Here is a 41,127-nt window from a genome sequence, read left to right on the forward strand (position 1 = left end):
CCTTTAGCTACTGTTGATCCACTTTCTGGATCACTTGTCTTTGTAATCGTTGGATCTTTTACAACGATTACTGGTGTATTAGCTGTACTTGTTTGTTCTAAATCTTTTTGCGTTGTTTTATCAATCGTTACATCATTACCGCTTTCTGGATCAGTATATGTAGCTGTTCCTTCTGATGTTACCGTATTTAAATATCCTTTATCATCACTTGCTGGCGTACCTTCATTTACTGTTGCTTTAAATGTTACAGTTTTAGTTTCACCTTTTTCAAGTCTGATACTTGCTTCACTAGCTTCTACAAATGTAAAGTAATCAGCATTTTCAAAGACATCATTTAAATCAATATCTAATCCAAGATCTCCAGTATTTTCAAATGTCACTTTGTATTCGATTACTTCACCAGCTCCAGCTACAAAGCCTTTTAAACCGTCTTTTGGTTCCGTCACACGAACTTTATTCATCGTATAACTTACTTCTGGTGCAATATAATGTGTAACTTCTTCTGTAAATTGTTCTTTTTCATACTCATCTGTATTACCAATTATTTTCTTAGCTTTTAAACTTGCCTGGTTGGTAATTATATTTTCTTCCATATTCACAGGATCATATTCTTTTGTAACAACTGTTGGAATGATAATTGTTAATGTTGTTTTTGCATCGATTTGACCTGTCCAGCTTCCATTCCAATGATTTCCAGTTGTAACTTCACCATTTTGATCAATAATCGTATATGGTTTACTAGTATCATATTTTACTTCTTCAGGTAATTGATCAGTAACAATAATATCTCTTACCTTATCAGAAGTGTTTTCTACTGTTAAAATATAATCTATTTTTTGATCTTTTTTAACATATTCACCAGAATCAGGATTACTTGTTTTAGTAATTGTTACTGGTTTATAATTTACTATTTTACCATTTTCAGCTCCATCCCCCTCAATAGTAGCATTACCTTTGTCATCAATAGTAATTGTATAAACAGCTTCATTTTCTACATAACCTTCAGGTGTTTTTGTTTCCCTCATAGTATAAGTGACATTTTCTCCCAACTTAGGCATACGTAAAGTTGGCAAATTTACAGTTCCCGCATTATCTGATGTTGCACTACCAATAACCGAATTTCCATCATATACTGTAAATTCCGCACCTGCAATAGAGTCACCGTTTTCATCTACCTTTGTAAAAGCAACATTTTTCCCATATGCTACTTCTATACTAGTTTGTCCCCCAACAACACCAACACTTGTTGCTTGACTTCCTTCACCAGTTAAAGGATCAGCAACTGTTGCATTAGTTGACATTACTACAATACTTTCATCAATAGGATTTGTTGCAACATTATAGCTATCGCCATAATTTAATAATGCTTGATCCGTAGTCCCCTCAGGAGCAGTGTAATCATTTTCATAAGTGTTGATATTTCCATTTCTGAAAAATTCTTTATTAACTTCACTAATTTTTGGAACATCTACTGGTGTATTATTACCTCCTATCGTAGGTGTTCCCCCAGCCGTAACAGGTTTAATATCAACAGTATATTTAACATTCATTGGTACTTCAAAGTGCCAAGCAGCATTGTTAGAACTAGTCAATTCAGTACCATTAGAAGCTATATATTTTACTCCTGGACTATAATGAAGTGTTCCCGAATTATAAGTATATGTATAATTATTTTCTTTCATCAAAGAATGTAAATTTTGAACATTAATTTTTGTACTTTCAGACAACTCATTTGGTTTAGTTTCATTAAAAATCCATGAACCTGCCTGTTCACCCTCTTCAAAATAAAAAGGTACTGGGACATTTATAGATTCAGGAACTTTATTCACAAATGTAAGTGGTTCTAAAGTACGTAATTGCTGAGTTCCCCAGTTAAATGTAAAAGTTGAAGCATGCTCTAATTTTATGTTCGAATCATATTCTTTTTTTATCGGATTAGATGGAGTTCCATAGATAAGACCATTTCTAATACTTAAATTAATATCAAGCTCTTCATTATTTGTAAAAACAACATTCTCTGCATTTGTTAAATCTGTAATAAAAGAATCATCCGCTCCACGAACAGTATTTTCATACAAATCTAAATCAACGTCTATTCCACCAAAAGGTCTAGTTTCTGCATAACTTGTTATACCCGACATAGTAAATACTGTTACTATAGCAAGCAGTAATATCAGTATTTTTTTAATGTTTTTTAAATTTTTCATCTTTTTTCCCATAATAAATTAGACTATTTAATCTACGTAAAATTTATTAATCTCCTTTCTTTAAAATTTTTATTTGTTACTGGTATATTGATGTACATATCCTAATATTAAGTAGTACATACTTTAATTATAGCACTCTCATTTCTCAAGTCAAATGTAAAAGATTTCTGTCATTGATAAAATCTTTTAACCTTAAATATTTAAAATCATTGAATAAACTTAATCAATAAAAAGCTGTAACAAATCGTTACAGCCCTCTTTTTTTAAAAACTAGTACAAACATTTCTCAATTTATTATTTTTATAACCCTCAATATTTAAACAAACCTCTTCAATTACACGATTACGTGTTTCAATCGGTGCCCACGCAATATGTGGTGTCATAAGCAATTTTGTTGCATCTTTTACTGATAATAAAGGTGATTCATTATCAAAAGGTTCATTTTCAAAAACATCCAAACCAGCTCCAGCAATTTGATAATCCTTTAATGCTTCGACTAAATCCTTTTCATTTACTATTTTACCTCTTCCCACATTAATGAGATATGCTGAAGTTTTCATTTTTCTAAAAGCTTCTTTATCAAAAAGATTTTGTGTTTGCGCATTTAATGGAGCATGAATAGAAATAACATCACTAGTTTTTAATAACGTATCAAAATCTACCTGTTGATAACTTTGTTGATTATTCTTTCCGCTAGTTGAAAAATACTGAACCTTACAATCAAAAGCACTTGCGATACCTGCTACTTTACGACCAATTTCTCCCATTCCAACAATTCCCCATGTTTTCCCTGCTAATTCATGGAAAGTATGACCTAAATGAGTGAACATTGAACTTGAGGAATAATTTCCAGAATCTATGTAATTATGATAATAATGATTTTTATTATAAAGGTCTAAAAGTAAAGCAAATGTATGCTGTGCTACTGCATTTGTAGAATAACCTTTTACATTACAAACTACGATTTTAGCCTTATTACAATATTCTAAATCAATATTATTTACTCCAGTTGCCGTTACACAAATCAATTTCAACTTTGAAGCATCTTTTAATTGCTCTGCTCCTAAGTAATGTTTATTAGTAATTACAACACTAGCATCTTTAATTCTTTCTTTTATTTCTTCTTTTGAACTTTGATCATAAACTGTTACAGCCCCATATTTATTTAATTTAGACAAATCAACATCTTTTCCTAATGTCTCACTATCCAAAAAAACAATTTTTAAATCTTCTTGAAGAATCTCTATTACATCTTTTAATGTTTTTCCACTTAACATTTTACCTAACAAAATAGCTTCATTCAAATCTAAGATCTTTGATGGCTTCCAATTACCACTCATCACACCACTATTTATTTTAAAACTAAGAGCTTTATTCAATAAAGCAATTCCTAACGCCCGATTAGTCATATCATCCATCTTTTCAATATCAGCCATGATCTTATCTGTAAAATTAGGATCTATTCCAGAACAAGACTTGACACAATCTAAAAAAGTATCAAACTTATTTATTTCTTCCCTAAAAATATCATTAAACAATAAAGGTAAAACTATATTATAAAGATCCATTGGTACAGAACCATATCCCTTTGTGAAATTATATAATATTGCACTCCCTAATTTTTCATCTTTCATTCCATCAACTAACTTCATCTTTTTCTCCTAAAACATATTCACTATAATTCTTTGTCGATCTTGTAAAGTCATATCATCATATATAATAAAGCAATACTTAAATCTTTTATAACGATGATCATATTTCAATACATTATAGCTCAAATAACGACTATCACATTCTTTAGCTCCACTACCACATGAAGAACCTGCAGCAATTACATACATCCCATCATGATTCGTAAAAAACGGTAAATGTTTATGACCATGTAAAACATACTGAATCTGATGTTTTCGAAGCCATTCAACTAGTTCCTGACTATCAACTAAGGCCTTAGAACTATCCATAATTCTACCAACAAACATCTTTTCCCGCCATCTCTGTTTCAAAAATTCATCTCTTGTAATCGGAAATAAATGATGATGTAACATTGCTACTAATGTATAGTTTTTTAAATTAGGAATATTTTCTAATTCTTCATCAATATTAGCTAACTGCTCCTGTCCCACTTTACCCCGAGCTAGATTCCCTTCAACTGTAGAGTCGATTTTAATTAAAATAATTTTTTCTTCTTCAAATACTTTAATACTTTCATTCAATAAAAAAGCAATCACTTTACTCTTTTGTTTCTTAAAAATATTAAAACCATTTACAATAACATCATGATTACCTAAAATAAATGAAACATCGCCCCCATACCTATTTTTTAATAGCTTCATAAACCCCGCTGCTTCGTACATATTCTTTCGATTTGGTGAATTCATTAAATCACCAGTAATTAAAAACTTTAACTGATAATATGAACGTAATTGTTTACAAGTATCATCTAAACTTTCCTCTAAAGCCAAACGACCCTGATTTTTCTTTTTGTTACCTAAATGCAAATCACTCAACTGAACAAAATAACTATCATAAGGACTTAAATATTTACTTGAAAAGATCGTCCCATGTTCTATTTTGAACATTGCATCCTCAATATCTTTGACCGTATATACCGGTACAAAAGCCCAATCATCACCTTTAAAAATTAATAAACCCGGCCAGCGATCAATTTGATATAAAGCATTAACAAAATGCTTATACGGACCATAAAATGATAGATCATTCTTTTTTAATAAACTATGGCAATTTAATACACTTACTTTATCACTGCTTAAATCTTCAACCAGCTGAGTCGAAGTTAAATAAATATTGATTGACTCATCATAATTAAAACTAGATAATGCTACAATTTGATATTTATCCCTTTCCACTTTTATATAATCAATTAACTCCTGATAATGCTTAGGGTCAAATTTATCAATTATCTGTTCTACTCTCTTAGCTTTAATAATTGCCATAAATGTATCATAACCAATATTTTCGATTGCATTTATGTTAATATTACGTTTATACATCCACTTTCTAAACTGACATAAGCCACGATATCCATCAAGAATGCGACTAAAATAAGTTACACTATTATCATAAATCAAATTCAAATAACAGTTGATCAAATCATACTCATTCATTTTATCGCCTCCTATTTTATATTATACCGCAATCAAGTAAAGAATAAATAATTAAAATATATTAATTCAACGATTTTAAAAAGCCTATAAAAATAGGCTTTTTAGAATTTCAAATTTCTCGGTGTTCTTGGGAATGGTTCAACATCACGAATATTTTGCATACCAGTTAAATACATTAAGAAACGATCAAATCCTAAACCAAATCCAGCATGTTTACAACCACCAAAACGACGGAGATCCATATACCACTGTAACCCTTCTTTACTCATTTTCTTCTCGTCCATAATTTTCTCTAAAACATCATATCTTTCTTCACGCTGACTACCCCCAACTAATTCGCCAATTCCTGGAACTAACAAATCGCAAGCTGCAACAGTCTTATTGTCATCATTTAAACGCATATAAAACGCTTTGATCTCTTTTGGATAATCAGTTAAAAATACCGGTCCTTTAACAACCTGCTCACAAATATAACGTTCATGTTCACTGTTTAAATCCATTCCCCAAGATACTTTGTTCTTAAATTTAACATCTGCTTTTTCTAATATTTCAATTGCCTCTGTATATGTCATTCGTTTAAATTCACTATCTCTTACTTTAGTAATTCGATTAATACAATCTTTATCGATCATCGATGCAAAAAAGTTCATTTCCTCAGGTGCATTATCTAAAACATAATCAATACAATATTTAACCATATCCTCAATAAGATCCATATCATCTTCAAGATCTGCAAAAGCTATTTCTGGTTCAATCATCCAGAACTCACTAGCATGTCTAGAAGTATTCGAATTTTCTGCTCTAAACGCTGGTCCAAATGTATACACATCTCTAAAAGCCATCGCAAATGCTTCAACATGTAACTGTCCAGTAACTGTTAAGAAAGCTTCTTTTTCAAAGAAATCTTCTTTGAAATTTGTATCATCAATCGTTGTTGCTCTAAACATTTCTCCAGCACCTTCACCATCATTACTAGTAATGATTGGCGTATGAACATAAACAAATCCTTGTGATTGGAAAAATTCATGAATCGCCATTGATAATACACTACGTAATCTAAAAATTGCGTAAAATGAATTAGCTCTTGGTCTTAAATGAGGAATTTCGCGCATATATTCAAATGAATGCCGTTTCTTTTGTAAAGGAAAATCTTCATCACAGCGACCTTCAATTTCAATTTCTGTTGCCTCAACTTCAAATGGCTGTTTTCCCTCTGGCGTCAATTTCAATTTACCAACTACTCTAATAGCACTTCCTGTTGATAACTTATCAATTTCAGCATAATTTTCAATTCCTTGTTCAGTGTAAACAATTTGTAAGTTTTTAAAATACGTTCCATCGTTAAGTGCAATAAACCCTAATTTACCACTATTACGATTAGTTCGAACCCATCCCTCAAGTTCAACATACTCATAACCCTCTAAATCCATTACCTGGTTACTTAAAAACATTTCATATAGTTCTCTAACCGTTATAAATTCAAACATATTAATCCTCCTAGTTTTACATATTATATACTTTATTCACGCGACTATTCAAGTATTATTGCTGATTTGAATCCATCTTAATTACTAACTCTTGAATCGCGACGACTACATCGACCTGCTGTACTTCAACCCCTGGTCTAACCGTAAAATGGGTATGGGTAAAATCGACGATTCCTTTTATTCCTAAATCCATTAAACGATCAACTGTTGCCTGAACATTTTCTGAAATAGCTAGAATTGCAATCTTACAATCCCTAGGAAATGTTTTTTCTAAATCATCGATATTATATAATTTGACCCCAAAACGTTCTCCCTCTTTATTTTTATCCTGATCGTAACCACAGACAATTTTCCCGACTGTATATTGCCAGCGATTATATTTTAAGATTGCACTGCCTAAATTTCCAACTCCGATCAAAATAATCGACTCATCTAGACCTAAACCAAGCACTTCACTTAAACCATCGATCAAGTGTTTAACGTCATAACCTTTACCCCGTTGTCCAAAATTATCTGTTTTTGACAAATAAGTAAAATCCCGACGAATCGTGGTATCCTGGATTCCGGTTAATTCTGATAATTCACTAGATAAACAGTTTTCTTTTCCTTCATGCTGCATCTTTCTTAATGCTTTTAAATAAACCGGATAACGCGACATCGTCGCATTAGAGATTTTTTTATCCATTTCGATCAACCTCACTAACCGATTCATTTTCAAGATCCAAATTAGGTTTTATCCCTAAAGATAAATCACTAAACATTTTTAAATCATACATTTCTTTAGCCGCTAAAGCAATCATCATCGCATTATCGGTACAACAGCTCATTGGCGGTAATAATAATTCAACCCCATCTAAATCTTTAACAGCTGTTTCCATAGCTTTTCTTAATCCCCGATTAGCACTGACACCACCAGCCAGCATTACTTGTTTTATCTCATAAGTTTTAGCGGCTCTAATTGTTTTATCGACCAAAACTGCAATCACGACTTCTTGAAAAGAAGCAGCTAAATCATTTTTATTTATTATTTCACCACGCTGCTTAGCTTTATGATTTAAATTAATTACTGCTGATTTTAACCCGCTAAAACTAAAATTATAACTATCATCATCTAAAGGAACAGGCAAATCATAAGTATGTTTACCAGCACTTGCCATTTTATCGATCACCGGCCCACCAGGATATGGTAAGTTTAATACCCGCCCTACTTTATCATAAGCCTCGCCAACAGCATCATCTAAAGTTGTCCCAATTACTTCAAATTCAAATGGTGCTTTCAACAAAACCAGTTCACTATGGCCACCGCTTACAACTAAGCATAAACTTGGATAAATCATATCTTGATTATAATTATTAGCGTATATATGTCCAGCAATATGATGAACTCCGATCAATGGTTTATGATATGCCATGGCTATCGTCTTAGCCGCCTGCAAACCAATATGCAGTGATCCAACCAGCCCCGGTCCTTTAGTAACCGCTATGGCATCAATTTCATCAATCGTGATATTGGCCTTTTTTAAAGTTTCTTTTAATACTAGACTTACACACTCTACATGTTTTCTACTGGCAATTTCTGGAACAACGCCTCCATATAAAGCATGAACATCAATTTGTGAAGCTACAACACTCGATAAAAATTCCCGCTTATCTTTTAATATTGCCATTGCCATTTCATCACAACTTGATTCGATTGCTAAAATCAGTGACATCTTTATACCTCCATTTCTTTTATCATTAAATATGCATCTTCATGATTATCCTGATAATAGTTCTTTCTAATTGCCACGATCTTGAAACCACATTTTTCATACAGCTTGATTGCTTTTTGGTTTGATATCCTAACTTCTAAATTAATATTAGCATATCCCATCGTTTTCGTGATTTCTTCACATTTATCCATTAATTTTTTGGCATAACCACTACCTTGATATGCTTTCTTTATCCCTAAAGTCGTTATTTGCGTCTGATCACCTAATAACCACATCCCAATATATCCAATTATTTCTAACTCATCTTCTAAAACTAGAATCGTTGAAAACGCATTTTTTTCCAATTCATAATAAAACGCTTCTTTATCCCAAGGGGAACTAAACAGTTCCTGCTCTAAAGCAACGATTTTATCAATATCTAAAAGATCCATCCGTCTAATCAGCATATCTTTTTAGCCTCAACATCTTTTAAATACTGTGGTACTAGATTATCGACATCCTTTACATAATCGACACTTTTAGCAGCCTGATATATATTATTACTTAAATCAATTTCAACTTTATCATGACCCACTATTTCACTATCACCCCAAACAGGGTAATTGGCATATTGCTTTTTAAAAGCCGCAAATTCTTCAATCAACATGATTTGATCAGCGACAACGCTATGATTATTATCATAAACACCAACAAATATTTTTTTACTGCGAGCATCAATAACACTGATTGCTTTATTTTTCCCGACATAACCATGTAAAGAAGATACTGCTTTGATTTTGATCTTACTTATCGCTGCTAAAGTTTTAGCAATCGTTAATGCGACTCTTTGTCCAGTATAGGAACCAGGCCCGATCGTTATGATCATTTCATCAACATCGAGAACATTAAAACTATTTTTTTCTAACATCGCATTTAAATATGTTAAAGCATATTCTGACTGGCGCCGATTGCCTTTTTCTTGATATTTGTCAATACATTGACCATCTTCATACAAAGCTATTACTAAATAAATATTTGATGTATCCATTACAATTGTTTTCATTTAAAGTCCTCCATCAATTGTTCATATTTGGAACCTACTGCTTTAAAAGTAAACTCACGAGCATCTTCATCGATTTTTTTAATTATGATTTCTAATCTTTCTTCTGGTAAAATATCAGCAATAAATTCTGCCCATTCAATCACACAAATATCATCACTATCAAAAATTTCTTCAAAACCTAGATCATCATCTTGATCTTCTAAACGATAAGCATCAAAATGTGATAGATTTGATCTGCCATGATATTGTTTTAAGATGGTAAAAGTAGGACTATTTATGATCTTTTCAATTCCTAATCCTAAACCAATTCCTTTAGTAAAAGTAGTTTTACCAGCCCCTAGATCACCGCTTAAAGTAATCAGCATCTGGGGTTTTAATTTTTCGCCTAATCTTTTACCTAATTCAATTGTTTCTTCGAGATTATTTACTTTGATTACTTTCTCCATCTTTAACTCCTTATGTTAAATCTTCATAAACATGATACCAGTGTTTAGTAAAGTCTTCATTAAAAGGCTTTTCACCCTTTGAAGCATGATCAATTAAGATACTTAACTGTTTTTTCAATATTTTATCTAATTCTTTTGAATAATTCATTTGTTTAGCATGCTGCTTATACTCTTCTTCATCTAAGATCCGATAATTTCCATCAGGAAACACCTTTAGATCCAAATCATAATCAATATACTTTAAAGCTTCACCATCATATAAAGTTGGAGAAGCAATATTACAATAATAATAGACTCCAGTTTTACGAATCATACAAATAACATTATACCATTTTTTCTTTGGAAAATAACAAATCGCCGGTTCTCTTGTATGCCACATTCTCCCATCTGCTTCCGTTACCAAAGTACGATTATTTATCGCAATAAAATGTTCCTCATTTTCATCTAAGATAAATCCCTTGGACCAGCAGCGATGAATACTTCCATCATGCTTATAACAATGAATTAATACTTTTTTTCCTATCAGGGAATTTGACATCTTTTACTACCTCTCTTTTATAACAGTAACATTATACACAAATTGAGTATCTTTTTAAAGATGTAACTTTAATTCTTGATACCAATCAAAAAATCTCACTACCTAGTAATGAGATTTAAAAGACTATTATTTGATTGTATTTTTCAACCGTGGATATAGAATCATAAATAAAACAAAGCAAACTACTAAAGTTGCTAGATTATATGGAACATTATAAGCTAAATTAGCTTGTAATGGTGTTGCAAAAGCATACCATCCTGAAATTAAATGACAAATCGTTTTTAATACCATTACAACAATGATTCCAATCGGAAGATCAAAATTTTTGATCTTGATCAAGGGAATAAATCCAACCATTCCCACGATTGCCATTGGCAGTAAATAATCAAATATTACTGACAGTGCCCCATAAAAAGTTGCTAATCCTAAGACAAAATGTAATCCGACACAGACTAACGAAACGACGATTCCATAGCAGGCTCCCATCAAATAACTGCAAAGCATTAAAACTACTAGTGAAAATGCAACGTTTCCCCCCTGTGGCATAGTTGGTGTAAATTGTGTTAGATATTCTAAAACAATTTGTAATGCTGCAAATATTGCCATATAAGTCATGGTTTTGGTGTTGATTTCAAATTTTTTGTTTTTCATTCTTCTTTGTTTCCCCTTTCTTATAAAAAGAGCCAAACAAAATTAAAAAAGCTTTTTTACAAGCGCAAAAAAGCAAATAATTTAAAATTGCTCTCTCTACGCTGGCATTACCCAGTTCAGATGATAAGGGACAAGGTTTTACCCTTTCTCAGCTAACGCGCCCCTGGCTCATTTATATTATAAATGTTATCGACAAAATAGCAAGAAAAAAAACAATAAAGCTAATGTATTTAACTAGTAATTTTATAAAATGATGTTATAATGTCCATAGATTAAGGAGGCTTTGTGAAAATGGCAAAAATTATTTCTGTAAACGCAGGTAGTTCTTCATTAAAATTTCAACTATTTGAAATGGATGATGAATCTGTTATTACTTCTGGGGTAATCGAGAGAATTGGTTTAAATGATTCAATTTTTACGATCAAATACAATGGTAAAAAAACCGTGACAACTAGTTCGATCGAAAACCATAAAGTTGCTGTGCAGCTTTTATTAGATACATTAATTGAAAAAGGAATTGTAAAAGATTTAAATGAAATCAAAGGGGTTGGACATCGTGTTGTTCAAGGGGGCGCTTATTTCAGCTCATCAGCAGTTATTGATGAAGATGTTGTAAAGAAGATCGATGAATTAAAATCACTTGCACCTTTACACAATCCAGCTCATTTGACAGGGTATTATGCATTTAAAGAAGCTATTCCTAATGCTGGTGCTGTAGCTGTATTTGATACAGCTTTCCATCAAACATTAGAACCAAAATGTTATATTTATCCTATTCCATATAAATACTATACTGATTATAAAGTTCGTAAATACGGTGCTCATGGAACTAGTCATTACTATGTTTCTCATCGCTGTATTGAAATGATGGGAAATCCTGAACATTCAAAGATCATTGTTGCTCATTTAGGAGCCGGCGGATCTTTAAGCGCTGTTAAAGATGGAATCTCTATAAATACCTCAATGGGCTTTACACCATTAGCAGGTATCATGATGGGAACTCGCAGCGGTGATGTCGATCCTTCAGTAATCGATTATTTGATTGAAGAAGTTGGGATGGATATGAAAGAAGTTATCAAGATGTTGAATAAAGAATCTGGGTTATTAGGTATTTCAGGAATATCCAGCGATTTTAGAGATGTTCAAAATGCTGCGATGGAAGGAAATGAAAGAGCCCAATTAGCAATCGATATTTTCTATCGTCGTGTTATTGCTTATATTGGACGTTATTTCATTGCTTTAGGTGGTGTAGATGCAATTTGCTTTACAGCTGGAATTGGTGAAAATTCTTTCTTTGCTCGTAAAGGAATTTGTGATTTATTAAAAGATGCCTTAGGTATTGAAATTGATGAAGATGCAAATGTAAATGGTCAGGGAGATCGTTTGATCAGCACCCCTGATTCAAAAGTAAAAGTTTTTGTAATCCCAACTAATGAAGAGTTAGTTATCGCTCGCGATACTAAACGTTTATTAAATTTATAAAAATACATGTAGCTTAAAGCTACATGTTTTGTCTATGAAGATCAAAAATTTTTTTAAAGCAACGATTCACGAATCACTGCTTATCGGCATTCTACTTGCTTTAGTTGGGGGTTTTTTAGATATTTATACTTACATTCTAAAAGGTAATGTTTTTGCCAATGCCCAAACTGGGAATATGGTTTTAATGGGGTTAAAATTAGCTAATCAGGATTATCTTGGTGCTTTTTACTATTTGATTCCTATATCAGCCTTTTTTTTGGGAATTATCATTAGCGAATATATAAAACATAAATTAAGTAAAGTTCAATACATCGAATGGCAGCACTTGATCATCATTATTGAAATCATCATTCTAGTAATTATTGCTTTTCTTCCTAAAAATGTCCCAAATCTAATTTGTAACGTTACGATCGGTTTAGTTTGTTCTTTACAGGTAAATGCTTTTAGAACTACAAACGGTCTACCTTATGCATCAACTATGTGTACAGGTAATTTAAGATCAGCGGGACAAAAATTAGCTTCTTATTTATTTAAAGACGATAAAGATGCTTTAAGCCATTGTTTTCGTTATTTGATCATCATTGCTTCTTTTATTTTAGGTGCCATTATTGCAACTATTTTAGTTAGTATTTTTGATCATATGGCTTTATTATTTTGCTGTCTTATTCTAATTATCATTTTACTTATTTTAGTTTATTAGCCTATTAATTAGGCTCTTTTTTTATTTTAATAAATGCTCTTCTACATAATCGATAATTTCCTGACGATTGCTTAAAACTTCACAAAACGGTTTTCTTAAATCTAAACGCTGCATATCCACACAACGAATCTCACTTAATTGTAAACGGCTCTTGGTTTTGGTTTTTGACATCATTACATCAATATCGAGTTCAAATTCCGGATTACAGCTAGTCCCTTTCAACGAAGTGCAGGGAATGATCAACATTTTATACCCTAGATCTTTAAGTACATAACACCAATGTCCATCCATTAGTTCTTTAGGAAAACCACGGCCGATATTGAAATAAGCCAACTGATGAATCTTAGGTCGACAAGGTAAATGATAATATGTACTGTCAATATCACGACCCCCATCTTTAACTAAGTGACAGTAAAAATATTCTAACTGATTTGTTAAATGTTTTAACGAACAGCTGTATTTTTCTACATCATAAATGCCAGTTTCTTCAAGGTTTTCTAATGATTTACTGATTTCAGCTAAATTATCATGAATACTCATATTTTTTATCCTCCTATTATCTTTTACATCACTAATCGTAAAATTACTTTTATTTTTTACTGATTTTATTTTTTTATTCATTAATAAAACAATTTTTTAATTTTATTATTTTGGCAACGTTTTCAGCAAAAAAACATATAATAATTTAGGTTGCTTTTTTATTTCTATTTGTATATAATAGCAACTGTTATTAAGGAGACAAGTAAAAAATAGCGCCAGGACTAATTCAATTAGTTGACGAGGACTAGGTTTATCGAAATATTCGGCGGGTGACCTAGAGGTATGATACTACCTAAACAATGAACAAAAATAATGAGTGATCATTAAACAAATTCATTCGGTATCCTCCATTAATAACATAATAAAAACTAAATATTATGGAGGAATTTTTTATGTGCGGAATTACTGCGTTTTCAGGTAAAGAAGAAGCTTTACCATTCTTATTACAAGGACTTCACAAACTGGAGTATCGTGGTTACGACTCAGCTGGAGTGACTCTTGTTGATAAAGATAAACTATTCACGATCAAAGCTAAAGGGAGACTTCAAAATCTAGTCGATCGTTTAGATCAGGCTGTCCCTAGCGGCTGTGTGGGAATTGGTCATACGCGCTGGGCAACTCATGGAGTTCCATCAAATCTTAATTCTCATCCTCATACCAATAATGACAACACTATTTCCTTAGTGCATAATGGAATTATTGAAAATTATCGTGAGTTAAAAGAAAAATTAATTGCTAAAGGCTATACTTTTCATAGTGAAACTGATAGCGAAGTTGTTGTTCATTTATTAGATTCTTATTATCAAGGAAATATGCTTGAAGCTTTAAGAAAAGTAATTAATCGAATTGAAGGCAGTTATGCTCTTTGTATTGTTTCAACTTTAGAACCAGATACAGTTTATGTAACCAAAAAAGACAGTCCTTTAGTTTTAGGAACAAATGATGATGCCAGCTTTGGAGCAAGTGATATTCCTGCTTTATTGGATTATACTAAAGATGTTTATTTTATCGAAGATTATGAAATTGCAAAATTATGTAAAAATAAAATCACTTTTTATGATCGTCAAGGTAACACGATCGATAAGAAGACTACTCATATCCCATATGATAATGAAGCAGCTCAAAAAGGCGGTTATGATACTTTTATGTTAAAAGAAATTCATGAACAGCCTTATGCCATCAGTGAAACCCTTAGAGGACGCGTTGAAGGTGAAGATCAAATCATTCTACCTGAGCTTGATAATTTAAAAGATCGTTTTGCAACTTTTAATAAAGTATACTTCGTTGCCTGTGGTACAGCTTATCATGCGTGTTTATCAGGAGCTAATATTTTAGAAAGACTTACTGGTTTTCCGACTTTTACCCAAGCAGCCTCTGAATTTAGATATGGTGATCCAATCATTGATGAAAAGACTTTATGTATCTTTGTTTCTCAATCAGGAGAAACTGCTGATACAATGGCAGCTTTAAGATTAGCTAAAGAAAAAAAGGCAACAACTCTTGCAATTGCAAATGTCCTTGGTTCAAGTATTTCTAGAGAAGCAGAAGCCACTATTTACACTTGTGCCGGACCTGAGATTGCTGTTGCTAGTACTAAAGCTTATACAACTCAAGTAATTGTTTTACTATTACTGGCAATCTATATTGCTCAAAGTTTAGGTAAAGAAGATGAAATCTATAAAGACCTTATTAAAGGAATTGCTAAATTACCTCAACAAATCGAAGATATTTTAAAAGATGAAAAGATTTTTGAAAATTATGCTAATTATTTAAAAGATCAGCATGATGCTTATTATATTGGACGTAGTTTAGATTATGCTTCTGTTTTAGAAGGGGCATTAAAATTAAAAGAAGTTTCTTATATTCATGCCGATGCTTATATTGCTGGAGAATTAAAACATGGACCAATTGCATTAATTGAAAATGGCAGTGTCGTTATTGCTGTTGCAACACAACCGCATATTGCTGCCAAAACAATCAGCAATATTCAAGAAACGATTGCTCGTGGAGCGAAAGTTATCTTATTTACCTTAGAAGGTGAAGAAGTCGGTAATGTTAACGAAACTTATTATATGCCTAATGTAAACCCCATTCTTCAAGCTGTGCTAGTAGCTATTCCTTTACAATTGATTAGCTATTATGCTGCAAAAATTAAAGGATGCGATGTCGATAAACCTCGTAACCTTGCAAAATCAGTTACTGTTGAATAAAGAACGTGAAATCACGTTCTTTTATTATAATCGTCTAGTTCATTTTCTTTCTAATACATATCTTAAATTAGAAAGGAGATGAGAGAATGGAATCTTATGATAAAAAACATTGTAACGACAAATGGTGCATTGAAGACTGCAACAACATTCACTGTGTTGATCAACGCTGCGCTTTAACTGCAATTATTCAATCAGTAGCTATGATAGAAGCTTCTTTGTCTTCAATCATTTGTGTTGAGGCAATGAAATTAAAAAAAGCTGTTTGTTTAGCTAATGATCTTGATTCGTTAATTAGAATTAATGAATCTGTTCAAGAAACACTTGATGCTATTAGCCAATTAGAAGAATCATTAAAACAAAAAGCTGTTTATGCAATTGAAGCTCTAAACGAATTATCAAACAAAAAATAAACTATTAATAATGTACAAACAAAAGGAATAAGCTCAATGTCTTATTCCTTTCATATTCATATCAACATGTATTCAAAAAAGCACCTTCACTTTTTACATTTTGTTTCTTTTCAAATTAGTTATATATCAATTCTTTAAAAACGCTATAATTTTTATTAGGAGTTATATTAAATAAACTTAACAATTTATGATCATACAATTCATCTTGATGATATTCAGGAATAAAAACATAATTATCATCAAAACGTTTATTTTCATAACTTTTGATTGATAAATATTTTATACACCGATAATCATATTTACGCTTACTGGCAATTGAAGCTGTAACCAATTGTGGAATTACATAATTTGAACTATAAGTACTCTTTTTATTATTAACTTTAATACTACAAGCCATCAATAACAATAGCTTTAACATTGCCATTTTTATCTCTATTAATGACATTTTTTCAAGATCTTTTAAAAAGAATGGTGTTAAATCAAAACATTTAAACGGTCTTTTAACCTCAAAATCACCAATAAAAAAATTTTCCGTAAAATCATCTATATTCAATTCCGCTTTGACACCTTCAATACTGCTAGCTAAATATAAACAAGGAAATCCTGAAATACTATATCTTTCATTACCAACAAGATTTCTTTTATCAAAAGGAATATGAAAAATTTGTTTCACAAATCTTTTGGCATCAATCAAATCATGATCATTGATGATCCGACCTCGATACAACAAATCAACTTTACTCTCTTTTTCAAATTCATCAGCTAAAGAATGATTTAAATATTTATTTGAAAAAAGAATATTATAAATAATATTACTGGCACTTCGTATATCACCTTTTTCATAAATACGCCATGCCTTTAAAATACTATCTCGTAAACGATTAAATACTTTTAAATAAGTTTCATCAAAAATGTTGTCATATTTGATAATAATCTTCCTTAGCTGTAAGCTTTTTTTCAAAAAAGCTCGATAACACTGATAATCAAATTCACATTCAATAATTATAAAATTCCCAGCTTTTATTTCCTTTTCTAACATCTCAACTATTTCCATCATCACTTCTCCTTTTAAAAAAGAGATTATTTTTCATAATCCCTTAATATAACTTATCTGGATAAATACCTGCACTAATCAATTCTTTAATACTATCAATTACAGACTGCTTATCCTCTTGATAAGTAACACCAAACCAATTATCTTGTGACTTCAAGACAGTTACATCAGCTTTTTTTTCTTTCAATAAATCCCCTATTATTGTTGGTAACAAATACTCTGATTTTGTATCTTCATCATCCAACTGAGATAAGAAATTTTTAAATTTCTGTTCTAAAACTGTAAAAATATCTGGCTGTAAAGCCCACATATTCATTGATACTGGCACTTGTAAATCAATATTGATCATATCTTCACCAGCTTTTACAAATGCACAATCATTGCCTTTTTCAATATTATGTGTTTCAACTATATCAATTAAATGATTATCTTCATTCACACTGCAGATTCCTCTAGTTACCCCACCATTATCACTTAAAGTGTTTTTTAAAATAAAACTCACCATGGCAATTTGTTCTTTACCGTTACTTACCTGATCATTAACTAAATAGTCATATGCTTCTTTATACGCCTGTTTACCATAATAATCATCAGCATTAATTACTAGAAATGGTTCTTTAACTACATTCTTACAACATAAAATAGCCTGCCCTGTTCCCCATGGCTTAGTTCTATTTTTTAATTTTTCTTGATAAACTTCAGGAATATTATTTAACTCCTGAAATACATATTCAACATCGATAACTTGTTTGATTCTTGAGCCGATCACCCGATCAAATTCTTCTTCTAAGTCCTTACGGATTACAAATACCACTTTATTAAAACCTGCTTCTTTTGCATCATAAATTGAATAATCCATAATAATTTCATCATTTGGTCCCACTGGTGCTAATTGCTTTATCCCACCACCAAAACGACTGCCGATACCTGCTGCCATAATAACTAATGTAATATTCTTCATACTTTCCCTCATTTCTTAGCGTTATCGTATTAATTATATACTATAACATCTTTTTTTTCTAGGCAATGTCGTAAATTGCCTTAATTTGTCATAAAAAACAGCGTTGATACAAATACTACTTCCTAATTTAAACTTTATTGATTCTTCAAGAAATTACTTTAATCAAACACATTTACCCTTTCAACACGATCTTAAATTCATTCACATACTAATAAAATCTTTCTTACTTTTTTATCATTTTTACTATATGCAATCATCCTTTTAAAAGCATATTGTATTTTAGTCTTCATAATATTAATAATTTATATTATACTAATTTTATAATAGTTTGTTCTATTCAATTAAAACCATCTTGAATAGAACAAATATAATTTACAATCTTCGTTATTTTTAATAAAGATTTTATCTTAATTATGTAACGATACTAAAAGAAAAGGAGTAATTTTAAATGACATTCAAAAATAAAAAAAGTAATAAAATTTTAATTGCTGGGATGCTGTGGCTTACAGCTTTAAGCGCCTGCACTTCTACCGAATCCTCAAATAACAATAATATTGATAAAAATAATGTATCAGTAAACGAATCTCTACAATCCGATTTTACTGGTACATCACTAGGTAAATTTACTATCAAAGATATCAACGGCAAACAATATAATCAAGATATGTTCAAAGATTATGATTTGACGATGATCAATATATTCACTACCTGGTGTTCGCCTTGTGTAGCTGAAATTCCTGACTTAGAAAAAATCCATACTACCATGGCTGAACAAAAAGTTAATGTTGTAGGAGTAGTATTGGATGTCTTAGATGAAAAAGGCAATATTATTCAAGAATATCTTGAAAAAGCACAATCATTAGCTAAACAAACCGGTGCCACATATCCTATTTTAATACCTGATTCAACTTATATGAATGGGCGATTAATAGGCATTGAAGCAATTCCCGAAAGTTTCTTTGTCGATAAAAATGGTAATATCGTTGGTGAAACTTACAGCGGCAGTCGTGATTTTGAAGATTGGAAAAAATTAATAGAAGATAATTTAGCTGATTTAAAGAGGGATAATTAATGAAGCGCTATCGTTCATGTGCAAACGGTCTTTTAATAACTGTTTTAGGACTCATAATGATGTTATTAGGAATCTATCGCGGTGAAGTAGCTGTATTATTTACAAAAGCGATAAATATTTGTTTGGAGTGTATTGGAATTGGATAAGAAAAATATAAAAATAAAAGAGTGGGGACGACATCGAATTCAAATTTTTTGGATGTTACTAACTAATAGCTATTTAATTGGTTTTATTCAAGGGAAAATCTATAAAGGAAAATTAAAAAACTTATGTGTTCCAGGCATGAATTGTTACTCTTGTCCAGGAGCATTAGGAGCTTGTCCCATCGGTTCCCTTCAAGCCGTTATTGGAAGCTGGAATTTTAAGTTTTCTTTTTATGTGATTGGTTTCCTTTTATTTATTGGTGGACTAGTGGGTCGCTTAATTTGTGGCTGGTTATGTCCTTTTGGATTGATTCAGGATCTACTGCATAAAATTCCTTTTTACAAAAAAATAGAAACATTTCCTGCTGATCGTCTTTTGCGAAAATCAAAGTACGTTATTCTTGTGATTTTTGTAATTCTGCTGCCATTATTTTTAGTAGATATTCTAGGTCAAGGCACGCCTTATTTTTGTAAATTGATCTGTCCAGTAGGAACTTTAGAAGGCGGAATTCCATTAGTTTTATTAAACAAATCGATGCATAGTGCTCTTAGCTGGCTATATGTCTGGAAAAATTTTCTTTTAGCATCAATAATTATTTTATCAATTATCATCTATCGTCCGTTTTGTAAATATCTTTGTCCACTAGGGGCCATCTATTCTTTGTTTAATTCTGTTTCAATCTTTAAATATCGCGTAGATAAAGAAAAATGCTGTCATTGTAATAACTGTGCTAAAGTTTGTAAAATGCAGGTCGATCCTGTTAAAAATGCTAATTATTTTGAATGTATTCGCTGTGGATCATGTAAAAAAGCATGTCCGACTGGTGCAATTACTTCCGGTTATTTAAAAAGTGAATTTGCCAAAACAAATAAAAACTGTAATAAAATAAATATTTAATAATTTTAATATAATGTTATAATGCAGATGACCTGATTTATTCAAAAACTTTAAATATATAATAGGGGTGAACTAAATGAATTATAAAATTCAGGGGAATTATTTAACATTGATCATTGATGAACAGTTTACCAATAAAACAGTTAGAGAATTACTAGACTGGTTACATTTATCTAAAAAAACTATTCATCTATTAAAACAAAATAAAGAATATTTTTTAAATAATAACTATGTAAATGAAACCCATTTACTAAACAAAAATGATCTATTTAAAATAAAAGCTTTTAATGAAGAATATATCGATTACCTTCCCCAAGCATATCCTTTAAAAATAGTTTATGAAGATGATTTTATTTTGATTGTCGATAAACCAATAAACACTATTATATATCCCGAAACAAAAAAAGAATTAAACACATTATGTAATTATATAGCTAATTATTATCTAGAAACAAATCAAGCTTTAACAATTCGCCATATCCATCGTCTTGATCAAGATACTACCGGACTAGTAATATTTTGCAAGTGTCCTCTTATTCAACCATTATTAGACGATATGATGGCTAACAAGCTAATTAAAAGAAGTTATCTAGCTGTTTGTAACGGTATCATCGATCATGATATTACTATTAATAAAGCAATTGCTCGTGATCGTCATCAAAATAAAATGAGAGTCTCAAAAAACGGTCAAAAAGCTGTTACAAAGATAAAAATTTTAGGTTCTAATCATCAAAAAAACTATACTGTCTGTAAATGTGATCTAGAAACCGGACGCAAACATCAAATTCGTGTTCACTTAGCTTCAATCAATCATCCTTTATTAAGCGATCCTTTATATGGATATAAAAGTAAACTTATCAAGCGGACTGCTTTACATGCTTATAAATTAGAATTTCTCCATCCAATTACTAATGACCCAATTATTGTAAAAACCCCGCTTCCTCAAGATATGGAATTTATCAATGATCAAATAGATTTAAGCAAAAAGGTTTGAAACTGATTTTCAAACCTTTTACATATCTAAATATTTTCTACATTTCTTTACTAATAATTTCTAAACCAACCTTTACGATAGTAATCTGATCAAATAACTTTAATTCAATATAAGCAACACGTTTATGCCGGTTTATTTTGATGATTTTACCATGATAATCAACTAAAGGTCCACTAATAATATTAACCTCATCCCCAACAATATAACCCTTTGACATTTCAATAATATGCTCGCTCTTACCAAATCTAAGCAACGCTTTTGCTTCTTCTTCAAGAATCGGTAAAATATTACTGCCATCATTTCCTAATACCTTCGTTAAATCAGGAATAAGCTTTAATTGGTTAAATAATATATCAATATGATCAGTTATCATAAAGACATAACCTTTAAATAAAATCTCCTCTACTTCACTCCACTTACCACGATATTTTTTCATCCGCTTACATTTAGGAATAAAGCATTCTTCATATATTTTTGGTGAAATCAATCGTTGACAAATTTCTTTGATTTTCTCCTCTTTTCCACTTTTAACCTGAATAACATACCAGTTATCATACATGAAAATACCTCCATTTGGGCATACTTTACCAGTCCGTATTTTTATACCGACTTTTAATAATATTATAGATTATCGCCAATAACGCGACATCGCGACGATTATTTTTGATAATCTTTTTTAAATTTTTTCTTTAGATTTTACTTCTGGTACTTTTCTTTTAAATGGTTTTTTATATGTATAAGTTGGTACCAGTTCCTGAATAAATGGCCTGATATCCTCAACTTCTTCGTATACTTCTTTTTTTAATTCTACTAATTTTTCAAAGAAACTTTCTTCATCCATCTCAATTGGTTTCCCAATATGAATCAGATTATTTGGTGTCTCCTGTAGCCCCTCTTCTTTCATTAACAGCTCTTCATACAGTTTCTCCCCTGGTCTAAGTCCCGTATACACGATCTTTATATCTACATCTGGTTCATGTCCTGAAAGCTTGATTAGATTTCTTGCCATATCTGCTATCTTGACTGGTTTTCCCATATCTAAGATAAATATTTCGCCACCTTTTGCATATGCCCCTGCCTGGAGTACTAGTGACACGGCTTCTGGTATCGTCATGAAATATCTGATGATATCTGGATGGGTTACCGTTACTGGTCCCCCTGCTTTGATCTGTTTTTTGAATAATGGAATCACTGATCCATTTGATCCTAAGACATTTCCAAATCTTACTGCGACAAACTCTGTCTTTGATCTTTTGTTGAATGACTGCACGATCATCTCACAGATCCTTTTTGTCGCTCCCATGACATTCGTTGGATTTACCGCTTTATCGGTCGAAATCAGAATAAAGCGTTTCGCTCCATACTTGTCAGCCACTCTGGCAGTATTCAAGGTTCCAAAAACATTGTTCTTCACTGCTTCATTTGGTGAATCCTCCATCAGTGGTACATGTTTATGGGCTGCGGCATGATAGACGATTTCGGGATGAAATCTTTCAAACAGACTTTCCATGCGCTTCGTATTTCTTACCGATGCAATCATTACTTCTAAATTTAATTTTGGATATTTATCTTTTAGTTCTAATTGAATATCATAAGCATTGTTTTCATAAATATCGACGATGATCAGCTGTTTTGGTTTGTTGGCTGCTATTTGTCTACATAACTCACTTCCAATCGATCCACCGCCGCCGGTTACCATGATTACTTTATCTGTTACGTATCCCATGATATCTTCTAAATTGACTTCGATTGGATCTCGTCCTAATAAGTCCTGAACTTCTACTTCCTTAAAGTCACTGATATGGATATCACCGTTTAGTAACTGATAGATTCCCGGTAATCTTTTGATCTTGCATTTCGTTTCTTTACAAATGTTTAATACTTCTGCTAATTCCTTTTTATCTGCTGAAGGTATTGCTACGAGAATCTCTTCGATCTCATATTTTTCAGCTGCTTCAATGATCTTATCTCTGCCGCCATAAATAATTACGCCATGGACGTTTCGTCCCTGCTTTGAGCGATCATCATCGATAAAGCACATTACCTGTTTATAGACTTCCTGAGAATTGATGATCTCACGATATACTTTTTCACCGGCAAGACCGGCTCCAATGATCATGACTTTTTCTAAATCTTTTCTTTTTTTAACATTGCCAAAGCCAATCTTACTTTTTTTTAGTCTAAGCAGACGATAAGTAAAACGGTTCCCGCCTAAAAACATTGTTAAAAGAAGAAAATAAATAAAGTAACAGCTTCTAGGCAGATCATTACCGGTAATTTCAAGAAGACATACGTTAACGATACTGTCAGCAAAAGTCGCTAATACAATATTTTTAAGTTCGATAATTGAGGCAAACTGCCACAAGCTGTGATAAAGTTTAAAATAGAAAAAGACTACTAGACCGCAGGCAATCATCGGTAAAAGCATTACTGTCAGGTTTTCTAGATACTGATTAGGTATTGGGCCATTAAATCTAAGCAGCAGTGCACCATATCCTGATAATGCGATACATAATGAATCTACCAGCATCAAGATGATTCTTCTAAAATTTAACTGGGATTTATTTCTTGTCTCATCCATTGAATCAAACCCTCCCCTTTTATAATAAGTCAAAAAAATAAATTAAAAACATTATATGACAAAATCAACTCTATTATTATAAATTTATAATAATAAATCAAGTGGTTTTTTATTATTTCTTATTTTTCAAAGAAATAATTTAGATTATTAGATTTTTATTATTATAGACGTCTAAATTAAATAAAAAAAGTAATTCTTTAACATTTTTTGTCGATAAATTCTTGCAATTTATCTGTTAATAAAGCATAATACTCCTGAAACGTATTTATTAGGAGGACTTATGGATAAAACTGAATTAAATGATGAGGTACAAATAGACTTATCAGAATTATTTAAATTAATAAAAAAACATCTTAAACTAATTATTATTTTTATGTTGGTAGGAGTTATCGTAGCTGGTTCTTATACAACTTTTATGGTTGATAAAAAATATTCTTCTCAAGGAACGATTCTTTTAAAAGCACAAGTAGTAGATGGAACGGTTGACTCTACACAGTTAAATTCTAATAATTCCATGATTGCTAATTATATTAAATTATTACAGGGAAACAATATCCAGGATAAAATTGCAAAAAACTTAGATATTTCGACTAGCTTAGTTCGCGGTGCTTTACAAATTTCTAATACTGAAGACACTCAGATCATTGAAATTGGGGCAATCACTACTGATCCTGGTCTATCCAAACGAATTGTTGATGAAACGATCAGTGTATTTACAGAAACAGTAAAAGAAATGTTAGATATTTCCAATATTATCATTGTTGATAATGCTGAAATCAATACCAGTCCCGTTTCTCCAAGTATTAAAAAGAATATGATGTTAGGAGCAGTTGCTGGAGTTGTAATATCTTTAGGATATATTTTATTAGCATATTTATTAGATAGTAAAATTAAAAACGGTGAAGTTGCCGAACAAGTTTTAGATTTACCAGTATTAGGTGTCATTCCATATTTTGAGGATCAATAATGGAATTTATTGATATACATAGTCATTATGCCTGGGATATTGATGATGGTATTAGTAGTCTTGAGGAGGCTAGATCTGCCTTAACAAAAGCACAAGCTCAAGGTATCAAACAAATAGTAGCCACACCACATATTATTCCTGAAACAACCACTGATCTTTGTTTAATTAAACAAAGGATCAAAGAATTTATTGAATTAGCTAAAAATTATGGAATTCAAGGATATTTTGGCAGTGAAGTAATGCTTAATAGTGATTATCTAATGGGTTTGAAAAACAATTTATTAATACCTTTGAATAATGGTCCTTATTTATTAGTAGAATTCAATCTTTCTCAAGGTATTAATGACGAAAGTGATGATCGACTTTATGAATATTCTTTAAGATATAAATTAGTAATTGCTCATGTTGAAAGATACTTTTACAACGAATTAGATTCACAAATGATTCAGTCATGGATCGATAATGGCTATATCATTCAAGTAAATAGTTCAAGTTTTTTGGGTGAACATGGTAAACATATAAAAAATAATGCTTATAAACTATTAGAGAAAGGTCTTATTCATGTTATTGCCAATGATACCCATCGAAGTAACGATCATAGATGTCCAAATTTGAAAGATACTTATGAATTATTAATAAAAAAATATTCACAGGATCAAATAAAACAGTTAATGTATGATAATCCCCTTGCAATCATTAACGGGAAAGCTGTTCTACCTGTGAAAGTTACAAAAATACCCTGGTTTAAAAGGAGAAAATAAATGTTAAAGAAAAAAACAAAACACGAAAACAAATCAACGTTATTAATAACAAATCCTAAACAAAAAAATAATAAAATAGATTATAAAGAGATTTACCGTCATATTCGTACAAACATTGAATATTCAACTGTTGGACAGGATATCAAAGCAATTAACCTTACATCTGCTGTACCAACTGAATCTAAAAGTACCACAGCATTAAATTTAGCGATGATCTATGCTACAAAGTATCCTAATATCTTACTGATTGATGCTGATTTAAGAAAACCTGTACAGCATAAATATTTAAATATCTCAAATAGTAGTGGTCTTACTAATGCATTGATCGATTATGGAAAAACAAAAGAAATCAATCAATCATGTTTTCAAAAAATACAAGATAAATCATTTGTTGGCGATTTGACTGTTTTAACTTCTGGGGTGAAAGTTCCTAATCCTTCAGAGTTATTAAGTAATCCGGTTTTTGAAGAATTCATTAAAGCTTTAAAGCAAAGTTATGATTTCATTATTGTTGATTGTCCACCAGTAATGCTAGTAAGTGATGCTATTCCTGTTGGCAACGTAGTAGATGGAACGGTCTTTGTATGTTCATCTAAGACCACAAATCGTAAAGATGCTAAAGCAGCAGTTGAAGTTTTACAAAAAAATAATGTAAATATTTTAGGGACAGTTTTAACTCAAATTGAAAACGATGGTACAAATTCTGGATATTACTATTATTACTATTATTAATGATTGAGCAAAAGAAAAGTAATCTTATTTTTGCCATCGTTGTCATTGTTCTATGTGCCTTAACTGCTTTAATATTTATTTATGATCGTAATAAAACACAAAACTTTGCCAATCAATTTACTGATAATAGTACTAGTGAAACAGCTAATATTGAAGAAAATGAAAATAATCAAACAACAAATAATAATTCAAATAAAGCTGATTCAACTGATATTCCAACTTTGTATTGTGTCGGTGATAGTACTACTTTAGGAATCGAAGATCAAAACAACGCTTATCCAGCTTATATAGACAATCTTGCCAATTTTAATATCAAATTAATCGGTGATAAAAATATAACAAGTGCTGGTCTGCTAGTAAAATTAGGAGTTACTCCTGTCTACGTTGATAAATTAACGATACCAGCCTCAACTACTCCTACCCCAATCGTCTTTTTGAATCAAGGTGGTAAAGCTAATAATGATCTTTTAAAAAGCCAAGGTTCAATCGATAGTGTTACAATAAACGGTATTACAGGTAAAATTACTTATCGTTATGAAGGTAACACATTATTATTTACTCGAGATCAGCCTGGTGAACAATCAATCGTTAACTCACCAACATTGATTCAAGTTAATAATAATATCGAACCTGATGGTATATTAGTTCTTTATAGTGGTGCTTATGAAAAAAGTGTTAACGGAAGTTTAGTTGAATATCAAAAACAAATCATCAGTGCTTTTAATACTGATAAATATATCGTTGTGTCATTGACCCAAGATGATCGTAATGAAACCAATGAGTCTTTAGAGACTGCCTTTGGTGAGCATTATCTAGATTTTAAAAGTTATTTGTTAGATGATGGTTTAGCAGATGCTGGAATAACTGCTACTGAACAAGATTTACAAAATATCTCTAACAACAAAATTCCTGCCAGTCTTCGGGCTAATGATATAAATGGTAATGATAAATATAGTGAATTATTATCGCAACAAATTCTAAATAAATTACTTGATTTAGAATATATTAATAAAAATATTTTAAAGTAATTTGTGAAATTACTTGTCATTTAATAAAAAAAGGGATATTATAAGTATGTATGTACATGTAAACTCAAAAAGGAGGAAGAAGGAAATATGAAGAAAATCATCAGTTCACTACTTGTGGCTTGTCTTCTTGCTATTTCAACTATATCACCTACACATGCAGTAGGATATTTAAATGATAACGAAAAAGAACTTTTAACTGCATTAAATTCTACAGTAAAAGTAGATGGCGTTACACTTAAGTTACAAGCTGCTGATATTAATACAGCAGAAAATTATATGATGCAAGATGGATTCGATTTAACTACTGAGCAAAAAAATATTATTATTAACAATATTGAAGCTACTAAAGCTTATATGCAAGCTAATCATATTACTAATTTTGATGCGATTACAAGAAAACAAGCATATGATATTTTAGAATTTCTTCAAGCAGCGGGAGGTGCAATCGGTTTAACAGTTACATTAAATGCTGCTGATAGAACAATTTTATTTTATGATGGTGATAAACTAATTTATACTACAACTCAGGTTATTAAAAAAACTGGTTATGATATAACTCAAACTGTAGTTATTGCATCAGGTCTAGTTGTTATCTTATTAGGTGCAGGATATTATGCTAAGAAAAAACATTTGTTTTCTAAATAATGAAATTAAATCATAAACAGCGCAAGGTGATGGCACTAATTTTAGTGCCATTATCTTTTACGCTTCTTTGTTATTTAACATTATATCTATTAATAAGTCCTGTAATTGAGCCATTAATGTCTATCTATAGCTTAATTTCCAATGATTATGCACCTACTTTAAATGATGAAAATTCTAAAGATTTATATGCAAATAAATTAGTAGCTTCGGATACGATCAATGCATCACAAATAGTTCAGCCAACCTATGGTGATTTATTTGGAAAATTAACCATTGATTCTGTAGATATCAACGTAAATCTATATTACGGAGATGGTAGAGACCAGCTTCGTAATGGTGTAGGGCTATTTGGGGGATCTTTTTTACCTGGTTTTAATCGAACAATCTTGATCGCAGGCCATTCAATACCATATTTTGAACCTTTAGGTGATATTAAAGTTGGCGATATAATTAAAATATCTACACATTATGGAGATTTTGAGTATAAAATTACTAATACTAAAATTTCTGATGCCAATGATAGCAGTAATTATGATCTCGAACAAGATGAACAAGAACAATTAATTTTATATACATGTTATCCATTTGAAATAATCGGCTATAAATCACAGCGATTATTTGTATATGCTGATAAAATAAGTGGACCTACTATAGTGGAGGGACAGTAAGATGAGTAGAAAAAGCAGTCGCAATTATTTATCATATTTAGTAGCTTTATTATTGACTATATTTATTAGTATCTTCATTGTTTTAACAGTTACTAATGTAACGATCATGAATTCTAGTTATTTAACTTCTAAAATGGAAAGTGCTGATTTTTATCGACAATCTGTTATTAATTTAAATAAACAAATTCAGCAGGAGACACAGTCTACGGGATTTCCTCTAGAAATGTTTGAAAATTACGTTGATGAAGAAACAGCAGATGAAATAATGAAAAACTATATTGAAAATGCTTTTTCAACCGGTAATACTGATATCGATACTACGACATTTGAAACAAAATTAACTGAGGATATTGATGAATATCTCCAATCAGCTAATATTATCATTAATAGTGAAGAAGAAACAGCTATTGCAACATTAAAAAATAATTTGATTAATTATTATCAAACTTATTTAACGATTCCTTATTTAGATTTAATAATTAATCTTATTAATACGTACAATACATATTATTATTTCATTGCAATTATTTTAATTTTATTGATCTTAATAGCTAGTTTTATTTTATATCATTTACATAGTCATTTTCGTACTAGAAGAAGATATTTTGCTTATGCCCTATCAAGTACAGGGTTAATATGTCTGATTCTTCCAGCTTTTATCTATTTTGGTAATTTTGTTGGTAAAATAAGCTTATCACCGAAATATTTCTATGATTTTGTTACATCTGCAATTAACAATTATTTATTAATATATATTATTATTGGTATTGTTATGATCATTATTGGTAATATAACTGCATATTTAAGATTTAAAAGATATTAATCTAGGAAAATTCCTAGATTATTTTTTATCAAAAAAAAAGATGCATAAGCATCTTCTATTTTCTTAATCCTAAGCTTTCACATAAAGCAGAATATCTTTCGATATCTTTATTTTTTAAATATTTTAATAAATCTCTTCTACGTCCAACTTTTTTTAATAAACCTCTATTTGAATGTTTATCTTTTGGATGTTGTTTAAAATGACCATTCAATTTGTTGATATCAGCAGTTAATACTGCGATTTGTACTTCTGGAGACCCTGTATCTCCTTCTTTAGTAGCATACTTTTGCATAATTGCGGTTTTTTCTTCTTTAGTTAACATCTCTTATTTCCTCCATTAATTTAACTTAGCTAACCCCAAGCTATACGTCGAGTATTCGTATATCCTAGCTGTTGCCGCAATCAACATTTTACCAAATTTCGTAATAAAGTCAAGTGGATTTTCTTTTTTCACGAACAAAAATATAATTTTGAGAATCTGATTTTTCTAAACAAAAACGATATCCTAAGCCACTAAATTTCTTTACTGATTCAAAAGTAGTAATCCGATTTTTCACGATATAACGAACCATTTCTCCTCGCGCTTGTTTTACATATACGCCAATTTCTTTATACTCATCATTTACTTTTTCCATAAAATAACATTTAACATATTTTACATCATCATTTAAGTATTTTCTTAATATTCTAGTATATTGTTTTGCCCCTAAATCAAGAATTTCTTTATCATCCTTAATTAATTCAAGATATATTTTATTACCCCAAAACTCATAAAGATTACGATACTTACCAAAAGATAATTTATTATTTAATTCTAAACGATATGGGACGACCCCATCAAATGGTCTTAATACACCATAAAAACCAGAAAGAATACGAATATATTTGTTAGTAAACTCATAATCTTCAATAGTAAAAATATGGGCAGCTAGATTATCGTACTGAATTCCTTCATATGATAAAATAGCAGGAACTGTATTTTTCTTTAAATCAATTTTTTGGTAATTAGTATATGCTTCAAATGCAATCTTATCACTACATTTTAATAGCTGTTTAATTTTTGAGATTGATAGTTTTTTTAACTGTTTCAATAAAATTTCTGTATCTTTTAAAAATACTGGGCAGCTTTTGGGTTCAAGATAAGTGATATCATCTTTCATTCTTTTAGATGGTGTTATTATTACTTGCATTTTATCACTCGTAATGTTCATTTAAATAATATCTAACTTTATTTTGGGTCTTATTTTTATACTCTATAGCCTGCATAGGGCATGAGCCAATGCAGGCCATGCATTGGGTGCAATGATTTGACCACTTAGGTTTTTCTTCACTTATTTCGATATTATTTAAAGGACATATTTTTTTACAGTTACCACAGCCAGTACAATTTTCATTAACATAAAAACCATCAGCTTTTACAAATATCGTATAAAATAACTTATTTATAAGAGAACTACTTATAATATCACCGAAATGATATTTATCATTTTCAAATTTCTTTTCTTTTTTTATTATTTTACCAAGTTGTAACGTGGGCTCGATAGCTCTAGCAATAATCTTTTTAGCCTCTCCTGGTTCTGGAGCCTTAAACATCGTAATAAAATTTTCTGGCATTATTACTGCTTTTATTCCCATAAATTCTAAATTCTTTTTTTGAACAAGTTTTTTTACATATCTTTTGGCATTACCTATTCCACCTCCACAAGTTAAAATAAAATATATTTTTTTATTACCTTTAAAATTTGTTTGTCTAATAAAATTTTCAACAACCCGTGGAATTTGCCATGCATATGTAGGACAAATAATAACATACGGTTTTTTACTAGTAAAAGTATAGCTTTTCTTTGCTTTTAAACAATCATTTATTGAAATAATTTCATCTTTAATTTCTGAATTAAGTACTTCGCTAAGATATCTGCTGTTACCAGTTCCACTAAAATATAAAATCATTGATCCGTCTCCTATATATTTATAATACTAAAAAGTTCAAAGATTTAGTTTGAACTTCATTTCCATAAATAATTTAAATAAACAATATTTTCTTTTTGCCATGAATTTTCATTATGTTCACCATTTTCAACTACATTAATATAACTACTAGCATTTAAACTAAGCAAATAATCATTAAAATAAGAAATATTTTTAAACATCTTATCAACATTTTTGATTTCTTTTGTTCCAAAACTAAAATAAACCCTAGTATCTTCATCAATTTGATTATCTTTTAACTCCTGCTTAAGTTCATTCATACATATAGATATTGCTGGTGAAATACAAGCTGCTTTAGAAAAATACTGATTATGTCTAATTACAGTATATAAAGCCATTAAACCACCCATTGAACTACCCGCAACACCAGTGCATTCTCTAAAAGGACAAGTACGATATTTATGATCAATTAGGGGTTTTAATTCATCGATAAGCCACTCCATCAATTGTTTACCACGACCCTCGATTGGCCCAAAATAGCCTTTCTTAATATCATATGGACAATATTCATTTAAACGCTCATGACCTTCATGATTACATTCAATACCAACTATAATTAATGGTTTATCATAATGATCCATAAATTCCTTTAACCCCCATGACTTACCATAAGTTGCATCTTCATCATAAAATAAATTATGTCCATCAAACATATACATAACAGGATATCTTTCATCACTATAAAAATAATTATCTGGTAAATAGACATGAATCGTTCTAAATAAATTAAAAGGTGTTATTTTAACATCAAATTTCTCAATCATCTTCTTCTCCTAATAACCAAATATTTCTACTGCTTTTTTCATTTTTGTAATAATATCAACTGCAAAAGGACAATTTTTCATACAATTACCACAAGCAATACATTCACTAGCATGATGTTTTAGTGCAGCATAGTGCTCTTTTACAGTTTCAACAACTTCACCTTGAGCTATGCATAAGTCCGTAAACTTATTAACATCACTTATCGAAATTTTCTTTGTACATGGAGCACAGTGCCCACAATAAACACAATTACCAAAAAAAGAATGCTTCTCAACATTTGCAAGTACATTAGCAAAATCTTTTTCTTTTAAAGATGCATTACTATAAGCAGCTGCTTCCTGCATTTGGGCAATCGTATGACTTCCAGCCATAACAGAAACGACACCAGGTCTTGTTAAAGCATAATGAATACATTGTAATGGTGTCATCTTTACCTTAAATGGTGATAATTTTTCATCAAGCAGATCCCCACCGCCAAAAGCTTTCATTACAGTAATAGCAACTTCCTGACTTTGGCATAATTCATATAGTTCTTGACGAACAGGATCAATATTTATCAATGGTTTTTCATAATTTTCATCATTCCATAAATCATCAACATCTTCACTTGGCGGTAACATATCATAACAAGGATTTATAGAAAATAAAATTACATCGATCAAACCTGTTTTAACAGCTTTGATTGCAATATTAGGATTATGAGAACTAATTCCTAAATATTTTATTATTCCCTGCTTTTTTAAACTTAACGCATACTTAATGATTTCACCATTAAATACTTCATCAAAATCACTTTGTGCATCAATATAATGAATCATTCCAATATCAATATAATCAGTCTGAAGTCTTGTCAAAAGATCATTAAATCCTTCTTTTACTTCATCAATTTTACGGGTTCTTAAGTATTGATCATTTCTCCAGATAGTACAAAGATGCCCTTCAATTACCCATTGATCGCGTTTACCTTTTATTGCTTCACCAAAAGCACTACGAATATTTGGATTAGAAGAATAAAAATCAATAAAATTAATACCTTCTTCATGGGCTTTTTCAACAAATTCCTTAACTTCTGCCATGCTTTTCTTCATAAAGCCTTCACAGCCTAACGCTATTTCACTAACCTTTATGCCCGTTTTTCCTAATAAACGATATTTCATAATTAATCACCTCAGTTTTATTTTACATGTTAAAGTAATCTTTATGTCAAGTAATATTTTATAACCGATTTATTAAATATTGCAATTCATTTACAAAACGGCAAAGATGAAAACCATCACATAAAGCATGATGCACCTGAATAGCTAAAGGTAATATCAAACTACCATTTTCTTCATAATATTTTCCTATTGTAAAAATAGGTAATAAACAATCCTGCGTTTTTTGTAAATTAAAATTGAAACCTTCAAAAGTAATCCATGGTATCGCAAAGATATTAAAAGTATTAGCTGGCAGATCTGGTTTAGCTTCTCTTTTATTTACAGATCCAAAAGCCCGCATATCTCGTTTGTATAGTTCATAGAAAACATCATAATCTTCTGTATATTCGGTCCAAACATTTGAAAAAGTTTCTGTTTCTTTATGGAATATTGTATAATGAGGAAACATATAATCAAAAACTCCTAATTGATTATTTGAATTAAATGCTGTTCTAAATTCCTCATGTCTATTAACAATGCTAGTAATACTGTGTAACAATGTTGGATATAATTTTTGTTCAGATTCTTTTATCTTTGTAATATCCAATTTAACTGTCATTGTATATGTACAAGGTACATTTGAATAATAATGATCAAAATATTCGCTTCTTTTCCAATTTTCTTTGTCAATAACTTTAAACTTCATGTGCCATCCCCCACAATTTTTTATTAATTATAAATAATTTAATTAAATAATTTTAAATATCTATTTTCCTAGCATAATACATCCTAATCGCTAGGAATCTTAATAGACTAATATAAACAATTACTTTACAAGCCTTAGCTTAATATTTTCATCGATTCATAATTTATATCACCTGCTTTTTTCACATATTTGCCATAGTCTAAAAACCTGCTCTACAGCATTGATCATATTTTCGCTAGCAGTCTGCTGATCCATTGCCTCTGATAGAGTTATAACATCTCTTAAAATAGGAAAATAAGCGTCGATTCCAAGATCATTGCATTTTTCTGCCCCTTTTGCTACAGCTCCACTAAAAGCAATAACTGGTAATTGATATTTCTTAGCTAATTTAGCGACTCCAGCTGGTGCTTTTCCCATCGCTGTTTGAAAATCCAGTCGCCCTTCACCAGTAATTACAAGATCAGCATCTTTAATTTCTTCTTCTAATTTAATTTCACGTAAAATCAAATCAATTCCCGATTCTAATTTAGCATTTAGATAAGTTAAAAAAGCAAAGCCTAAACCACCTGCTGCACCGCTACCGGGAAAACAAGCATCAGCAGCAATAAATTTTTGCTTTGATAATACAGCATAGTTATTTAACCACATGTCCATCTCTTTGATCATTTCTTGATCAGCACCTTTTTGTAGTCCATATACAGCACTAGCTCCAAAAGGTCCACATAAAGGATTTGTTACATCACAAGCAATCATAAATTCACATTCTTTAATTATTGGTAAAACACCATTATCATCAATTTTTTTTAACTTTTTTAATCCTTTAGCCCCTAATTCAACCTGATTACCATTTTTATCTAACATTTCAAAACCTAATGCCTGTAACATTCCAACTCCACCATCATTAGTTGCACTACCGCCAATTCCTATAATAAAATGCCGACAGCCCTGATTAATTGCATCAATGATTATTTGACCAATTCCATATGTAGTAGTATTTAAAGGATTTCTTTGTTCTTTAGCAATCAAAGTTAAACCAGCTATTTTAGCAATTTCTATAACTGCTGTATTTTTAGCATCAATTATTCCATATGAACATTCAATCATATTACCTAGGGGTCCCATTGCTTTTAGACTGCGGATCCTTCCCTTCATTCCTTCGACTAAAGTTTCAACTGTGCCTTCACCACCATCAGCTAATGGTTTTATTAAAACTTCACTTTGTAAATATACACGTTTGATTCCCTGCTCAATTGCTTTACCAGCCTCAAGTGAAGTTAAACTTCCTTTAAATGAATCAATTGCAATTACAACTTTCATCTGTTTACTCCATTTCAAAAAATAACTGATTTTCTTTTCTTAAAGAACATTTTTTTGCCATTAATTTACCCGCTGCTTTTAAAAGCAGTAAATTAACTTGCCGTGCTTGATTAGGACAAACTTTTACACAGCGCATACAGGAAATACATTTACTTTTATCAACCTGCTTAGGATCATTCGATGGTATAGCCTGTAAAGGACATGATTTAGCACAAATGCCACATCTATTACATAGCCTATTTCCTTTTGGTTTAAAAGGAACACCACTATATTTACGGTATGGATAATTACCAGGAACTTTTAATTCCTGATATTTTTCTTTAATATCGACCAAATTTTTAATTTCTCGACTAAAAACTTGTAATTCCATCTGATCGATTGCATTTGGTCTATCACTGGCAAACTGATTCATAATTGAATGTCTAGCAACCGCAGTAATTGCTGCAATTGGATTAAAACCATGATCTTTTACAGTATTTTTTAATTCCAATAAAGTATCATCATAGTCTCGATTACCATATACAACAATCAAAATTACTCTAATATGATCCCCTTTAATATTTGCTAGTCTTTCTATTACTATTTCAGGAACTCGTCCTCCATACGAAGGAATCGCAATCATACAAATATCATTACGATCGAATACTTTTTTTATCTTAAATTGCGGCTGAGTTAAGTCTACTAATTCTGTATCGATCTTCCATTCATTCATCAGTATATCTAAAACTTTTTTAGTCCCACCAGTGGGACTAAAATAAATTCCATACAATTTCATCAGTCTATCACCTTCTATTTTTTCATCCTATAGCCACTTATAATTATAAGCTACTATTTTTTGATTTGCAATAATACTATCATTTCATTACATCTTTATAGTTTATAAATTAATAAAATCAGCAGCAAAATATTGAAGTACCTAATATTTTAGGTACCCTATCATAATATAAATCATATTCTTATAAATCAAATTTTTAAAACTTTCCTCCGCCCCCACCATGAATACGTCCTGAAAAACTACGATGAGTAGTCGATCGGCTGCTTTTACTACTTGATCTGCTACTAACTTTGCTAGTAGTTTTATGACTTGATGTTTTAGCTCCAGAACTATGATAATCTTGTTTTTGCTCTTCTCTACGACGTTTTTTAACATTTGAAAACAAAAATAGATCATTTGATTTAGTTAAAACAAAACTATTTTCTTTGATATAATTATTTGCATCATAAACCCTTTGTTTTGTTTTTAGTTTCCTTAATTTCAATCTCCCTATTATATAAGCAATCACAAATCCAATAAGGAGTGATGCCAACAGGTTTTCAATAAGATAATATTTTTGGTGAGAACTTTGATTATTTTCTGTTGTTACAGTAGTTGAAACAGGCTCACGATAATTTTTAGCATATTCATCAACCTGATCAACGAAAATATTAAAAGCATTATAATAATTTTCTTCTTTAAGATCAGTCAGTATCGCATCTTTTAAAGCTTCTATTATTGAATCAGTATAAATTTCAATGGCTTTTCCATGAGTTGTAATATACCACTCACGTTCCTTCATATCTAAAACTAAAAGTAAACCATCGTAAGTATAACCAAGTCCATAATCATTTTCATCATAAAAATCATCTGCAAAATTTTGGATTAAACCAATACCATTTGTTGAATATGTTGTTACGATTGCAACATCTAGACTATAAGCTGCAATTATATTATTGATTTTTGAAACTAACGCTGTAACTTCTTCATTCGTTAAAAGATTGGCCATATCAACAATACTTTTACAACTTTCTCTACCTTCAATATTTAACCGGACTAAATGTAAAATTTGTTGAATCGAATAAGTTTCTTTATATTTGTCGCTTACATGAAAGTAAGGACTAAAATCCATTGTTAGATCAAGATATTCTTTAGCTTTTCCATAAGTATTGATATACTGGGTTCCATAAAAACCGCCAGATTGATTGACAGCAATAACAATACCATCGCTGTCACCATAGTGATCATAATAATATTGGTTTGCATAACTAGATAAATCAAATCCTTCATCATCATTATCGATATATATGATTGATATGTTAAGATTATATTTATCATGAAAACTATTAGTTAGTGTTTCTAAAACATTTAAACAACTAGTATTAAAATAATTATTGGGATCATAAACATAACTTTCTTGGGCTTGTACAGGAAGAATTGGTAAGCAGATAACTAATAGGATCAATAAAATCGTTTTTATTTTTTTCATTTTTACCACTATAAATTATATATAACAAAAATTACCAAAGTAATAATAATGGTGTTTCTTGCTACTACTTTCCAAAATTCTTTTTTATCCGCTGGTAAATCACCAATTAATTTACCTGTTTGTCCATTCATCATTAAAGGATAGATCTTATCATCCCAAGATAAGTTTAAGATCCACACTGGCAAAAAGTAATAGGTTATCTTTTTATTTTTTAATTCAATACTGGAATTTTCTAATATTTTATGATCATATCCACTAATACAATTTTTAAAAATCGTATTCGTACTATTTCTAATTCGACTATTAGCTTTACTTTCACTGACTTTACTGTTTTCATCATATCGATCAGCAAGATAACCAGCTAAATATGCGCTATCAAAATCAACTGCTTCATTAAAATCAAATGGTTCAATCGACTGCATAAACTCATCATCAATCTTAGATGAACCATCTACTGGAACATTATTAAATTCGATGTTCCCTTCACGAATCAATGAATAATACTTGGTTTCTGTATAATCATATCTGCTGTCACTATAATGTCTTGTTTTAGTTGCTCGATATTGTTGTTTTACCTCTGCTGTGCAATTATAGATCCAAAAAGGAACATAAATTCCTTTTATCTCATCTAATGTACTGTTTGTTTTAAATGTCTTGGGTAAAAAGGGTTTATCTTTAAAAAACTCTTGTAATTTAGCTTTAGCATCTTCTTTATCTAATTTAAAAGGAATGACAAAATCAGGCTTTAACTGATTACTAACGTTTTTATTCATAATTACAGGACTATTACAATATGGACATGTAGCAGCAACCGTCTGACTATTTCCAATGATTTCTCCACCGCAGTTTTCACATGAATAAACGCATATACTGTCAGCACTAAAAACATCATGATCTGCTATCTCATCCCAAGCCATTTCATCTTCTTTGATCTCTTGATATTGTTTCTGATATTCTTTTAGTGTTGCAATCTCAAAAACAGAATCACAATATGGACAAGCTAATTTTTGTTTATCACTATCAAATTTGATTTCCCCACCACAATTAGGGCATCGATATACTATCATCGTCTCCATAGCTTAGCTCCACTATCTTTTATCATTATCATCAAAAACATCACCGCATTCAGGACAAAATTTTGGGGGATGACGAGGATCTTCGGGCTCCCAGCCACACTTATCACAACGATATAATGGTTCATCTAACGGTTTCGGTTTTCCACATTCACTACAAAATTTTCCTTTATTAATATTTCCACACTTACAGACCCAGCCAACTACTTTAGGTTTGCCACATTCAATGCAAAATTTACCAGTATTTTTTGTTTTGCATGAACATATCCATTCTTCTTTAGCTTTTTTGACTTTTTCCTGCTGTTTTTGTGACATTTCATATAAATTTTGGGTATTTAGATTATCAACATTTTGAACCATATTCATTCCCATGAAACCAAGCATTGCTCCGCCATCATTATCTGCTGCTTTTTTTAAAGCTTCACTTTGAGCTTCAACAAGAGTTGCTGCAGCCATTGAAGGATTCTTTAAAATTGCTGTTCGCTGTGCCTTTTTAATTAACTCTTCATCTTCTTTATTAGCAACAACAGAATTAATTGCTAATGAAACAATCTTAATTCCTCGTAACTGTTGCCATTTTTCACTTAAAATCTCGTTTAAAGCATCCACAATTTCAATTGTATGCCCAGGCAGCCTGCTATAACGAATCCCGATATCAGAAATTCTTGCAAAAGCTGGCTGTAATGCTGTCAACAGTTCCCCTTTCAAAGTACTGTCAATTTCTTCACGTTTAAATTCATTTCTAACATTACCACAGACATTAACGTAAAAAAGTAATGGATCAACGATTTTATAAGAATAAGTCCCATGACAGCGAATCGAAATATCAATATCTAAACCAATATTATCATCAACAACTCTAAAAGGAATTGGATTTGCTGTACCATACTTATTATCAATTATTTCCTTTAAATTAAGATAATAGATTCTTTGGTCTTTACCTGTATCTCCACCATAAGTAAATCTTTTGATCATAGTTCCAAATGTTTCCATCACAGAATCACCTAAATTTCCAGTAAATATACTTGGCTCAGTTGAACTATCAAAAGTAAATTCACCAGGCTCAGCACACATTTCAACAATTTTTCCCTGCTGAACAATGATCATGCATTGCCCATCAGCAACAGCAATTCCACTCCCCCTAGAAATAATATTGTCATCACCTTTACTATTTGACGAACGATTAGATGACTTTTTCACACCTTTTGTAACTAATACATCTTTGTTCATTGCCTCACAATAAAAAAACTCTTTCCATTGATTAGCCAAAGTGCCTCCCATAGAACCACTTATTGCTTTAATTAAACCCATATTTTTCTCCTTTCAATCCCCTATTTAACAACTCTAGAATATATCAAAACACGATCCTAGAGGGTAAAATCAACACCAGCATTATTTGCTGCTTGATAATAATTTAATGAATTATCAATAAAAAGCGCCTCATCAAATCTAATTTCTATTTTTTATTACTCATTATCAAGCAATAACCAAATCACTTAGTTATTTCTTAAATTATAACTTCTTTCTAATATTCATCTATTACATAATCTAAAAATCTTTAATAATAAAATTTGCAAATATATTTTACTAACCAATAAATTTTTTAATCGCATCTTATTATATTAATTAATATTCTCTATCTTACACATATGTTTTTTACTCTTTTTATCATAACTGATTCCTACTAATATTAGATCATCTAAATATTTCTCTAATCCATAATAATATTTCTTCGCTTTGATTTGATTAATAGCTGTCTCTACTTCCTGATTCCACTTCAATTCTACTATCATTGCTGGTTTATCATCTTTTGGAATAAACACCATATCTGCATACCCTTTACCACTTGGCATCTCTCTTATTATCGTATAATGATTTCTGGCATATATATACGCAATCGAAATCGTATATGACAGGGCATTTTCATTATTATATGTTAGTATCGCTGTATCCAAATGCGCTTCTTCGATATACTTAGCTACTAATTCTTCATCTTTATTCCATGTCGCTTCTAATAAGGC

General features: G+C 30.7%; 43 protein-coding genes and 1 riboswitch. Of the genes, 15 read left to right on the forward strand and 28 right to left on the reverse strand.

Features of this window, described 5'->3' with window-relative positions; all coding sequences use genetic code 11:
* The 11 genes from BR82_RS15345 to BR82_RS0106885 all read right to left on the reverse strand — a co-directional run.
* Positions 1-2,207: prealbumin-like fold domain-containing protein (locus BR82_RS15345; RefSeq protein ID WP_034864358.1), on the reverse strand; the 2,207-nt coding region annotated here is incomplete at its 3' end.
* Positions 2,208-2,470: 263 nt separating this feature from the next.
* Entirely contained in the window at positions 2,471-3,859 is a 1,389-nt protein-coding gene (locus BR82_RS0106840) for a D-2-hydroxyacid dehydrogenase (protein ID WP_187116146.1), read from the reverse strand.
* Positions 3,860-3,868: 9 nt separating this feature from the next.
* On the reverse strand, positions 3,869-5,332 hold the full coding sequence (locus tag BR82_RS0106845; protein ID WP_027089576.1) for a metallophosphoesterase family protein: 1,464 nt from the start codon (positions 5,330-5,332) through the stop codon (positions 3,869-3,871).
* Between the two features lie 101 nt (positions 5,333-5,433).
* Positions 5,434-6,819 carry an asparagine--tRNA ligase gene (asnS, locus tag BR82_RS0106850; protein ID WP_027089577.1) on the reverse strand — a complete coding sequence of 462 codons (1,386 nt, stop codon included), beginning with the start codon at positions 6,817-6,819 and terminating at the stop codon, positions 5,434-5,436.
* A 55-nt stretch (positions 6,820-6,874) separates the two neighbouring features.
* Positions 6,875-7,504, reverse strand: coding sequence for a redox-sensing transcriptional repressor Rex (locus BR82_RS0106855; RefSeq protein ID WP_024722617.1), 630 nt, complete (start codon positions 7,502-7,504; stop codon positions 6,875-6,877).
* Entirely contained in the window at positions 7,497-8,531 is a 1,035-nt protein-coding gene (tsaD, locus tag BR82_RS0106860) for a tRNA (adenosine(37)-N6)-threonylcarbamoyltransferase complex transferase subunit TsaD (protein ID WP_027089578.1), read from the reverse strand. Before tsaD ends, BR82_RS0106855 begins: the two co-directional genes overlap by 8 nt.
* 2 nt (positions 8,532-8,533) lie before the next feature.
* Positions 8,534-8,977, reverse strand: a complete 444-nt coding sequence (gene rimI, locus BR82_RS0106865) for a ribosomal protein S18-alanine N-acetyltransferase (protein WP_027089579.1) — start codon at positions 8,975-8,977, stop codon at positions 8,534-8,536.
* Positions 8,971-9,573, reverse strand: coding sequence for a tRNA (adenosine(37)-N6)-threonylcarbamoyltransferase complex dimerization subunit type 1 TsaB (gene tsaB / locus BR82_RS0106870; RefSeq protein ID WP_027089580.1), 603 nt, complete (start codon positions 9,571-9,573; stop codon positions 8,971-8,973). Before tsaB ends, rimI begins: the two co-directional genes overlap by 7 nt.
* Entirely contained in the window at positions 9,570-10,019 is a 450-nt protein-coding gene (gene tsaE / locus BR82_RS0106875) for a tRNA (adenosine(37)-N6)-threonylcarbamoyltransferase complex ATPase subunit type 1 TsaE (protein WP_027089581.1), read from the reverse strand. The genes tsaB and tsaE overlap by 4 nt, the downstream gene beginning before the upstream one ends.
* 10 nt (positions 10,020-10,029) lie before the next feature.
* Positions 10,030-10,557 carry a DUF402 domain-containing protein gene (locus tag BR82_RS0106880; protein WP_027089582.1) on the reverse strand — a complete coding sequence of 176 codons (528 nt, stop codon included), beginning with the start codon at positions 10,555-10,557 and terminating at the stop codon, positions 10,030-10,032.
* 126 nt (positions 10,558-10,683) lie between these two features.
* Positions 10,684-11,208, reverse strand: a complete 525-nt coding sequence (locus BR82_RS0106885) for an energy-coupled thiamine transporter ThiT (RefSeq protein WP_027089583.1) — start codon at positions 11,206-11,208, stop codon at positions 10,684-10,686.
* A 75-nt stretch (positions 11,209-11,283) separates the two neighbouring features.
* Positions 11,284-11,383, reverse strand: a riboswitch (TPP riboswitch).
* A 116-nt stretch (positions 11,384-11,499) separates the two neighbouring features.
* Between BR82_RS0106885 and BR82_RS0106890 the strand changes: the two genes are divergently transcribed.
* A complete protein-coding gene (locus tag BR82_RS0106890) occupies positions 11,500-12,690 on the forward strand; it encodes an acetate/propionate family kinase (protein ID WP_027089584.1) in 1,191 nt (396 codons plus the stop codon).
* A 34-nt stretch (positions 12,691-12,724) separates the two neighbouring features.
* Positions 12,725-13,390: a YoaK family protein gene (locus BR82_RS0106895; protein ID WP_027089585.1), complete on the forward strand. Its 666-nt coding sequence runs from the start codon at positions 12,725-12,727 to the stop codon at positions 13,388-13,390.
* 21 nt (positions 13,391-13,411) lie between these two features.
* Here BR82_RS0106895 and BR82_RS0106900 read toward each other — a convergent pair whose 3' ends face one another.
* Positions 13,412-13,930 (reverse strand): hypothetical protein, encoded by a 519-nt coding sequence (locus BR82_RS0106900; RefSeq protein ID WP_024722624.1) that lies wholly within the window; start codon positions 13,928-13,930, stop codon positions 13,412-13,414.
* A 392-nt stretch (positions 13,931-14,322) separates the two neighbouring features.
* On the opposite strand from BR82_RS0106900, the gene glmS reads away from it, so the two are divergent.
* Entirely contained in the window at positions 14,323-16,140 is a 1,818-nt protein-coding gene (gene glmS / locus BR82_RS0106905) for a glutamine--fructose-6-phosphate transaminase (isomerizing) (RefSeq protein ID WP_027089586.1), read from the forward strand.
* A gap of 86 nt (positions 16,141-16,226) precedes the next feature.
* The gene (locus BR82_RS0106910) at positions 16,227-16,550 is read left to right on the forward strand and encodes an alpha-helical endospore appendage domain-containing protein (protein ID WP_024722626.1); all 324 of its coding nucleotides are present in this window, start codon (positions 16,227-16,229) and stop codon (positions 16,548-16,550) included.
* A gap of 115 nt (positions 16,551-16,665) precedes the next feature.
* On the opposite strand, the gene BR82_RS0106915 is transcribed toward BR82_RS0106910, so the two are convergent.
* On the reverse strand, positions 16,666-17,604 hold the full coding sequence (locus BR82_RS0106915; protein ID WP_027089587.1) for an RES domain-containing protein: 939 nt from the start codon (positions 17,602-17,604) through the stop codon (positions 16,666-16,668).
* Positions 17,605-17,647: 43 nt separating this feature from the next.
* On the reverse strand, positions 17,648-18,565 hold the full coding sequence (locus BR82_RS0106920) for a nucleotidyltransferase family protein (RefSeq protein WP_027089588.1): 918 nt from the start codon (positions 18,563-18,565) through the stop codon (positions 17,648-17,650).
* Between the two features lie 448 nt (positions 18,566-19,013).
* Between BR82_RS0106920 and BR82_RS15350 the strand changes: the two genes are divergently transcribed.
* From BR82_RS15350 to BR82_RS0106940, 4 genes are all read left to right on the forward strand, one after another.
* On the forward strand, positions 19,014-19,637 hold the full coding sequence (locus tag BR82_RS15350) for a TlpA family protein disulfide reductase (RefSeq protein ID WP_051592774.1): 624 nt from the start codon (positions 19,014-19,016) through the stop codon (positions 19,635-19,637).
* On the forward strand, positions 19,637-19,783 hold the full coding sequence (locus BR82_RS15355; RefSeq protein ID WP_034864362.1) for a CD1871A family CXXC motif-containing protein: 147 nt from the start codon (positions 19,637-19,639) through the stop codon (positions 19,781-19,783). Before BR82_RS15350 ends, BR82_RS15355 begins: the two co-directional genes overlap by 1 nt.
* Positions 19,776-20,678: a 4Fe-4S binding protein gene (locus BR82_RS15360; protein ID WP_240474525.1), complete on the forward strand. Its 903-nt coding sequence runs from the start codon at positions 19,776-19,778 to the stop codon at positions 20,676-20,678. Before BR82_RS15355 ends, BR82_RS15360 begins: the two co-directional genes overlap by 8 nt.
* A gap of 76 nt (positions 20,679-20,754) precedes the next feature.
* Complete coding sequence (locus BR82_RS0106940; protein WP_027089589.1) at positions 20,755-21,672, forward strand: RluA family pseudouridine synthase; 918 nt, start codon at positions 20,755-20,757, stop codon at positions 21,670-21,672.
* A gap of 37 nt (positions 21,673-21,709) precedes the next feature.
* On the opposite strand, the gene loaP is transcribed toward BR82_RS0106940, so the two are convergent.
* Both loaP and BR82_RS0106950 read right to left on the reverse strand, forming a co-directional pair.
* Positions 21,710-22,231 carry an antiterminator LoaP gene (gene loaP / locus BR82_RS0106945; RefSeq protein ID WP_027089590.1) on the reverse strand — a complete coding sequence of 174 codons (522 nt, stop codon included), beginning with the start codon at positions 22,229-22,231 and terminating at the stop codon, positions 21,710-21,712.
* A gap of 117 nt (positions 22,232-22,348) precedes the next feature.
* Entirely contained in the window at positions 22,349-24,253 is a 1,905-nt protein-coding gene (locus BR82_RS0106950; protein WP_027089591.1) for a polysaccharide biosynthesis protein, read from the reverse strand.
* 280 nt (positions 24,254-24,533) lie between these two features.
* On the opposite strand from BR82_RS0106950, the gene BR82_RS0106955 reads away from it, so the two are divergent.
* The 7 genes from BR82_RS0106955 (at position 24,534) to BR82_RS0106985 (ending at position 29,877) form a co-directional block, all read left to right on the forward strand.
* The gene (locus BR82_RS0106955) at positions 24,534-25,220 is read left to right on the forward strand and encodes a YveK family protein (protein WP_027089592.1); all 687 of its coding nucleotides are present in this window, start codon (positions 24,534-24,536) and stop codon (positions 25,218-25,220) included.
* Entirely contained in the window at positions 25,220-25,981 is a 762-nt protein-coding gene (locus BR82_RS0106960; RefSeq protein WP_027089593.1) for a tyrosine-protein phosphatase, read from the forward strand. Before BR82_RS0106955 ends, BR82_RS0106960 begins: the two co-directional genes overlap by 1 nt.
* Entirely contained in the window at positions 25,982-26,713 is a 732-nt protein-coding gene (locus tag BR82_RS0106965) for a CpsD/CapB family tyrosine-protein kinase (RefSeq protein ID WP_027089594.1), read from the forward strand. It begins immediately after the preceding gene.
* Positions 26,713-27,741: a hypothetical protein gene (locus BR82_RS0106970; RefSeq protein WP_034864365.1), complete on the forward strand. Its 1,029-nt coding sequence runs from the start codon at positions 26,713-26,715 to the stop codon at positions 27,739-27,741. The genes BR82_RS0106965 and BR82_RS0106970 overlap by 1 nt, the downstream gene beginning before the upstream one ends.
* 87 nt (positions 27,742-27,828) lie before the next feature.
* The gene (locus BR82_RS0106975) at positions 27,829-28,386 is read left to right on the forward strand and encodes an LPXTG cell wall anchor domain-containing protein (protein WP_027089596.1); all 558 of its coding nucleotides are present in this window, start codon (positions 27,829-27,831) and stop codon (positions 28,384-28,386) included.
* 29 nt (positions 28,387-28,415) lie between these two features.
* Positions 28,416-29,054, forward strand: coding sequence for a class D sortase (locus BR82_RS0106980; protein ID WP_034864375.1), 639 nt, complete (start codon positions 28,416-28,418; stop codon positions 29,052-29,054).
* A gap of 1 nt (position 29,055) precedes the next feature.
* A complete protein-coding gene (locus BR82_RS0106985) occupies positions 29,056-29,877 on the forward strand; it encodes a hypothetical protein (RefSeq protein ID WP_027089598.1) in 822 nt (273 codons plus the stop codon).
* 55 nt (positions 29,878-29,932) lie between these two features.
* Here BR82_RS0106985 and rpsO read toward each other — a convergent pair whose 3' ends face one another.
* The 12 genes from rpsO to BR82_RS0107045 all read right to left on the reverse strand — a co-directional run.
* Positions 29,933-30,199, reverse strand: coding sequence for a 30S ribosomal protein S15 (gene rpsO, locus BR82_RS0106990; RefSeq protein ID WP_024722671.1), 267 nt, complete (start codon positions 30,197-30,199; stop codon positions 29,933-29,935).
* Positions 30,200-30,308: 109 nt separating this feature from the next.
* The gene (yaaA, locus tag BR82_RS0106995) at positions 30,309-31,067 is read right to left on the reverse strand and encodes a peroxide stress protein YaaA (protein ID WP_027089599.1); all 759 of its coding nucleotides are present in this window, start codon (positions 31,065-31,067) and stop codon (positions 30,309-30,311) included.
* A gap of 4 nt (positions 31,068-31,071) precedes the next feature.
* Positions 31,072-31,827 carry an EFR1 family ferrodoxin gene (locus BR82_RS0107000; protein WP_027089600.1) on the reverse strand — a complete coding sequence of 252 codons (756 nt, stop codon included), beginning with the start codon at positions 31,825-31,827 and terminating at the stop codon, positions 31,072-31,074.
* A 56-nt stretch (positions 31,828-31,883) separates the two neighbouring features.
* On the reverse strand, positions 31,884-32,630 hold the full coding sequence (locus BR82_RS0107005; RefSeq protein ID WP_027089601.1) for an alpha/beta hydrolase: 747 nt from the start codon (positions 32,628-32,630) through the stop codon (positions 31,884-31,886).
* A gap of 9 nt (positions 32,631-32,639) precedes the next feature.
* Entirely contained in the window at positions 32,640-33,788 is a 1,149-nt protein-coding gene (locus tag BR82_RS0107010; RefSeq protein WP_027089602.1) for an aldo/keto reductase, read from the reverse strand.
* A 58-nt stretch (positions 33,789-33,846) separates the two neighbouring features.
* A complete protein-coding gene (gene catA / locus BR82_RS0107015; protein ID WP_027089603.1) occupies positions 33,847-34,473 on the reverse strand; it encodes a type A chloramphenicol O-acetyltransferase in 627 nt (208 codons plus the stop codon).
* 168 nt (positions 34,474-34,641) lie between these two features.
* A complete protein-coding gene (locus BR82_RS0107020) occupies positions 34,642-35,790 on the reverse strand; it encodes a glycerate kinase family protein (protein ID WP_027089604.1) in 1,149 nt (382 codons plus the stop codon).
* Positions 35,791-35,794: 4 nt separating this feature from the next.
* On the reverse strand, positions 35,795-36,565 hold the full coding sequence (locus BR82_RS0107025) for an EFR1 family ferrodoxin (RefSeq protein WP_027089605.1): 771 nt from the start codon (positions 36,563-36,565) through the stop codon (positions 35,795-35,797).
* A 196-nt stretch (positions 36,566-36,761) separates the two neighbouring features.
* Entirely contained in the window at positions 36,762-38,033 is a 1,272-nt protein-coding gene (locus BR82_RS0107030; RefSeq protein ID WP_027089606.1) for a TPM domain-containing protein, read from the reverse strand.
* 8 nt (positions 38,034-38,041) lie between these two features.
* Positions 38,042-39,109, reverse strand: a complete 1,068-nt coding sequence (locus tag BR82_RS0107035) for a TFIIB-type zinc ribbon-containing protein (RefSeq protein WP_027089607.1) — start codon at positions 39,107-39,109, stop codon at positions 38,042-38,044.
* A 12-nt stretch (positions 39,110-39,121) separates the two neighbouring features.
* Positions 39,122-40,417 (reverse strand): SPFH domain-containing protein, encoded by a 1,296-nt coding sequence (locus BR82_RS0107040; protein ID WP_027089608.1) that lies wholly within the window; start codon positions 40,415-40,417, stop codon positions 39,122-39,124.
* A 311-nt stretch (positions 40,418-40,728) separates the two neighbouring features.
* Positions 40,729-41,127: PD-(D/E)XK nuclease domain-containing protein (locus BR82_RS0107045; protein ID WP_187116147.1), on the reverse strand; the 399-nt coding region annotated here is incomplete at its 5' end.

It is taken from the genome of Thomasclavelia saccharogumia DSM 17460 (genome assembly GCF_000686665.1).
In the GTDB taxonomy this organism is placed as follows: domain Bacteria; phylum Bacillota_I; class Bacilli_A; order Erysipelotrichales; family Coprobacillaceae; genus Thomasclavelia; species Thomasclavelia saccharogumia.

What these genes read in the sequence shown, in the direction of transcription:
- BR82_RS0107025 (WP_027089605.1), bottom strand. Translation starts at nt 36,565, where the DNA reads ATGAAATTGTATGGAATTTATTTTAGTCCCACTGGTGGGACTAAAAAA.
- BR82_RS0106910 (WP_024722626.1), top strand. Translation starts at nt 16,227, where the DNA reads ATGGAATCTTATGATAAAAAACATTGTAACGACAAATGGTGCATTGAA.
- catA (WP_027089603.1), bottom strand. Translation starts at nt 34,473, where the DNA reads ATGAAGTTTAAAGTTATTGACAAAGAAAATTGGAAAAGAAGCGAATAT.
- tsaE (WP_027089581.1), bottom strand. Translation starts at nt 10,019, where the DNA reads ATGGAGAAAGTAATCAAAGTAAATAATCTCGAAGAAACAATTGAATTA.
- rimI (WP_027089579.1), bottom strand. Translation starts at nt 8,977, where the DNA reads ATGCTGATTAGACGGATGGATCTTTTAGATATTGATAAAATCGTTGCT.
- BR82_RS15350 (WP_051592774.1), top strand. Translation starts at nt 19,014, where the DNA reads ATGACATTCAAAAATAAAAAAAGTAATAAAATTTTAATTGCTGGGATG.
- BR82_RS0106980 (WP_034864375.1), top strand. Translation starts at nt 28,416, where the DNA reads ATGGCACTAATTTTAGTGCCATTATCTTTTACGCTTCTTTGTTATTTA.
- BR82_RS0107005 (WP_027089601.1), bottom strand. Translation starts at nt 32,630, where the DNA reads ATGATTGAGAAATTTGATGTTAAAATAACACCTTTTAATTTATTTAGA.
- BR82_RS0106985 (WP_027089598.1), top strand. Translation starts at nt 29,056, where the DNA reads ATGAGTAGAAAAAGCAGTCGCAATTATTTATCATATTTAGTAGCTTTA.
- BR82_RS0106920 (WP_027089588.1), bottom strand. Translation starts at nt 18,565, where the DNA reads ATGAAGAATATTACATTAGTTATTATGGCAGCAGGTATCGGCAGTCGT.
- BR82_RS0107010 (WP_027089602.1), bottom strand. Translation starts at nt 33,788, where the DNA reads ATGAAATATCGTTTATTAGGAAAAACGGGCATAAAGGTTAGTGAAATA.
- BR82_RS0106950 (WP_027089591.1), bottom strand. Translation starts at nt 24,253, where the DNA reads ATGGATGAGACAAGAAATAAATCCCAGTTAAATTTTAGAAGAATCATC.
- BR82_RS0106915 (WP_027089587.1), bottom strand. Translation starts at nt 17,604, where the DNA reads ATGGAAATAGTTGAGATGTTAGAAAAGGAAATAAAAGCTGGGAATTTT.
- BR82_RS15355 (WP_034864362.1), top strand. Translation starts at nt 19,637, where the DNA reads ATGAAGCGCTATCGTTCATGTGCAAACGGTCTTTTAATAACTGTTTTA.
- BR82_RS0107020 (WP_027089604.1), bottom strand. Translation starts at nt 35,790, where the DNA reads ATGAAAGTTGTAATTGCAATTGATTCATTTAAAGGAAGTTTAACTTCA.
- tsaD (WP_027089578.1), bottom strand. Translation starts at nt 8,531, where the DNA reads ATGTCACTGATTTTAGCAATCGAATCAAGTTGTGATGAAATGGCAATG.
- glmS (WP_027089586.1), top strand. Translation starts at nt 14,323, where the DNA reads ATGTGCGGAATTACTGCGTTTTCAGGTAAAGAAGAAGCTTTACCATTC.
- BR82_RS0106895 (WP_027089585.1), top strand. Translation starts at nt 12,725, where the DNA reads ATGAAGATCAAAAATTTTTTTAAAGCAACGATTCACGAATCACTGCTT.
- asnS (WP_027089577.1), bottom strand. Translation starts at nt 6,819, where the DNA reads ATGTTTGAATTTATAACGGTTAGAGAACTATATGAAATGTTTTTAAGT.
- BR82_RS0106955 (WP_027089592.1), top strand. Translation starts at nt 24,534, where the DNA reads ATGGATAAAACTGAATTAAATGATGAGGTACAAATAGACTTATCAGAA.
- BR82_RS0106965 (WP_027089594.1), top strand. Translation starts at nt 25,982, where the DNA reads ATGTTAAAGAAAAAAACAAAACACGAAAACAAATCAACGTTATTAATA.
- BR82_RS0106960 (WP_027089593.1), top strand. Translation starts at nt 25,220, where the DNA reads ATGGAATTTATTGATATACATAGTCATTATGCCTGGGATATTGATGAT.
- BR82_RS0107040 (WP_027089608.1), bottom strand. Translation starts at nt 40,417, where the DNA reads ATGGGTTTAATTAAAGCAATAAGTGGTTCTATGGGAGGCACTTTGGCT.
- BR82_RS0107035 (WP_027089607.1), bottom strand. Translation starts at nt 39,109, where the DNA reads ATGGAGACGATGATAGTATATCGATGCCCTAATTGTGGTGGGGAAATC.
- BR82_RS0106845 (WP_027089576.1), bottom strand. Translation starts at nt 5,332, where the DNA reads ATGAATGAGTATGATTTGATCAACTGTTATTTGAATTTGATTTATGAT.
- BR82_RS0106880 (WP_027089582.1), bottom strand. Translation starts at nt 10,557, where the DNA reads ATGTCAAATTCCCTGATAGGAAAAAAAGTATTAATTCATTGTTATAAG.
- BR82_RS0106900 (WP_024722624.1), bottom strand. Translation starts at nt 13,930, where the DNA reads ATGAGTATTCATGATAATTTAGCTGAAATCAGTAAATCATTAGAAAAC.
- BR82_RS0107030 (WP_027089606.1), bottom strand. Translation starts at nt 38,033, where the DNA reads ATGAAAAAAATAAAAACGATTTTATTGATCCTATTAGTTATCTGCTTA.
- BR82_RS0106940 (WP_027089589.1), top strand. Translation starts at nt 20,755, where the DNA reads ATGAATTATAAAATTCAGGGGAATTATTTAACATTGATCATTGATGAA.
- BR82_RS0107000 (WP_027089600.1), bottom strand. Translation starts at nt 31,827, where the DNA reads ATGATTTTATATTTTAGTGGAACTGGTAACAGCAGATATCTTAGCGAA.
- BR82_RS0106840 (WP_187116146.1), bottom strand. Translation starts at nt 3,859, where the DNA reads ATGAAGTTAGTTGATGGAATGAAAGATGAAAAATTAGGGAGTGCAATA.
- BR82_RS0106885 (WP_027089583.1), bottom strand. Translation starts at nt 11,208, where the DNA reads ATGAAAAACAAAAAATTTGAAATCAACACCAAAACCATGACTTATATG.
- tsaB (WP_027089580.1), bottom strand. Translation starts at nt 9,573, where the DNA reads ATGAAAACAATTGTAATGGATACATCAAATATTTATTTAGTAATAGCT.
- loaP (WP_027089590.1), bottom strand. Translation starts at nt 22,231, where the DNA reads ATGTATGATAACTGGTATGTTATTCAGGTTAAAAGTGGAAAAGAGGAG.
- BR82_RS0106970 (WP_034864365.1), top strand. Translation starts at nt 26,713, where the DNA reads ATGATTGAGCAAAAGAAAAGTAATCTTATTTTTGCCATCGTTGTCATT.
- BR82_RS0106855 (WP_024722617.1), bottom strand. Translation starts at nt 7,504, where the DNA reads ATGGATAAAAAAATCTCTAATGCGACGATGTCGCGTTATCCGGTTTAT.
- rpsO (WP_024722671.1), bottom strand. Translation starts at nt 30,199, where the DNA reads ATGTTAACTAAAGAAGAAAAAACCGCAATTATGCAAAAGTATGCTACT.
- yaaA (WP_027089599.1), bottom strand. Translation starts at nt 31,067, where the DNA reads ATGCAAGTAATAATAACACCATCTAAAAGAATGAAAGATGATATCACT.
- BR82_RS0106975 (WP_027089596.1), top strand. Translation starts at nt 27,829, where the DNA reads ATGAAGAAAATCATCAGTTCACTACTTGTGGCTTGTCTTCTTGCTATT.
- BR82_RS0106890 (WP_027089584.1), top strand. Translation starts at nt 11,500, where the DNA reads ATGGCAAAAATTATTTCTGTAAACGCAGGTAGTTCTTCATTAAAATTT.